General features: G+C 61.1%; 54 protein-coding genes and 1 tRNA gene (1 of these 55 running past the window's edge). 23 read left to right on the top strand and 32 right to left on the bottom strand.

Annotation, left to right across the window (positions count from 1 at the left end; translation table 11 throughout):
* The first annotated feature begins 271 nt into the window (after positions 1–271).
* The 3 genes from QQF73_RS12580 to QQF73_RS12570 are packed head-to-tail and all read left to right on the top strand — an operon-like array spanning position 272 to position 2461.
* Entirely contained in the window at positions 272–1024 is a 753-nt protein-coding gene (locus QQF73_RS12580; RefSeq protein ID WP_219867595.1) for an amino acid ABC transporter substrate-binding protein, read from the top strand.
* A 19-nt stretch (positions 1025–1043) separates the two neighbouring features.
* A complete protein-coding gene (locus tag QQF73_RS12575; protein ID WP_285368434.1) occupies positions 1044–1718 on the top strand; it encodes an amino acid ABC transporter permease in 675 nt (224 codons plus the stop codon).
* Positions 1715–2461: an amino acid ABC transporter ATP-binding protein gene (locus QQF73_RS12570; protein WP_285368433.1), complete on the top strand. Its 747-nt coding sequence runs from the start codon at positions 1715–1717 to the stop codon at positions 2459–2461. The genes QQF73_RS12575 and QQF73_RS12570 overlap by 4 nt, the downstream gene beginning before the upstream one ends.
* A 10-nt stretch (positions 2462–2471) precedes the next feature.
* Here QQF73_RS12570 and QQF73_RS12565 read toward each other — a convergent pair whose 3' ends face one another.
* From QQF73_RS12565 to QQF73_RS12535, 7 genes are all read right to left on the bottom strand, one after another.
* Positions 2472–3170, bottom strand: a complete 699-nt coding sequence (locus QQF73_RS12565) for an SDR family NAD(P)-dependent oxidoreductase (RefSeq protein ID WP_219867592.1) — start codon at positions 3168–3170, stop codon at positions 2472–2474.
* 122 nt (positions 3171–3292) lie between these two features.
* On the bottom strand, positions 3293–3979 hold the full coding sequence (locus tag QQF73_RS12560; protein ID WP_219867591.1) for a TVP38/TMEM64 family protein: 687 nt from the start codon (positions 3977–3979) through the stop codon (positions 3293–3295).
* A gap of 431 nt (positions 3980–4410) precedes the next feature.
* Positions 4411–4644, bottom strand: coding sequence for a formate dehydrogenase subunit delta (locus tag QQF73_RS12555; RefSeq protein ID WP_219867590.1), 234 nt, complete (start codon positions 4642–4644; stop codon positions 4411–4413).
* Positions 4641–5519 carry a formate dehydrogenase accessory sulfurtransferase FdhD gene (fdhD, locus tag QQF73_RS12550; RefSeq protein WP_219867589.1) on the bottom strand — a complete coding sequence of 293 codons (879 nt, stop codon included), beginning with the start codon at positions 5517–5519 and terminating at the stop codon, positions 4641–4643. The genes QQF73_RS12555 and fdhD overlap by 4 nt, the downstream gene beginning before the upstream one ends.
* Positions 5500–8415: a formate dehydrogenase subunit alpha gene (gene fdhF, locus QQF73_RS12545; protein ID WP_285368432.1), complete on the bottom strand. Its 2916-nt coding sequence runs from the start codon at positions 8413–8415 to the stop codon at positions 5500–5502. The genes fdhD and fdhF overlap by 20 nt, the downstream gene beginning before the upstream one ends.
* A gap of 2 nt (positions 8416–8417) precedes the next feature.
* Positions 8418–9977, bottom strand: coding sequence for a formate dehydrogenase beta subunit (locus QQF73_RS12540; RefSeq protein WP_219867587.1), 1560 nt, complete (start codon positions 9975–9977; stop codon positions 8418–8420).
* A gap of 17 nt (positions 9978–9994) precedes the next feature.
* The gene (locus QQF73_RS12535) at positions 9995–10486 is read right to left on the bottom strand and encodes a formate dehydrogenase subunit gamma (protein WP_425607961.1); all 492 of its coding nucleotides are present in this window, start codon (positions 10484–10486) and stop codon (positions 9995–9997) included.
* 127 nt (positions 10487–10613) lie between these two features.
* Here QQF73_RS12535 and QQF73_RS12530 point away from each other — a divergent pair, with 127 nt between their 5' ends.
* Positions 10614–11690, top strand: coding sequence for a substrate-binding domain-containing protein (locus QQF73_RS12530; protein WP_285368430.1), 1077 nt, complete (start codon positions 10614–10616; stop codon positions 11688–11690).
* A gap of 121 nt (positions 11691–11811) precedes the next feature.
* On the opposite strand, the gene QQF73_RS12525 is transcribed toward QQF73_RS12530, so the two are convergent.
* A complete protein-coding gene (locus QQF73_RS12525; RefSeq protein WP_219867584.1) occupies positions 11812–12435 on the bottom strand; it encodes a YbhB/YbcL family Raf kinase inhibitor-like protein in 624 nt (207 codons plus the stop codon).
* Positions 12436–12609: 174 nt separating this feature from the next.
* Between QQF73_RS12525 and QQF73_RS12520 the strand changes: the two genes are divergently transcribed.
* The 3 genes from QQF73_RS12520 to QQF73_RS12510 all read left to right on the top strand — a co-directional run bounded on the left by QQF73_RS12520 (position 12610) and on the right by QQF73_RS12510 (position 13942).
* Positions 12610–12942, top strand: coding sequence for an ankyrin repeat domain-containing protein (locus QQF73_RS12520; protein ID WP_219867583.1), 333 nt, complete (start codon positions 12610–12612; stop codon positions 12940–12942).
* Between the two features lie 7 nt (positions 12943–12949).
* On the top strand, positions 12950–13690 hold the full coding sequence (locus QQF73_RS12515; RefSeq protein WP_285368429.1) for a spermidine synthase: 741 nt from the start codon (positions 12950–12952) through the stop codon (positions 13688–13690).
* 75 nt (positions 13691–13765) lie between these two features.
* Positions 13766–13942, top strand: a complete 177-nt coding sequence (locus tag QQF73_RS12510; RefSeq protein ID WP_219867581.1) for a hypothetical protein — start codon at positions 13766–13768, stop codon at positions 13940–13942.
* A gap of 40 nt (positions 13943–13982) precedes the next feature.
* Here the strand turns inward: QQF73_RS12510 and QQF73_RS12505 are convergent, their stop codons facing one another.
* Together QQF73_RS12505 and QQF73_RS12500 are read right to left on the bottom strand one after the other, a co-directional pair.
* The gene (locus QQF73_RS12505; protein ID WP_285368427.1) at positions 13983–15371 is read right to left on the bottom strand and encodes an alanine/glycine:cation symporter family protein; all 1389 of its coding nucleotides are present in this window, start codon (positions 15369–15371) and stop codon (positions 13983–13985) included.
* Positions 15372–15408: 37 nt separating this feature from the next.
* A complete protein-coding gene (locus QQF73_RS12500; RefSeq protein ID WP_219867579.1) occupies positions 15409–15969 on the bottom strand; it encodes an LOG family protein in 561 nt (186 codons plus the stop codon).
* A gap of 144 nt (positions 15970–16113) precedes the next feature.
* On the opposite strand from QQF73_RS12500, the gene QQF73_RS12495 reads away from it, so the two are divergent.
* The gene (locus QQF73_RS12495) at positions 16114–18222 is read left to right on the top strand and encodes a NosR/NirI family protein (RefSeq protein ID WP_285368426.1); all 2109 of its coding nucleotides are present in this window, start codon (positions 16114–16116) and stop codon (positions 18220–18222) included.
* Between the two features lie 30 nt (positions 18223–18252).
* Here the strand turns inward: QQF73_RS12495 and QQF73_RS12490 are convergent, their stop codons facing one another.
* Positions 18253–18807 carry a carboxymuconolactone decarboxylase family protein gene (locus QQF73_RS12490; protein ID WP_219867577.1) on the bottom strand — a complete coding sequence of 185 codons (555 nt, stop codon included), beginning with the start codon at positions 18805–18807 and terminating at the stop codon, positions 18253–18255.
* Positions 18808–18926: 119 nt separating this feature from the next.
* Between QQF73_RS12490 and QQF73_RS12485 the strand changes: the two genes are divergently transcribed.
* Both QQF73_RS12485 and QQF73_RS12480 read left to right on the top strand, forming a co-directional pair.
* A complete protein-coding gene (locus QQF73_RS12485) occupies positions 18927–19532 on the top strand; it encodes a TetR/AcrR family transcriptional regulator (protein ID WP_219867576.1) in 606 nt (201 codons plus the stop codon).
* A 170-nt stretch (positions 19533–19702) separates the two neighbouring features.
* Positions 19703–21010, top strand: a complete 1308-nt coding sequence (locus QQF73_RS12480) for an NAD(P)/FAD-dependent oxidoreductase (RefSeq protein ID WP_219867575.1) — start codon at positions 19703–19705, stop codon at positions 21008–21010.
* Between the two features lie 30 nt (positions 21011–21040).
* Here QQF73_RS12480 and QQF73_RS12475 read toward each other — a convergent pair.
* Positions 21041–21114, bottom strand: a tRNA-Gly gene (locus tag QQF73_RS12475).
* 72 nt (positions 21115–21186) lie between these two features.
* On the opposite strand from QQF73_RS12475, the gene QQF73_RS12470 reads away from it, so the two are divergent.
* The 3 genes from QQF73_RS12470 (at position 21187) to QQF73_RS12460 (ending at position 24063) form a co-directional block, all read left to right on the top strand.
* Positions 21187–22911 (top strand): potassium/proton antiporter, encoded by a 1725-nt coding sequence (locus tag QQF73_RS12470; RefSeq protein WP_219867574.1) that lies wholly within the window; start codon positions 21187–21189, stop codon positions 22909–22911.
* A gap of 108 nt (positions 22912–23019) precedes the next feature.
* On the top strand, positions 23020–23580 hold the full coding sequence (locus QQF73_RS12465; RefSeq protein WP_425607958.1) for a L,D-transpeptidase family protein: 561 nt from the start codon (positions 23020–23022) through the stop codon (positions 23578–23580).
* A gap of 204 nt (positions 23581–23784) precedes the next feature.
* Positions 23785–24063 (top strand): Lpp/OprI family alanine-zipper lipoprotein, encoded by a 279-nt coding sequence (locus tag QQF73_RS12460; protein ID WP_218636227.1) that lies wholly within the window; start codon positions 23785–23787, stop codon positions 24061–24063.
* Positions 24064–24123: 60 nt separating this feature from the next.
* On the opposite strand, the gene QQF73_RS12455 is transcribed toward QQF73_RS12460, so the two are convergent.
* The 8 genes from QQF73_RS12455 to QQF73_RS12420 form a co-directional block, all read right to left on the bottom strand.
* A complete protein-coding gene (locus tag QQF73_RS12455) occupies positions 24124–24915 on the bottom strand; it encodes a slipin family protein (protein ID WP_219867572.1) in 792 nt (263 codons plus the stop codon).
* A gap of 41 nt (positions 24916–24956) precedes the next feature.
* Positions 24957–26408: an NfeD family protein gene (locus tag QQF73_RS12450; RefSeq protein ID WP_219867571.1), complete on the bottom strand. Its 1452-nt coding sequence runs from the start codon at positions 26406–26408 to the stop codon at positions 24957–24959.
* Between the two features lie 26 nt (positions 26409–26434).
* Entirely contained in the window at positions 26435–27187 is a 753-nt protein-coding gene (locus QQF73_RS12445; protein ID WP_219867570.1) for an SDR family oxidoreductase, read from the bottom strand.
* 50 nt (positions 27188–27237) lie between these two features.
* Entirely contained in the window at positions 27238–28311 is a 1074-nt protein-coding gene (locus QQF73_RS12440; RefSeq protein WP_416383211.1) for a L,D-transpeptidase family protein, read from the bottom strand.
* A gap of 48 nt (positions 28312–28359) precedes the next feature.
* Positions 28360–28929: a TMEM165/GDT1 family protein gene (locus tag QQF73_RS12435; RefSeq protein WP_219867569.1), complete on the bottom strand. Its 570-nt coding sequence runs from the start codon at positions 28927–28929 to the stop codon at positions 28360–28362.
* A gap of 231 nt (positions 28930–29160) precedes the next feature.
* Positions 29161–30552, bottom strand: coding sequence for a DHA2 family efflux MFS transporter permease subunit (locus QQF73_RS12430; RefSeq protein ID WP_219867568.1), 1392 nt, complete (start codon positions 30550–30552; stop codon positions 29161–29163).
* 3 nt (positions 30553–30555) lie between these two features.
* The gene (locus tag QQF73_RS12425; RefSeq protein ID WP_219867567.1) at positions 30556–30981 is read right to left on the bottom strand and encodes a MarR family transcriptional regulator; all 426 of its coding nucleotides are present in this window, start codon (positions 30979–30981) and stop codon (positions 30556–30558) included.
* A 164-nt stretch (positions 30982–31145) separates the two neighbouring features.
* Positions 31146–32432 carry an MFS transporter gene (locus QQF73_RS12420; protein WP_219867566.1) on the bottom strand — a complete coding sequence of 429 codons (1287 nt, stop codon included), beginning with the start codon at positions 32430–32432 and terminating at the stop codon, positions 31146–31148.
* A gap of 270 nt (positions 32433–32702) precedes the next feature.
* Between QQF73_RS12420 and QQF73_RS12415 the strand changes: the two genes are divergently transcribed.
* The 4 genes from QQF73_RS12415 to QQF73_RS12400 all read left to right on the top strand — a co-directional run bounded on the left by QQF73_RS12415 (position 32703) and on the right by QQF73_RS12400 (position 37650).
* Positions 32703–33605, top strand: coding sequence for a helix-turn-helix transcriptional regulator (locus QQF73_RS12415; RefSeq protein ID WP_219867565.1), 903 nt, complete (start codon positions 32703–32705; stop codon positions 33603–33605).
* A 9-nt stretch (positions 33606–33614) separates the two neighbouring features.
* A complete protein-coding gene (locus QQF73_RS12410) occupies positions 33615–35378 on the top strand; it encodes an ExeM/NucH family extracellular endonuclease (protein ID WP_285368421.1) in 1764 nt (587 codons plus the stop codon).
* Between the two features lie 134 nt (positions 35379–35512).
* Positions 35513–36400 (top strand): alpha/beta fold hydrolase, encoded by an 888-nt coding sequence (locus QQF73_RS12405; RefSeq protein ID WP_285368419.1) that lies wholly within the window; start codon positions 35513–35515, stop codon positions 36398–36400.
* Between the two features lie 179 nt (positions 36401–36579).
* On the top strand, positions 36580–37650 hold the full coding sequence (locus QQF73_RS12400) for an AraC family transcriptional regulator (protein ID WP_219867563.1): 1071 nt from the start codon (positions 36580–36582) through the stop codon (positions 37648–37650).
* Here QQF73_RS12400 and queE read toward each other — a convergent pair whose 3' ends face one another.
* The gene (gene queE, locus QQF73_RS12395) at positions 37651–38307 is read right to left on the bottom strand and encodes a 7-carboxy-7-deazaguanine synthase (protein ID WP_285368418.1); all 657 of its coding nucleotides are present in this window, start codon (positions 38305–38307) and stop codon (positions 37651–37653) included.
* The gene (gene queC, locus QQF73_RS12390; protein WP_219867561.1) at positions 38307–38972 is read right to left on the bottom strand and encodes a 7-cyano-7-deazaguanine synthase QueC; all 666 of its coding nucleotides are present in this window, start codon (positions 38970–38972) and stop codon (positions 38307–38309) included. The genes queE and queC overlap by 1 nt, the downstream gene beginning before the upstream one ends.
* Positions 38973–39158: 186 nt before the next feature.
* Between queC and QQF73_RS12385 the strand changes: the two genes are divergently transcribed.
* Complete coding sequence (locus QQF73_RS12385) at positions 39159–39668, top strand: 3'-5' exonuclease (protein WP_219867560.1); 510 nt, start codon at positions 39159–39161, stop codon at positions 39666–39668.
* On the opposite strand, the gene QQF73_RS12380 is transcribed toward QQF73_RS12385, so the two are convergent.
* Positions 39640–39879 carry a hypothetical protein gene (locus QQF73_RS12380; protein ID WP_219867559.1) on the bottom strand — a complete coding sequence of 80 codons (240 nt, stop codon included), beginning with the start codon at positions 39877–39879 and terminating at the stop codon, positions 39640–39642. The two genes, QQF73_RS12385 and QQF73_RS12380, sit on opposite strands and share 29 nt — an antisense overlap.
* A 545-nt stretch (positions 39880–40424) precedes the next feature.
* Between QQF73_RS12380 and QQF73_RS12375 the strand changes: the two genes are divergently transcribed.
* Positions 40425–40697, top strand: coding sequence for a hypothetical protein (locus QQF73_RS12375; RefSeq protein ID WP_219867558.1), 273 nt, complete (start codon positions 40425–40427; stop codon positions 40695–40697).
* A gap of 43 nt (positions 40698–40740) precedes the next feature.
* Here the strand turns inward: QQF73_RS12375 and QQF73_RS12370 are convergent, their stop codons facing one another.
* From QQF73_RS12370 to QQF73_RS12360, 3 genes are read right to left on the bottom strand one after another with little or no spacing between them, the layout of a single operon-like run.
* Positions 40741–41154: a response regulator gene (locus tag QQF73_RS12370; RefSeq protein ID WP_219867557.1), complete on the bottom strand. Its 414-nt coding sequence runs from the start codon at positions 41152–41154 to the stop codon at positions 40741–40743.
* Between the two features lie 48 nt (positions 41155–41202).
* Positions 41203–41757, bottom strand: a complete 555-nt coding sequence (locus QQF73_RS12365) for a hypothetical protein (RefSeq protein WP_219867556.1) — start codon at positions 41755–41757, stop codon at positions 41203–41205.
* Between the two features lie 34 nt (positions 41758–41791).
* Positions 41792–45322 (bottom strand): response regulator, encoded by a 3531-nt coding sequence (locus tag QQF73_RS12360; RefSeq protein ID WP_416383202.1) that lies wholly within the window; start codon positions 45320–45322, stop codon positions 41792–41794.
* A gap of 128 nt (positions 45323–45450) precedes the next feature.
* Here QQF73_RS12360 and QQF73_RS12355 point away from each other — a divergent pair, with 128 nt between their 5' ends.
* Positions 45451–46479, top strand: a complete 1029-nt coding sequence (locus QQF73_RS12355) for a hypothetical protein (protein ID WP_285368416.1) — start codon at positions 45451–45453, stop codon at positions 46477–46479.
* A 22-nt stretch (positions 46480–46501) separates the two neighbouring features.
* Here QQF73_RS12355 and QQF73_RS12350 read toward each other — a convergent pair whose 3' ends face one another.
* Entirely contained in the window at positions 46502–46753 is a 252-nt protein-coding gene (locus QQF73_RS12350) for a hypothetical protein (RefSeq protein ID WP_219867553.1), read from the bottom strand.
* Positions 46754–46966: 213 nt separating this feature from the next.
* Here QQF73_RS12350 and QQF73_RS12345 point away from each other — a divergent pair, with 213 nt between their 5' ends.
* The gene (locus tag QQF73_RS12345) at positions 46967–47311 is read left to right on the top strand and encodes a hypothetical protein (RefSeq protein ID WP_219867552.1); all 345 of its coding nucleotides are present in this window, start codon (positions 46967–46969) and stop codon (positions 47309–47311) included.
* Positions 47312–47313: 2 nt separating this feature from the next.
* Here QQF73_RS12345 and QQF73_RS12340 read toward each other — a convergent pair whose 3' ends face one another.
* Positions 47314–48600, bottom strand: a complete 1287-nt coding sequence (locus QQF73_RS12340; RefSeq protein WP_219867551.1) for a serine hydrolase domain-containing protein — start codon at positions 48598–48600, stop codon at positions 47314–47316.
* Between the two features lie 41 nt (positions 48601–48641).
* The gene (locus QQF73_RS12335) at positions 48642–49847 is read right to left on the bottom strand and encodes a GGDEF domain-containing protein (protein ID WP_285368415.1); all 1206 of its coding nucleotides are present in this window, start codon (positions 49845–49847) and stop codon (positions 48642–48644) included.
* A 176-nt stretch (positions 49848–50023) separates the two neighbouring features.
* Between QQF73_RS12335 and ybaK the strand changes: the two genes are divergently transcribed.
* Complete coding sequence (gene ybaK / locus QQF73_RS12330) at positions 50024–50494, top strand: Cys-tRNA(Pro) deacylase (protein ID WP_285368414.1); 471 nt, start codon at positions 50024–50026, stop codon at positions 50492–50494.
* Positions 50495–50497: 3 nt separating this feature from the next.
* Positions 50498–51673 carry a cation:proton antiporter gene (locus QQF73_RS12325; protein ID WP_219867548.1) on the top strand — a complete coding sequence of 392 codons (1176 nt, stop codon included), beginning with the start codon at positions 50498–50500 and terminating at the stop codon, positions 51671–51673.
* A 102-nt stretch (positions 51674–51775) separates the two neighbouring features.
* Here the strand turns inward: QQF73_RS12325 and QQF73_RS12320 are convergent, their stop codons facing one another.
* The 3 genes from QQF73_RS12320 to QQF73_RS12310 form a co-directional block, all read right to left on the bottom strand.
* Positions 51776–54019 carry an NADP-dependent isocitrate dehydrogenase gene (locus QQF73_RS12320; RefSeq protein ID WP_285368412.1) on the bottom strand — a complete coding sequence of 748 codons (2244 nt, stop codon included), beginning with the start codon at positions 54017–54019 and terminating at the stop codon, positions 51776–51778.
* Positions 54020–54346: 327 nt separating this feature from the next.
* Entirely contained in the window at positions 54347–56338 is a 1992-nt protein-coding gene (locus QQF73_RS12315; protein WP_219867546.1) for an acetoacetate--CoA ligase, read from the bottom strand.
* A gap of 16 nt (positions 56339–56354) precedes the next feature.
* Positions 56355–56818, bottom strand: the 3' portion of a protein-coding gene (locus QQF73_RS12310; protein WP_219867545.1) for a 3-hydroxybutyrate dehydrogenase. It continues 316 nt past the right edge of the window; the window shows 464 of its 780 coding nt (coding positions 317–780); the start codon falls outside the window, past its right edge; the stop codon is at positions 56355–56357.

Raw genomic sequence — 56818 nt, 5'->3', positions numbered from 1 at the left:
AGACACTGCGGGTACTCGCTTGTTACATCCGGCACAGATCTGGTGACTCTGAGGACAGGTCCGCTAAAGTATAGGGAGTTGTCATTTAAGACGCGCCCGAGTAATACCCGGCTTAACCCGAGGGCGGCCGACGTCTTAAGGTAAGCCCGTATCGGATGAGCCGGCGAAGGTTGTTAGAATCGGCGCAGTTTTTTGATCCCGGCTCTCCAAGTCATCAGTCCGTGCCACCGTCGCTGACGAAAGCACGGCAACAACCCGGAAGGACCTGACCATGAAAACCCTGTTAGCAACCACACTGTTAGTACTGTCTTTGGTCGCGACCCCGCTCCTGGCCCAGGACGACACAATCCGGGTCGGCATGTCCGGCCAGTATTTCCCGTTCACCTTCGTTGAGCAGGACACTTTGAAGGGATTCGAAGTCGACGTTATGAATGCTGTGGCCAAAGAGATGGGTCGCGAGGTGGAGTACAAGACCGCGGCCTTCTCGGGCCTGTTCGGCATGCTCGGCGCGGGGCGGATTGATACCGTGGCCAACCAGATCACCATCACCGAGGAGCGCCAGAAGGCGTACATCTTCAGTGAGCCGTACGTCTACGACGGCGCACAGGTGGTCACCAAGGCCGGCAATACCGAGATCGAAGGAGTCGAGGACCTGAAGGGCAAGACCGTGGCGGTGAACCTCGGCTCCAATTTCGAGGCCCTGTTGCGCGATTTACCCTATGCCGACGAGATCGATATCAAGACCTACGACAGCAATATCGAGCGGGATACCGCGCTGGGCCGCGTCGACGCCTTTGTGATGGACCGGGTCAGCGCCAGCCAGATCATCAAGGAAAAACCCCTGCCGCTGGAATTGGCCGGCCCCACCTTCTCCCAGATCACCAACGCCTACCCGTTCAAGGACACCGAGGAAGGCCGGGCCCTGCGGGACGAAGTAAATGCAGCCCTGAGCGCGCTTCGAGAAAAAGGCACGTTGCGTGAAATTTCCGAGGAATGGTTCGGCACCGACATCACGTCCCCCTAACGGCACAGGACTCTGAACTATGGGCGCGCTCGACGTCGATTACATGCTGGGGCTGGTCCCCGTCCTACTCGGGTACCTGCCGCTGACCCTGCAATTGGCGTCCGTGGGCATGGTGCTGGCGCTGATTCTGGCGTGCCTGTTTGCGGTCATCCGGGTGCTGCGGATTCCGGTGCTGAACCAGTTCACCATCATCTTTATTTCGTTTTTCCGCGGCACGCCGCTGCTGGTCCAGCTGTTCCTGTTCTACTACGGGCTGCCCCAGCTGTTCAGTGCCCTGACCGTGATCGACGGCATCACCGCCACCATCATGGGCCTGACCATGCACTTCTCGGCGTACATGGCCGAATCCATCCGGGCCGCCATCGTCGGCGTCGATCGCAGTCAGACCGAGGCCGCGCTGTCCATCGGCATGACCAACAGTCAGCTGATGCGCCGGATCGTCCTGCCCCAGGCCACCCGGGTGGCCCTGCCCACCCTGATGAACTACTTCATCGACATGATCAAGGCGACCTCGCTGGCCTTCACGCTGGGTGTCACCGAACTGATGGGGGCCACCCAGAAGGAGGCCTCCGGCAGTTTCCTGTACTTTGAGGCGTTCATTGTCGCGGCAGTGATGTACTGGATCGTGGTCGAGATGCTGTCCTGGCTGCAGGGCAATCTGGAAACCCGCCTGAACAAGGCCTACAGCCGATGATTGAACTCAAGGGACTACGCAAGCAGTTTGGCGAGGCCGTGGTGCTCGACGGTATCGACCTGACCATCGAGAAGGGCGAAATCGTGGTGATTATCGGCCCCTCCGGTACCGGCAAATCCACCTTGCTACGCTGTGTGAATTTTCTCGAACAGCCGACCGGCGGGGAGATCACCGTTGGCGACCTGACCGTGGATGTGAACCGGGCCCGTAAAGCCGACATTCTGGAATTGCGCCGGCAGACCGCCTTTGTCTTCCAGAACTACGCCCTGTTTGCCAACAAGACGGCGCTGGAAAACATTGCCGAACGGTTGCTGGTGGTGGATCGCTGGCCCAAGGCCAAGGCCCATGAGCGGGCCCGGGAAATTCTCCGGCGCATTGGCCTGGAAGACAAGGCCGACGCCTACCCGGCCTCCATGTCCGGCGGCCAGCAGCAGCGTGTCGGCATTGGCCGGGCCATGGCTGCCGGTGCCGAGGTCATCCTGTTTGACGAACCCACCTCCTCCCTTGACCCGGAATGGGTGGACGAAGTGCTGTCGCTGATGAAGCAGCTGGCCAGGGAGCGCCAGACCATGTTGCTGGTGACCCACGAAATGTCGTTCGCCCGGGACGTCGCGGACCGCGTCATCTTTATAGATGGCGGCCGGATCGTGGAACAAGGGCCGCCGAGTGAGATTTTCTACCATCCCAGGGACCCCCGAACCCGGGATTTCCTGCAGAAAATCCTGGCCACCCATCAGGCCTGAACGCTGCCCCTTACCAGGACTCGCCGAAGGGCCGGACATCCAGTTCGAAAGTCCAGGCTGACGGATCCTGCTGGGTGAGCATCCAGACCGCATCGGCCACCGCCGAAGGCTGCACGAAGAAGTCGTCCGGTTTGTCGCTCATCGCCTTACGGGTGCGCGGCAGATCCACGACCCCGTCGATGACGACTATCCCCACATGGATCTTTTCTGGCCCCAGCTGCCGCGCCAGGGACTGCGCGAGGCTGCGCTGAGCCGCCTTGGCGGAGGCGAAGGGTGCGGTGTTAGCCCGGCCCCGCAGGGCGGCCGAAGCACTGGTGACGACAATGCTCGCGCGGTCGTGCTGCCGCAACTGGGGCAAGGCGGCCTGGGTGGCGGCCACCAGGCCTTTGACGTTCAGCCGCCAGTTGGCCTCGAAATCCTCCAGGCTGGCGTCCACGGCGCTCTTGAACACGCCGCCACCGGCGTTATAGAGCAGCACCGAGACCGGGCCGAGTTGCTTTTCGATCGCCTTGAACGTCTCACCCACCTTGTCGGTGTCGGTGGCGTCATAGGAGAAGGCGTGACTATTGGCGACGCTCTGTGCCAGGGATTCCAGATACTCCCTGCTTCGCGCCAGCATCGCCACCCGATAGCCCTCTTCGCTGAAACGCCGCACGAGGGCCTCACCATTGCCCTCGCCCACACCTATCACTACACACACTTTGTCCACGACCCTTTCCCCCCTGATTATTGGCCGGCAATGCCTTCTGACAAGCGTAGACCAGCGGGGGCCATGAGGGGTCGTAAATCGAGATTCGGTGAAGCGGTTTAACGGATCGAGAAACGCCAGGATCAGGAGCTAAGGTGAAGCCAGCGCGAAAGACGGGACTGCGGCCTGCGGCTCAGATACCAGGGCAGGGTGCTCATGATCACCAGAATCAGGGCGGCGGCGGCAACGGTCAGTAACGGATTGAACTCAAAACTGTGGCCGAGCCCGGCAAAGACAAAGGTCATCGGTAACATGCCGATGGCCGAGGCCAGGGCGAAACGCCAGGCCCGAATCGCCGTGACGCCCGCCGCATAGCTGATCAGGGCGAACGAGAACAGGGGGATCAACCGGGTAATCAGGACCGCAACAAACAGGAACCGCTGCGAGCCGTTCACAGAAAACACCGGATTGTTTTCAAGCTTGCGCTGGACCACTTCTCGGCCCAGTACCCGGGCCAGGTAAAACGCGATCATAGCGCCGATCATAGCGCCTGCCACAGCAATCGCCGTGCCCTTGACCATGCCGAAGGCAAGACCCGAGGCCGCGCTGATCGGCAAGGTTGGAATCGGCCCGACAACCACCCCGAGGATCATCATCAGCATCAGCAACAGCGGCCCGAACATGCCTTGCTGGTTGAGCCAGTCGGAGATGGCTGCGGGCGACAGACTGGCCGGCATCCCCAGTTGGCGAAGTACCAGCCAGGTGGCCGCCATCACCAGCGCGACAATGGCCAGAAAGGAGAGACGAAATACCCAGTGTGAACGGTTCATTCGGGCATTCTACCCGTCAGGCGAGTCCGGGGAAGAAAGAATTAATGAATGAATGCGCAACCCTTCGCCTGTTTAGGTGTCCAAACGTTGTAAGGCATCTACCTCCGTTGGCCTGTCGGAGGCGGATGGCAGCAACAGACATGGAGGACATAGCGATGAAAACCCTAACACTGGCCGGACTCTTGCTCGCTTTCGCCATGAGCGGCTCAGTTCTAGCCGAAGGCGTAAGCAGTGAGGACCTCAAATGTGAAAACAACCCAGCTTGCCTTCAACAACCAGCGGGAGAAGACAGGCGTTAACGGGTCAGGCTATTGACCTGCCCAAAGAAACCGGCCGGCACTGGAATCAGGTGTCGGCCGAGTGATAAAACCGTCGTAGTAAACCTTTCCGCGACCGTGAGCGAGGTCGAAAACAAAACGCCCGGTGAATCCTCACGCTTCCTGGGGCTCTGACAGTCGTTTCACGGCGAGCCGGGAGACCGTGGAAAGTTCCAGGCCATCAGACTCGGCATAATCAATGATCTTCTGCTTCATGCTGCGAGCCCAGAACTTCCGAAGGTGGGTCGCGATCACCTCGGCAGACTGCTCCGCATCGCCATGGTGGAGATTGTTGGCACTGATCTGGTTGACCATCTTGATCAGATGCTGGAGCTGCTGATCACTCATTCCGACGTCTCCTCGCAGGCTGGGGCGTCCCCCCGGTTATAGATCACGTGTCGGCCGGGTCGGGCGAAGCCGATCAGGGTCATGTTGGCTGTGCGGGCTTCCCGAATGGCCAACGCGGTAGCGGCCGACACCGCCACCAGACAGGAGATACCGACACAGGCGCTCTTCTGCACCATCTCGAAACTGGCCCGGCTGGAGATCAGGACGAAGCCGTCGTCAAAGGCATCGGCGCCGTACCTCCGCATGCGGGCGCCGATCAGCTTGTCCAGGGCGTTGTGGCGACCGACGTCTTCCCGGGCCTGCAGGATCCGGCCGGTAGCGTCGCACCAGGCCGCACCGTGGGTGGCCCCGGTCTGGGCCTGCAGGGCCTGATGCTCCTTCAGCTGCGCCAGGGCCGCCTGCACGACGGCGTCCACGGGCACCGGCCAGGGCGGGACCGACGGAATCGGCCGTACCGCATGGGCCAGGGATTCGGTGCCACAGAGACCGCACCCGGTCCGACCGGTCAGGTTCCGGCGCTGTTCCCGCAACCGGGTGAACCGGTCGCCGGCGATGCGCATCTCCACCGACACGCCATCGCCGGTAACCTGGATGTCCAGATCAAACAGTTGCTCGGCGCGATCCAGGATCCCTTCACTCAGGCTGAAGCCCAGGGCGAAATCTTCCAGATCAGACGGCGACGCCATCATCACGGCATGGGAGACGCCGTTGTAGACCATCGCCACCGGCACTTCTTCGGCCACAGCGTCCTGCCCGGTCGCAGCACCCTTGATGCCGCCGCGCCCCTCCACCGGGGCGGAACTGACCGCCGCCGGCAGAGCCTGGTGACTATCGAGCGGATGAACAATCACCGGACTACTTGAGTGCCGTGGCATCGGAGGCCTCCGCGTGGATGGCGGCCGGGGTCAGCAACTGGTGCTGGCGCTGGTCGAACTGTTCGAAGTGGCGCTGCCAGGCCGAGGGCTGGGTGACCTTCTCCACCTGCACCGCCGTGACCTTGTATTCCGGGCAGTTAGTGGCCCAGTCCGAGCTGTCCGTGGTGATCACGTTGGCGCCACTGCCCGGATGGTGGAAGGTGGTGTACACCACCCCCGGCAACATGCGTTCGCTGATCCTGGCCCGCAGCACGGTCTGGCCGACCCGGCTGCTGACACCCAGCCAGTCGCCCTCGTGGACCCCCCGGAGCTCGGCGTCGCTGGGATGAATCTCCAGCACGTCCTCGTGGTGCCACTGGCTGTTCTCCGTACGCCGGGTCTGGGCGCCGACGTTGTACTGGGAGAGGATCCGGCCGGTGGTCAACAACAGCGGGAACTTGCGGTTGGTTTTCTCCTCGCTGGCAACATACTCGGTGACCGCAAACCTGCCCTTGCCGATGGGGAAATCGAGGGTGTGCATGGTCGGGGTTCCGTCCGGGTGCGCCTCGTTGCAGGGCCACTGGATACTGCCGAGCCGGTCCAGCTTTTCGTAGCTGACACCGGTGAAGGTCGGGGTCAGCCGGGCGATCTCGTCCATGATCTCGGACGGGTGACGGTAATCCATGGGATAGCCCAGGGCATTGGACAACGCCATGGTCACCTCCCAGTCTTCCAGCCCGGCCACCGGCGCCATCACCTTGCGCACCCGGTTGATGCGGCGCTCGGCGTTGGTGAAGGTGCCGTTTTTCTCCAGGAAGGTGGCGCCGGGCAGTAACACATGAGCAAACTTTGCGGTCTCGTTCAGGAAGATATCCTGCACGATCAGGCAATCAAGGGCCGACAGGGCGGCCTCCACATGCTGGGTATTGGGGTCGGACTGGGCGATGTCCTCGCCCTGCACGTACATGGCCTTGAAGCTGCCGGCGATAGCGGCGTCAAACATGTTGGGAATCCGAAGCCCGGGCTCGTCGTCAATGGTCACGCCCCAGACGTCCTCGAACCGGGCCCGCACCGCCGGATCACCGACATGCTGGTAGCCCGGGAGTTCGTGGGGGAAGGATCCCATGTCGCAGGAGCCCTGGACGTTGTTCTGGCCACGCAACGGGTTCACGCCCACGCCTTCCCGGCCGATATTGCCGGTGGCCATGGCCAGGTTAGCGATGCCCATCACCATGGTCGAGCCCTGGCTGTGCTCGGTGACCCCCAGGCCATAGTAAATGGCGCCATTGCCGGCTTCGGCGTAGGCCCGGGCGGCCTCCCGCACCAGCTGTGCCGACACCCCGGTGACCGCTTCCATGGCCTCGGGCGAGTTCCGCTCCCCGGCGATAAACTCCCGCCACTCATTGTACTGCCGGGGCTCACAGCGGCTCTCGATAAACGCCGTGTCCTCCAGACCCTCGGTCACCACCACGTGGGCGAGGGCATTGACCATGGCCACGTTGGTGCCCGGGCGCAGCGGCAGGTGGAGGCCCTTGCCGCCGTGGGGCGTGCTCAGCAGATCGATCCGGCGCGGGTCGATGACGATCAGTGTCGCGCCCTCGCGCAAGCGACGGCGCATCTGGGAGGCGAACACCGGGTGAGCATCCGTGGGGTTGGCCCCAATGACCACTATGGTGTCGGCTTTTATCACCGAGTCGAAGGTCTGGGTACCGGCGGATTCTCCGATGGTGGTTTTCAGACCGTAACCGGTCGGGGAGTGGCAGACCCGGGCACAGGTGTCGGTGTTGTTGTTACCGAACGCGGCCCGGATCAGTTTCTGCACCAGGTAGGTTTCCTCGTTGGTGCAGCGCGAGGAGGTGATGCCACCGATGCTTTCCCGGCCGTATTTGGCCTGGGTGTCCTTGAGCTTGTTCGCCGCAAACGCGATGGCCTCGTCCCAGGACACCACTTCCCACGGCGCGTTGGTGGCCTCCCGGATCATCGGCTCCTTGATCCGGTCCTTGTGGGTGGCATAACCAAAGGCGAAGCGGCCTTTCACACAGGAATGCCCGTGGTTGGCGTCGCCGCCCTTGTAAGGCACCATCCGCACCAGCTGATCGCCTTTCATTTCCGCCTTGAACGAGCAGCCCACCCCGCAGTAGGCGCAGGTGGTGACCACGCTGTGCTCAGGCTGACCAGCGTCGATCACACTCTTTTCCATCAGGGTTGAGGTGGGGCAGGCCTGGACACAGGCACCGCAGGACACACATTCGGAATCCATGAACGGCTCACTCTGGCCCGCGGCCACCTTGGACTCGAAGCCCCGGCCCTCGATGGTCAGGGCAAAGGTGCCCTGCACTTCCTCACAGGCACGCACACAGCGCGAGCAGACAATGCACTTGCTGGGATCAAAACTGAAGTAGGGGTTGGAGTCGTCCGTCTCTGCGTCCAGATGGTTCTCGCCCTGGAAGCCGTAACGTACCTTCCGCAGGCCCACGGTGCCGGCCACGTCCTGCAGTTCGCAGTTACCGTTGGCCGGGCAGGTCAGGCAGTCGAGCGGGTGGTCGGAGATATACAGCTCCATGATGTTGCGACGTAGTCTGGCGAGCTTGGCATTCTGGGTGGTGACCGCCATGCCCTCGGCCACCGGCGTGGTGCAGGAGGCCGGGTAGCCCCTCTGGCCCTCGATCTCGACCGCACACAGCCGACAGGAGCCGAAGGCCTCCAGGTTGTCCGAGGCACACAGTTTGGGAATGTTAATACCCGCCAGTGCCGCAGCCCGCAGCACTGAGGTGCCCTCGGGCACACGGATGGTGGTGCCGTCGATCGACACTGACACCTGGGCATCCGAGGGACTCGGCGGCGTCCCGTAGTCCAGGTCGGGGTTCAGGCCACCGGTGCCGGGATCGGTCTTGCTCGGGTCGTAGTAGTCCAGCATGGTCATGCCTCCACGCGCGTCGGTCGGACCGTCAGGTCGTCCGGAAAATGTCTGATCACGCTCTGCACCGGAAACGGGGTCATGCCCCCCATGGCGCACAGCGACCCATCCACCATGGTCTCGCACAGCTCTTCCAGCAGTACCAGGTTGGCATCCGGGTGGTCGCCGGCACGTATGCGGTCGATCACCTCCACCCCGCGCACCGAGCCGATGCGGCAGGGTGTGCACTTGCCGCAGGACTCGACGGTGCAGAATTCCATGGCGAAGCGGGCCTGCTCGCCCATGTCCACGGTGTCGTCAAACACCACCACGCCGCCGTGCCCAATGCCCGCGCCCAGTTCGGCGAAGGCTTCATAATCCAGTGGCGTATCCCACTGACTTTCGGGCAGGTAGGCCATCAGTGGTCCACCCACCTGGACGGCTTTCATCGACCGCCCGGTGACGGTGCCAGCGCCGAAATCCTCCAGTATGGCCCTGAGCGTGGTGCCGAAGGCCAGCTCGATCAGGCCGCCCTGCCGGATATTGCCCGCCAGCTGGATGGGCAGGGTACCGCGGGATCTGCCCATGCCGTAATCAGCATAGGCCTGGCCGCCGTGGGCCAGGATGAACGGCACCGCCGCCAGGGATAGGACGTTGTTGACCACGGTCGGCTGACCAAACAATCCCTTGATGGCCGGAAGCGGCGGTTTGGCCCGCACCATCCCACGCTTGCCTTCCAGGCTCTCCAGCAACGACGTTTCCTCGCCACAGATGTAGGCCCCCGCCCCCAGCCGGACTTCCAGGTGGAAGGCCCGGCCGCTGCCCCGGACATCATGGCCCAGATAGCCCGCGGCCCCGGCCCGCTCGATGGCCTCGTTGAGAATGCGATGGGCCAGCGGGTACTCCGAGCGCAGATAGATATAGCCCTGGGTGGCACCAACGCCCAGTCCGGCGATGATCATGCCCTCGATCAGCATGAACGGGTCGCACTCCATGACCAGCCGATCGGCGAAGGTGCCGGAGTCGCCCTCATCGGCGTTGCAGACAATGTATTTCTGTTGTTGCCAGGCTTCGTCGTGCACCGTCTGCCACTTGATCCCGGTGGGAAACGCCGCGCCGCCGCGGCCGCGCAGGCCGGAGGTTTTGACTTCGTCCACAATCGCTTGTGGGGCCAGGGTCACCGCCTTGTCCAGTCCCGCAAAACCGCCGTGGGCCCGATAGTCGGCAATCGACAGCGGGTCGATGATGCCGATGCGGGCAAAGGTCAGGCGCTGCTGTCGCCGGAGATAGGGCAATGTCTCGATGTCCCCGTGGCACAGTGCATGATCGGTGCTTGCCTCGAACAGGCCTGCCGCCACCAGGGCCGGAACGTCGTCCGGCTCCACCGGCCCATAGGCGACGCGGCCGTTGGGCGTCTCGACTTCCACCAGTGGTTCCAGCCAGAACAGGCCACGGGAGCCGTTACGCACCAGCTCGATGGGGTGTCCACGCCGGTCTGCCTGGACCTGAATCTGGCGCGCTACCTCATCGGCACCAAGCGACAGCGCAGTGGTATCACAGGGCACGTACACTCTCGTCACCATGATGGTTGCTCCTGTGGTTATTCCAGTTCCAGGGTGGCGGTGATCAGCCTGTCCGTCAGCCGGTCGAACTTCTGCGGGGTCATGCGGCCGTGTATGTCGTCATTGACCCGGATATTGGGTGCGCAGGCGCAGTTGCCCAGGCAATACACCGGCTCCAGGGTAAATTCGTTATCCGCCGTGGTGCCGTGATAGTCCACCCCGAGCCGCTGCCGAACGTGCGCCTCCAGAGTCCGGCCACCCATGGCCTGGCAGGCTTCGGCCCGGCATACCTGCACCGCATGGCTGCCGGCGGGCTGCGTGCGGAAATGGTGGTAAAAACTGATCACCCCGTGCACTTCGGCCCGGGTCTGCTGGAGGGATTCGGCGATGATGGCAACCGAACCCTCGGGGATGTAGCCAATCCGGTTCTGGACCGCATGGAGGATTGGGAGCAGGGCGCCGGGCTTGTGCTTCAGGGCGTCCACTTCCTCCCGAATCATGTCAGGCGTCCAGTCCCCTGCGCCGGCCATCATGACACCATCCACTGGTTGCTTGGCCCGCTCCGAGATATGCATAACTATTCCTACCTGCTTTTGTTCTGATAGAGTAATAGGCCTACGCTAGCACCCTGCCTTCGGCCACGGAATATGAAACTCTATGCATAGTAAGAAGCTGAACATCACACCCGCCTGGGTCTTTCGCACCGACGACGGCGAACTGTTCGAGCCGATCCTGTTCCGTCTTCTCGAGAGCATCCGCGACACCGGCAAACTGACCGCCGCAGCGCAAGGGGCCGGTATCTCCTACCGGCACGCCTGGAACCTCCTTCATCGTGGTACCGATTTCTTTGGCATGCCACTGGTTGTGATGCAGAAGGGCCAGGGCACCCGACTCTCGGAACTCGGCGACAAGTTGCTGTGGGCCGACCAGCGGGTGAAGGCACGGCTCGGCCCCCAGATCGACAGCATGGCCTCGGAACTCAACGACCAGATCCAGCAACTGCTGGCCGGCAGCCATCCCGTCCTGCAGCTTTACGCCAGCCACGGATACGCGGTGGCCCTGTTGCCGGAATTCTCGGACCAGGTCGAGACCAACCTCCAGTATCGCAATCCCGAAGAAGCCCTGTCGGCACTCGCCAACGGCGAATGTGATCTGGCCAGCTTCCACTTCCCCACGTGCCCGGAGCGGGCCCGGGACATCCTTGCCCACTACCGGCAGCATCTGTCCAACGACAACCTGAGGCTGATCCGCTTCGTCACCCGTCGCGAGGGCCTGATGATGCGCAAGGCCGACCAGGACCGGATCCGGAGCCTGCAGGATCTGGCCGCCTCCCAGCTGCGTTTCATCGGCCGGGACCGGCATTCAGGCAGCCGCGTTCTGTTTAACCTCCTGCTTCAGCAACAGGGCCTGGGGGAGGACAGCATCAACCGATCGCCTCAGCACGAATTCACCCACACCGCCGTGGCCGCCTTTGTCGCCGCCGGCATGGCGGACGTCGGATTCGGCGTGGAAGCCGCTGCCCAACAGTTTGACCTGGGATTCCTCGAGCTGGCCCGTGAGCACTATCTGCTGCTCTACCGCGAAGACCGGGTAAACCGGACCAGCCTCAGTCATCTTATTGACCTGATGCGTTCTGAACCCTTCATTGCCCGCCTGCAGGAGCTGCCCGGTTACGATCCGGACAAGCCCGGAGACGTCACCAGCTTTGAGGCGCTGATTGCCGAGGATGCCTGAACCAACCCGGCGGACGGCAGAAGAATGAATCAGGGCACAGGGGGCTTTGGAGGGAAAGCCGGAACCGGACAGTGCCGGTTCCATGGATACCAGATAATGGGTACTTAAGGCGGGATTGAGCTCAACGGAGCTCAGGGTTCAGGGTATAGGTCCCTGTCACCCGGGCACTGGCCAGAACGTGACCGGCCATGGCTTCGCGCACATCATTGCCATCAAATTCGCCACTCAGGCCCAGACTTTCCACGTCCAGGGCATGAACCTCGAAATGGTAGTGGTGGATGATTTCATCATTCCAGGGCGGGCAGGGGCCGTCATAACCGGCGTAGGTACCGGCCATATCCGGGTTGCCGGCCAGGAACTGGGTGTAGTTGTTTACCCCGCGGATGCCGATGGGGCCCGGACCAGGCTCCTTGCCCTTGGGAATGACGCCATCGCTGTCCTCACCCTCGGGAATGCGGCTGATGGTGGCGGGGACATCCACCAGCAGCCAGTGGAAGAAATCCACCCGGGGCAGGTCTTTTGCCACGGTCTTGCCTTCCTGGTTCACATCGTCCGCGACACTTGGTACATCCGGATCGAACATCATGACCACGAAGCTCCTGGTACCTTCCGGTGCGTCCTCCCAAACGGTCTCCGGGTTGCGATTGGGCCCGAAATTCATATGATCTTCTTCGCTGTAAACGCCAAACGCGAACTTTTCCGGTACCGGCTGACCTTCTTCGATGCCTTGAACCTTTAGTTTCACGGCGTTGCCTCCTGTTGATCGTTGGCTTATATCTCAGTCATGGTGTCTGGAACAGACCCGATCTGTGATAAAAGGGTTTTAGCAAGGGTATTGCCGGTCTGTCCAGATTAGCAGACGGCGAAGTTTCTACGCCCGGCGACTAGTACAGGCTCACTCACCACCACGGGAACCACCATGAGCGACCAAAATTCCGGCCAACCACAGCCACCAGAAAACCAGATGGATGAAGACGCCATTGCCTTTGCCCAGGGCCTTTTCGAACTGGCCCGCAAAGGCGCCGCAGGCCTGCTTGTGCCCCTGCTGGACGCCGGCGTGCCGGTGGATATCCGCACCAGCAACGGGGAAACCCTGTTGATGCTCGCCGCCGCCGGCAATCACGCTGACACCGTGCAACTGCTGCTGGAAAAAGGCGCTAACCCCGAGGCAACCGATGTCGACGGCACCACCGCGCTCGGCCACGCCCGCGCGGCCGGAGCCCAGGACACGATCGCCAAACTGAGTCAGTGACCGACCGATGCTCAACAAGGGGGAAATCATTCACCATGTTCGGGATACCCTCGGCAGCATCCTGGTGATCGACTACCGCAAGCATCGGGTCCTGACCTTCAACTCCGTTTTTGAGCAGAGCAAGATCGACCGCCGTCGGCCCTACCTGCCGGTCCACGAATACAACCGCGCGATGATGCTGCCAGCGGCCTTCGCCTCACCCGGGCACGTCACCATTCTGGGCCTTGGCGGCGGGGTCATGGCCAGCGCCTTCCACCACCTTTACCCGGAATGCCACATCCATGCCGTGGAACTGCGACAGGCCGTGCTGGATGTGTCCCGGGCCTTCTTCAGCCTGCCCCAGAGCAACCGGCTGACCGTCTCTGTCGGCGATGCCCGCAATGCCCTGGAGCTGCTCCCGGATGCCAGTACCGATATGATCCTCGCCGATCTCTACAATGCCGACCGCATGAGCCCGGCCCAGGCCCAGCGGATGTTCATCAATCACTGCAGCCGCGCGCTCAGTCCGTCGGGCTGGCTGGCCCTGAACTACCATCGGACCCCGGACCCCGAGGGTCCGTATTTTCGGCAGCTGCGCAAACAGTTTCCGGTGCTTCTGATGTTCCGCAGCAAAACCAACAACACGGTTATCTACGCCAGCAAGAAACCCTTCGAAGCCCTGCATGAACGGGACCCGGCCCTGTTGGCGCTGGAAAAGCGGCTGCCCATCGGCTGGCGCAAATTAATGACCAGGGTGAGCCGGCTTTGAACTCGCACCCTTGATCAATGGTCAGGATGATCCATAGTAATAACTAGGGATGTTTGCCACTTGAGGGGACAGGTCATGAGCGATGAAGACTACAAGAAACTCCACCCGATACTGAACGAGGTCACCCAGACCTACGTGAGCCTGTATACCAACAGACCCAATGAGAAGAATCGGGAACAGCTGATCAAACTCGAAGCCCTGTTGCACGAAAAACTGGAGCAGCTGAAGAAAGCGCGGGACGAAAACGAATAACCCAACCGCCAATCCGAGCCGTGCCCGCAGAACGGAAACATCACACCACCGCTTCCGTGGCCTTGCGCTCAAAGTAATCCCGGGTCATCCGGACCACCAGGGGGGAAAGCAGCAGCAGCGCGATCAGGTTGGGCACGGCCATCAAGCCGTTGGCGATGTCGCACAGCCCCCAGATCAACTCCAGATCCATCACTGCACCCAGCGGCAGTAGCAAGCAGAAGAGTTTCCGGTAGACCCGAATCCGCCGGTTGCCGAACAGGTAACCGGTGCCACGATCGCCATAGTAGCTCCACCCAACCACGCTTGAAAACGAGAAGAACAACAACGAGAGGGTGACCGCCAGCTTGCCCAGATCGGGTACGGCGGAATTGAATGCCATGGTGGTCAGTTCCGAGCCGCTGACCCCGGTGGTCCAGACCCCGGTGGTGATGATGACCAGGGCGGTGATGGTGCACACCACCAGGGTATCGAACAGTGGTCCGTTCATTGCCACCAACCCGGCCCGCACCGGCTCATCTGACCGGACTGCCGCCATCGCAATGGGCGTTGTTCCCAAGCCTGCCTCATTGCTGAACACACCCCGGGCCACGCCAAACTGAATGGTGGTCATGACCGCCGCACCGGCAAAACCACCGGTGGCGGCGGTACCGGTAAAGGCATCGGAAATAATGCTGACGAAGGCTGCCGGAACCGCGTCCGCATTCAGCCCGAGCACCACCAGCGCACTGCCGACATAAACAACAAACATCAGCGGCACCAGCCGCGAGACCACCCGGCCAATGCGGCGGATCCCGCCCACGATCACCAACCAGATCAGCGCGCCATAGAGGATGCCGATGGCCAGCTTGACCCCGAAAACCGTCCCCACCCGGGGCTCGTAGCCGACGATGTCACGCAAGGAGAACTCCAGGGTATCGGCCACAGAATTGGCTTCCACCATGTTGCCCGTGCCATAGGCGGCGATGATTGCGCAGAGGGCAAAAAACTGGGCCAGGGGTTTCCATTTTGGCCCGAGCCCGCGCTCAATGTAGTACATGGGTCCACCGGCATAGCCGGTTTCCGGGTCGTAAACGCGGAACCTCAGGGCCAGCGTGGTACTGGCAAAAACCGTCGCCATGCCGACAAGGGCGGTAACCCACATCCAGAAAATGGCACCCGGGCCACCCAGGGCGATGGCGGTCGCCACACCGGCAATATTGCCGTTGCCAATGGCCGCGGACAGGGCCACGGTGAGTGCGCTGAAATGACTGAGCTCGCCGGTCAGGGAATCTTCCACATCCCGGCCGCTCGCAATCCGAAGGGACAGGCCGAGACGGAACAGCTGGATAAAACGCAGGCGCACGCTCAGAAAAAGTCCGGTTCCGACCAACAACGCGATGGTCAGCGGCCCCCAGACAATTTCTCCGACGCCCTCCACCAGTTCCTGCATGCCAGCATGTCCCTTTTGGCCGGGCCCGTAACTCTGATCAGGTCCATTTTTCGTGCGGCGGCCGGTACTGACGGAACCCTTCCAGAAGCTGCCCGGGAGTATCCGCCACCACCAGCATGTCGATGTATTCCTGTTTCAGGAAACCCGCCGCCTTCATGGTCCGGACCATTTCCAGCAGCGGATCGTAGAAGCCACCAACGTTGTAAAGTCCGCAAGGCTTTCGATGGAATCCAAGCTGGCCCCAGGTCCAGGCCTCGAAGATTTCCTCGAGCGTCCCGATGCCTCCGGGCAGGGCAATAAAGCCGTCGGCCAGCTCGGCCATCTTCGCCTTGCGCTCGTGCATGTCCCGGACCACAAACAGCTCGGTTAGGCCCGAATGAGCCAGCTCCCGATCCCGCAGGTGCTCCGGAATCACGCCATAGACCTGGCCGCCACTCTCCAGCACCGAGTCGGCAACGACCCCCATCAACCCGACGTGACCGCCACCGAACACCAGATCCACGCCATTGGCACCAAGGAATTCCCCCAGCTCCCTGGCCTTGCGGGCATACTGCGGGTCAGTTCCCGATCGGGAACCGCAATACACGGCAACTTTCATCCAATCCTCACTCGTTCGTCTGGCGCCGGAAAATCGATGATCTCCTCACAAAGTAGCAGAGAGCTGGCTCCGAGGTCGCATTGAGCCATCGCCCAGAAGCTCTAGCATGAAGTGTCAAACAACAAGAAATCCCAGGAGTTTCCCATGGCAGGGCGCATCGTGCTCTTACTGGCGTGCCTGTTCTTGCTGTCCAGCGCCCGTGCGGAGCTGTCGGAAAGTAAGCGGGCGATGATCCAGGAGCTGTTCCCGAAAGCGACAGTGATCGACGACAAACTGTCGGATTTCCCCGTGTACCCGGTGTATCAGCTCCAGGAACTGCTGGGCTATGCCTACGAATCGGCGGATCTGAGCCGGCTACAGGGGTTTGCCGGCAAACCGATCCAGCTGCTGGTCGGGTTGGATGCCCGTGGCCGTTTTACCGGGGTCCGGGTGCTGGATCACCACGAACCGGTATTCCTGCATGGCCTCGGCGAGCAGCCTCTGTTCGACTTCGTCGACCAGTATACCGGGCGCTCCCTGCGCGAACAGATCCTCGTCGACACTTCAAACTCCAGCCGCAGCAGCAAGGACCCGGACGGTAATGTGGTCCATTTTGACGGAGTCAGCAGGGCCACGGTGTCGGTGTTGATCGTCAATGATACCGTGCTGTCGTCGGCCCTGAAGGTTGCCCGCGCTAAACTCGAGGGCTTCAGCCAGGCCACTCCCACCCGCGCCCGACCGGATTTCTTCGAGCCGTTGTCCTGGCAGGAGCTGATCGATCGCGGTTACCTCAGTCATTGGCAGGTGGCCAAGGATACGGTGGAACAGGCCCTGGGCCGGCCTCTGTCAGATTACCCGGGCACCCCGGAACCCCGGCCCGGCGAGCCGTTTACCGAGCTGTTCTACGGCTACGTGAATTCGCCCATGGTGGGGCGCAACCTGCTGGGACAGGAGGGCTATGCCCAACTGCGGGAGAAGGCCGGGGACGACGCCAAGATTCTGGTGGTGATGTCCCGCGGGCGGTTTACCCATCTGTCCGAGGACTTTGTCCCCGCCAGCGCCCCGGACCGGCTGGGCATGGTCCAGAACAACCTGTCACTGGAGCTTCGGGACCTGAACATGTTCGGTGGCAGTATCCAACTGCAGGCCGATTCGATGCCGGAATTTGCCCAACAGACCCTGTTCCGGGTCGGAGGCAACGCCGGCTTCAATCCCGGCGCCGCGGCGACGCTCCGCCTGAACGTGGAGCTTGCGCGCAATCACCTGATGGTCGACCGGACCACGCTGGACGTACCGGTCGCCTTCCCCGAAAAACTGTTCGAGACCGTCGAGGTGGCGCCGTTGCCGGAGCAGACGCGGGCGCCGGTCTGGGTGGGCCTGTGGAAGGAACGCTGGTGGCAAATCTCGTTGCTGGTTAGCGGGCTGGCCGTACTGACGGTGTTCTTCGCGAAACAGCGAACCCTGAGCCGGTATCCGGCCCTGGTGCACCGGTTCCGTTGGGGCTTCCTGTTCTTCACGCTGTTCTTTATCGGTTTCTATGCCCAGGGTCAGCTCTCGGTGGTCAACATCTACACTCTGTTCCTGGCGATCTGGGATGGCTTTTCGCTGGATGTGTTCCTGCTTGATCCCATTCTGTTCATTCTCTGGACCTACACCTTCATTACGCTGTTCATCTGGGGACGTGGGCTGTTTTGTGGCTGGCTGTGCCCGTTCGGGGCTCTGCAGGAGATGGCCGCCTGGCTCGGCGAGAAACTGCGGTTCCCCCAGGCCAAGGTGCCGGAACGGTGGCACCGCAGGTTGATCCTGCTCAAATACCCGATCCTGCTCGGGCTGGTTGGCACGGCCTTCTACTCGCTGACGCTGGCTGAACAGCTGGCCGAGGTGGAACCCTTCAAAACCGGTATTACCCTGTTTTTCGTCCGGTACTGGCCGTTTGTGGCCTATGCCGTAGGCCTCCTGCTGGTGGGCATGTTTATCCACAAGTTCTATTGTCGCTATCTGTGCCCACTGGGCGCCGGGCTCGCCGTTCTCGGCCGGCTGCGCCTGTTCAGCTGGCTGGATCGCGTGGAACTGTGCGGCAGCCCCTGTCAGCACTGCAAAAACGAGTGCGGTATCAATGCCATCCGCAAGGACGGGCGAATCGATTACGACGAATGCATCCAGTGCCTGGAGTGCGTGGTCATCCTGAACGCGGAGGACGAGTGTGTCGACAAACGCCTCCAGAACCGGAAGCGGGAAAGGCAGGCCAGCATTCTGGCGACGGACGCGGGCTGAGCTCGCGTCCGCAACGCGCGTTCGCCTTGCTTATTTGGCTTTTTGCCAGGCGAACTTCTGGAACGCCTCGTCGACCGGCGTCTCGGCAATGTGGTTTATGTAATTGCTCATCACCTTTTGCGAAAGCACCAGAATCACCTCAAGAACGTGGCGGTGCTCGTATCCGGCTTGATAGAAGGCATCGAGATCCTCCCGATTAACCTCGCCGCGCTTGCGCGTCACTGCCAGGGTGAAAGTCCTCAGTGCTTCCAGCTTCTCGCTGGGTAGCGGCGTCTCGTCGCGCAGCGCGTTAATAATGTCGTCGGATACTTTCATGCTCTTGGCAATACCAGTGTGCGCGGGCACACAGTAGTGACAAGCATGCTCGACGTTGATGGTTTGCCAGACCACCGTGGTTTCGTCGTTGTCGAAACTGCTGTCGAGGACCAGTTGATGCAGTTTCTGGTAGCCCTCCAGCACCGTGGGTGCCTCTGCCATTACTGCGTGCAATCCCGGTATCATGCCGAACCCCTTCAGCGAGTTTTCCAACAGAGGCTTGGCCCTTTCCGGGGCAGTAGTTTCATCGTGCAATGTGAAATCGGTCATAACAGACTCCTTTTTTGAGTGATCGTTCAATAATGACTTCAGGCTACCTGTTCTTGAGCAGTCATTCAAGTTATAATTGAGCGGTCACTCAAAATATCTTTTCACGACACACTGACACTATGGCCAGAAACGCCCGATACGACCGAACAACGGCTTTGCAGAAAGCGGTCACCCTGTTCTGGGAGCGGGGTTATCACGGCAGCTCCATGAAACAGATCGAACAAGCACTGGACATGCGACCGGGCAGCATCTATGCCTCGTTTGGCAACAAGGACAATCTGTTCTCCGAAGCACTGGCCATGTACGCCGACCAGGGTGCGCAGGAGCTGTCGGGCTACCTGCAAGAGGCCCCGTCCATCGTGGATGGTCTGCAGGCCTATCTGCGGGGGATTGCCAATGGCGGCAGGAAAGCCGTAGCCCAGCCCTCACGCGCGTGCATGATCGTCAAAACCCTGCTGGAATCCAGCAACACGCACCCTGCGCTGGCCCGGCAGGCCCAGCGCATCCTGGCGTCCATTCAGGATGTGATTCATGATGCGCTTGAACAGGCCAAGGCGCAGGGCGAGCTGATCGAAACCACCGATTGCCAGCGACTGGCGCGTCTGCTGCAGGCCCAGATCGTTGCCCTCCGCTCCATGGCCGAACGCAAGCTGGCGCCCGAGGAGCTCTCCGAACTCGGTGATGACGTCGCCTCGATACTCGACAGCTACCGCACCCAACACTGAGGTCCGGGGGTGCCCATTGCACTTCCGTAGAATTGTGCCTGCGCCATTGCTCGCGTTACTATTATTCGGGTCAGTGTTAGCACCCTACCTTTTCACCAGGCCCAGTGACGACAGCCAAGCGCTTTGCCCCGAAGAGTGCTTGGCTCTCTTCACTTAAAGGGCTGATTGTTATGGATAACCTTCATCATATAGTGGTGGTTGGCGGTGGTGCCGGCGGACTTGAGCTGGTGACCAGTCTGGGCGACAAGCTTGGCAGGAAGGGCAAGGCCCGGATCACGCTTCTGGATGCCGGCCTGACCCATGTCTGGAAACCGCTTCTGCACGAGGTCGCGTCCGGCTCGCTTGACGCCAATGCCAACGAAATCAACTATCGCGCCCACGCCCGCAAACACCATTATGAGTTCCAGCTGGGCCGGATGAGTGGCCTGGATCGCTCGTCAAAGCAGCTTGTGGTGGCGCCTTTCCACGATGAGGACGGCGAGGAAGTGGTGCCCGAGCGCCGAATCAGTTATGACACCCTGGTGATTGCCGTCGGCAGCACAGCAAATGACTTCGGTACGCCCGGCGCCCAGGAGCACTGCCTGTTCCTGGACAGCCTGAAACAGGCCCGCCGGTTCCATAACCTGATGCTCAATGCGTTTTTGCGGAAGAACCACGAGGCGCTTGAGGGTGAGGACCATACCCTGAACCTCACTATTATCGGGGCCGGCGCCACCGGCGTGGAACTGGCGGCGGAGTTGCGCCTGGCGTCAAGGGAACTGCCGGTTTACGGTATGAATCACCTGAAATCCTCGGATGTTTCAATCACGGTCATTGAAGCTGCCGACCGCATTCTGCCGGCATTGCCTGCGCGACTGTCAGCTGCCGCCAACCGGGAGCTGGAACGCCAGCACATTCAGGTACTCACCGGCCAACCGGTCAGTGAAGTCCGGGCAAGCAGCATTGTCATGAAAGACGGCAGCGAATTGCCCTCGGAAATGACCATCTGGGCCGCAGGCATCAAGGCACCGGCGTTCCTGGCCGAGCTCGGACTGGAAGCCAACAAGGGCAACCAGCTGGTCGTCAAGCAGACGCTTCAGACCACCAGGGACGAGGACATCTATGCCTTCGGTGACTGCGCCGCTTGCCCCCAGCCGGATTCAGACCGGTCGGTACCCCCTCGGGCCCAGGCCGCTCATCAACAGGCAGACGCTCTGTTCAAAACTCTGTGCAACCGCATCAAGGGTGGCGAGGCCGTCCCCTTCGTCTACAACGACCATGGCTCACTGATCAATTTCAGTCGCTACACCACCGTCGGCAACCTGATGGGCAACCTGTCCGGTCGGAGCATGTATATCGAAGGCAAGGTGGCGAGGTTGTTCTACGTGTCCCTGTACCGCATGCACCAGGTGGCGCTGCACGGATTTGTGCGAACCGGCATTATCTGGTTGATGGATAAAATCAGCCGTGCGATGCACCCACGTCTCAAACTACACTAGAAAGGAACCGGGCACTGTCCCCGGAAGCAATGGAGCGGGTGAAGGGAATCGAACCCTCGTATGCAGCTTGGGAAGCTGCCGTTCTACCATTGAACTACACCCGCATTAGTTGATGGCCGCGAGAGCAATATAAGCGGTCATGGCGCCTATGGGCAAGCCTTCTGTCTGGAGCAATAATGGATCCAACCCTCACCCTGCTTGGCGCTCTGATGCTGGTGATCAGTATCCTGCTCAGCCCGTTGTCCAGCCGGGTCGGCATGCCGGTGCTGCTGATTTTTCTGGTGGTTGGCATGATGATGGGGGAAGACGGCCCGGGCGGTATCCAGTTCGACAATTTCGAACTGGCGTTTCTGATCGCCAATCTGGCACTGGGCGTCATCCTGCTCGACGGCGGCATGCGCACCCGGGCCGAAACCTTCCGGGTCGGCCTGCGCCCGGCTCTGGTACTGGCCACCCTGGGGGTGTTCATGACCGCCGCAGGGGCCGCCGTGGTCGCCCGCTGGGTGTTCGATCTTGAGTGGCTCACCGCACTGCTGGTGGGGGCCATCATCTCCTCGACCGATGCCGCTGCCGTGTTTTCGCTGCTGCAGGGCCGGGGCCTGCACTTGAACGAGCGGGTCAGCGCCACGCTGGAGATCGAATCCGGCAGCAACGACCCCATGGCGATTTTCCTTACCCTGGTGCTGGTAACCCTGATCGGCAACACCGGCGAGGGCGCAACCTGGTCGGTCCTGATCATGTTGGTCAAGCAATTCGGGATTGGGGGTCTTGCCGGAGTCCTTGGCGGTTTTGCGGTGGTGGAGTTGGCTAATCGTGTCCGGCTGACACCGTCACTCTACCCCCTGCTGGTCGCTGCTGCCGGAATTTCCGTGTTTTCGGCCACCAACGCGCTCGGTGGCAGCGGGTTTCTTGCGATCTACCTGACCGGGGTGGTCATTGGTAACCGCCACGTCCGGATGATGCCAATGATCCTCCAGGTACACGACGGCCTGGCCTGGCTGGCGCAACTGTGCCTGTTCCTGATGCTGGGTCTTCTGGTGACCCCCACGGACCTCCTGCCCCTGCTGGGTAGCGGTCTGGTATTGGCACTGGCATTGATCTTCATTATCCGGCCGCTGACCGTGGTACTCACGCTCTGGCCTTTTGGCTTCAACCGACGGGAACTCGGATTCATCAGCTGGGTAGGCTTGCGCGGAGCCGTGCCGATCGTGCTTGCGCTGTTCCCGATCATGGCCAACCTGCCGCAAGCCCAACTGGTCTTTCACGCGGCTTTCTTTATTGTGCTCGTGTCGTTGCTGGTGCAGGGCACCACCATGGCGCCCCTGGCCCGAAAACTCCGGCTGGAAGTACCGGCCGGCGAGGATCCCTATCGTCGGCTGCCCCTGGACACTCCCGGCGCCGGTGACCATGAACTGATGCTGTTCCCATTGCGAGGAGAAATCTGGGAAACTCCGCGCCGGCTGAGCCAGCTGCGGTTTCCGGAAAACACTGCGGTCGCCGGCGTGTTTCGCAACCGGGTGTGCCTGCAACCGAAAGGTGATCTGGAAGTGGCCAGTGGCGATACGGTCGCCATGTTCGCAACGCCCAACGTACTGCCGGAGCTGGGCAAGGCACTGAGTGGTCGTCATGCGCCCAAGTACCTTGCAGAACGGGCCTTTTTCGGCGACTTTGTACTTAATGGCGATGCCCTGCTGGGCGACGTCGAACAGGTCTACGGGATCGAATTTGATGATCTGCCGCCGGAGCTGTCACTGGCCGAGTGCTTTGCCAGGCGCACCAAAGGCCATCCGGTCGTTGGCGACACGGTGACGCTCGGCCCGGTCACCCTGGTCGCCCGGGCGACCAACTCCGATCAGGTCACCAAGGTCGGTCTGAAGATGGATAGTTCACAAAATGTCTGATCCGGAAATGAGATAACCAAAAAAGTTAACAAAAGCTCTCAACAACATACTGATAGCCTGTGCTATAAACGTGCATGAAAGAAGATTAACCATTGGTAAGCTAAGATCATGTTCACGCGCTATTTCATTGCCATTTGCCTGCTGACAGGTTTTGCTCTGTCTCCGGTTTCCGGAGCCGCCAGTGAGATGCTGGCCAAAGCCGACACGCGCATGCCGGAGGCAGCTCCGTTCCAGACCGACGCCCTCAGTATTGATAAGGTTCTGGTGCGCAAGAGTGAACGCCGTCTCTACCTGATGGACGATGGCGAGGTGGTGAAAAGCTACCGGATTTCCCTTGGCGACAACCCCACAGGGCACAAGCTGTACGAAGGTGACGAACGCACGCCCGAAGGGGATTACACGCTGGACTGGCGCAACGCCGGCAGCGACTTCTACAAGTCCATTCACATATCCTACCCGAGCGAACGGGATCGTGAACTGGCCCATGCCTGGGGGCTCAACCCCGGCGGCAGTATCATGATCCACGGACTGCCCAACGAGGCCGCCGATATGGCCTTTGCCTACCGGGGGCTGGACTGGACCGACGGATGCATTGCCGTGACCAACGAGGAAATGGACGAGATCTGGCAACTGGTCGCCAACGGCACCCCGATTCGAATCGTTCCCTGAACATCTCCTGACAGCAGCATTAAGTTGTTGTCATAAGCCGATTAAATATACGTATCCGTAGTTAACATTTTGTCTCAGAGTGTTTTACACTGTTTGACGACTCCGGTAGTCAACGCCTATCCGGCCGGTTTGACAGGAAGTCGTCCATGTACTGAACTGACTTCCGGATCACAGGAAAAAACTCGACCAATAAGGGGATTTACAATGCGTAAACTGACGATCGCTGGGTTTGCACTTGCTACTGCTCTGACCGCAGGCTGTGCCTCTAACCAGGCTGCCGTAGACGAGGCGAATGCAACTGCCAACTCTGCAGAGCAGACTGCTGAAAATGCACTGAACACCGCTAACAGCGCTGCAAGCTCTGCCCGCACTGCCCAGCAGACCGCCGAGGAAGCTCTGGCCGCTGCCAAGGCTGCTCAGCAATCAGCTGACGAAGCCAACGAGCGTGCCAAGCGTATGCTTGAGCGTTCAAGCATGAAATAAGGCTCGGCTTACGCTGACGCTTAAAAGGCCGGGAATCCCGGCCTTTTTTGTGCCCGCCCCCTATTCGGGGGAATCGTTGGATCCGCCCTGCGTGTTGCGGAACGACTTTTCCATGAAAGGCCGCACCAGGTCCATGGGCATCGGGAACACGATAGTCGAAGAATTCGAGCCACTCATATCTGCCATCGTTTGCAGGTAACGCAACTGCATGGCCCCGGATTCGGCGGACATCACCCGGGCCGCTTCTACCAGTTTCTTCGACGCCTGCAATTCGCCCTCGGCGTGGATCACCTTGGCCCGCCGCTCGCGCTCTGCCTCCGCTTGACGGGCAATGGCCCGGATCATGGATTCGTTCAGATCCACGTGCTTGATCTCGACATTGGCCACCTTGATCCCCCACTCCTCGGTCTGAGCATCAATGATCTCCTGAATGTCCGAGTTCAGTTTGTCCCGCTCTGACAACATCTCGTCCAGATCGTGTTTGCCGAGCACGGACCGCAACGTGGTCTGTGCCAACTGACTGGTGGCCGAGTTGAAATCCTCGACCCGGATGATCGCCCGCTCTGGGTCCACCACCCGGAAATACAGCACCGCATTGACCCGCACGGTGACATTGTCCTTGGAAATCACGTCCTGGCTGGGGACGTCCAGAACAACGACCCGGAGGTCCACCCGGACGATCTGCTGGATACCGGGAATCACAATGATCAGGCCGGGGCCTTTCACACCCTGGAACCGGCCCAGGAAAAATACCACGCCGCGCTGGTACTCCGGCAGGATCTTGATCGCCGAGCCGAGAATCAGCAGCAACACCACCATTGGTGCTAGATAGGGAATCAGTTCGCCAATCATACGGCCTCCTTGGTTTGCCGTTGCCTTGTGTCTGCGCCGGGTCAACGGTTCTCGTCAATGACCTCAACGGTTACCGTTAACCCTTCCATCGCCTTGACCCGCACCCGATCGCCTTCACTGACGGGTTGCGGGCAGACGGCTTTCCAGCGTTCGCCATTGAGGCGCACGTGGCCCCGGTAATGGTCACGCTCCTCGATAAAATCATCCAGGGCAGGCCCTTCTTCGTGGGCCATCTGTTCGCTACCGCTAACCGGGCCCTTCCGGCGCAATCCGATGAACCGGGTGACGGTCCAGAGAATGAACCCTGCAGCAACCACGGCGGTTCCGCCGACGGTGGGTAGGGAGATATCGCGATGACTGCCGTCCATCAGAATCACCGAGCCGGTCACAAACGCCACAATCCCGCCCACACCGAGGATGCCGAAACTGGGCACGAACGCCTCCCCGACAATAAACGCCAGCCCGAGCAGGATGAGTGCCAAGCCCGCGTAATTAACGGACAGTACCTGGAAGGCGAAGAGGGCAAGGATCAGACTGATTGCGCCAATCACCCCGGGAACCACCGCACCGGGGTTGGCGAGCTCGAAGATGATGCCGTAGAACCCGATGATCATCAGGAAATAGGCCACGTTGGGGTCGGTAATTACGGAGAGCAGCCGCGTGCGCCAGTCTGGCCGGGAACGGACCAGCTCCAATGACGCCGTTTTCAGGGTTCGATCCGTTGACGCCATGCGCACGGTTCGACCGTCAATCTGACGGAGCAGGTCGCCAAGGCTGGACGCCACCACATCGATCACATTTTTCTCAAGGGCGTCATTGGCACCGAGGTTGACCGCTTCGCGCACCGCTTCTTCGGCCCAGTCGGCGTTGCGGCCGTGGCGTTCCGCCAGGCCCCGGATGTAGCTGACCGCGTCCTCGAGGACTTTCCGCTCCATGGCGGTATTGCCGCGACGCTTACCGTCGCCCTCCGGGTCTCCGATCCCGGGCGCATCGCTCGATCCGTCACCGTCCGGGGGTGCCTGTTCGGGTTCGGAGCCCGGCAGTCCCCCCATCTGGACCGGTGTTGCCGAACCGAGATTCGTGGCCGGCGCCATGGCGGCGATGTGGCTGGCGTAGAGGATGTAGGTGCCGGCACTTGCAGCCCGGGCGCCCTGGGGGGACACATAGGTGGCGACGGGAACATCGGAGGCGAGGATCACCTTGATGATGTCGCGCATGGAGTCCATCAGCCCCCCCGGCGTATCCATCTCCAGCACCACCAGGCCGGCGCCCTCCGACTCCGCCCGCCGGATCCCCCGGGTTACGTAATCCATGGTGGCGGGGCCTATAGCGCCCTCGATGGTCAGCACGAGCGCGGTATCCGCCGCTTCTTGCTGGGCAAATACTTTATGAGCCAGGGAGCCGAGGGCCAGCAGGCCCCCAACCAGAAACACCGTGCTCCAGACCCTGATGCGCGTTGCGCGGGCGGGGTTCGCGGGTTGGTCTGCCGGCATAATGCCTCCCCGGATTTAGTGAAGGATCAGAACATTTTGGCCAGTACCGGCACCGGTAGGCGCCTCAGCAGGAATCCTATCGGAGTCCACGGCCAGCGCGGCACAAAGCACTCGTTTTTTCCGGACTCAATGGCTTTTACCATCGCCTTGCAGCCGGTCTCTGCATCCACACGGAACGGTGCGTTTTTAACGCTCTCGTTGATGGCCGTTCGGATGTACCCTGGATACAGTGTAGTCACGCGAATCGGAGATTTCGCCTTTGCCAGTTCGACACGAAGGCCCTCCGAAAGTGCCGCGAGGCCGACTTTGGTCGCCGCGTAGGTGGTAATACTGGATGGCATGCCCCGTACCGCGGACACCGAGGATACGGTTACGAGGTGCCCGTGGTTCTGCTTTCGAAAGATTTCCATGGCCGCTTCCATCTGGGCCAGGGCGGAAACAAAGTTGGTTTCAGCGGTCTGACGGTTGGCATCGAAGTTGCCGGTACCCAGTGCCTGGCCCTTGCCGATTCCGGCGTTGACGATGATCCGTTCCAGTGTCCCGAATTCTTCCTGGAACGCCCGGAACACTTCGAAGACCTGGTCGTGGTTGTCGACATCGAGTGCCCGGATGCTGATTCGGGCGGCGGGGTATTTTTGCTGGAGCTCATCCCGCAGGGTTTCCAGACGATCGGTGCGGCGCGCGCACAGCGCGAGCTGGTCGCCCCGGGCGGCAAACTCACGGGCCATGCCTTCGCCCAGGCCGGAGCTGGCACCGGTAATCAGAATGGTGCGACTCATGGACTCTCCTTGGTTGTGGTTATTATCAGGTGAGCCGGGCGCTGAACGGATCAGAAGTAGAGTGTCTGCTCCGGTTCACCGGCCGATTCCGGTGTTTTATCTTCGACGGTCTCATCTGCCGCCATCCGGGCGACCCGTTCGCCGATCATGATCGGGATGCCATCGGCCTGGTCCACCGCGATTTCGATGGCCCGACGTTGCATTTCGACACCGGGATGCTGTTTCTCGAAGGCCTCGACTTCCGTGAACACCTGCCGCCAGAGCTTGTCCCGGTCTTCCTGAGGGTATTCCTCGTTCGGTCGGTGCACCTCGAGCCACACTTCTCCTCCCGACATGCCGATCTTCACCGGATCCCGGACTACCTGAACCGAAGTGCCTTTCTCGACCTGGTAGATAAAGCGGGAGATATCCTCGTTGTACATGCGGAAACAGCCGTGACTGACGGCCATGCCGACTCCGAATTTCTTGTTCGTGCCGTGGATCAGGTAACCCTTTTCACTCAACATCAGGGCGTGGCTACCCAAAGGATTGGAGGGGCCGGGCGGAATCATCCGTGGCAGGAACTCACCGCTTCGCTCGTACTCGGCGCGAATGCTCGCCGGCGGGTACCAGGCCGGTGACTCCAGCGGCATGGTGACCTTGGCATCGGTCAGGGGCGACGGATTTTCCTCCGACCCCACTCCAACGGGGTACACCTGCACGCCGTTGTCGGTGAAGTAGTAGAGACGGTACTCGGCCAGATTGATCACAATACCTTCGCGGCGGGCATCCGGCATCACGTACTGGCGGGGCAGGGTAATTGTGGTGCCTTCACCGGGCAACCAGGGATCGACGCCGGGGTTGGCCTTGACCAGCTCCAGGTAGCCCATGGCAATGCGGTTGCCAATGGCGGCAAAGGTGTCCTCGTAGCGGGTGGTAAAGACGTCCAGCTCGCCGGCCAGGTCCCCTTTCAATGGGAACGTGGGCACCCGAGGCGTGCGGTCCGGAGTTCCCTCAACTTCCTCACCACCGGCCTGGACCTTGGCGTCCTGGTCGGGCTTGGCGTCCTCCGCAGCCTGCAGAGGTGCCGTGACCATCGCAGCGGCCAATAGAATAAAATATATAAGTCTCAATGACATAGAGATTCTTTCCAAAAAGTCTTTTCCATTCGCGTACAGTGACAGCCACCGGCGTCAGGAGTTCATAAAAGTGGCCGTCACAGTCACAATGGCCAGCACCAGAAACAGGATGCTCGCGCTGATTCTTGCCGTGGCAAGGGGCAGCCTCTCCATCAGCCAGCGCCCTGCCATGATAACCGGTATGTTGGCAATCAACATCCCCACCGTGGTACCCAGGATTACCCAGAGGGTTTCGGTAAAACGAGCCGCGAGCACCACGGTAGCAATCTGGGTCTTGTCCCCGATCTCCGCCAGGAAAAACATGATGGTGGTCGCCAGGAAAGCCCCCATGCCCAGATATCGCGAGTCCTCACTGTCGTCCTTGTCAGGTATCAGTAGCCAGGCGGCAATGGCGACAAAGCTTGCAGCCAGAATCCAGGGCAGCCAGGCCTCCGGAATGAACCTCGCGATCCAGGCACCAAGCCAGGCCGAGAGAGCATGATTGAGGACCGTCGCAACAAATATGCCCAGGATGATCGGCAGGCGCTTACTGTAGCGGACAACGAGGAACAGGGACAGTAACTGGGTTTTGTCACCGATTTCAGCGATGGCGACAGCCGCAGTCGAGGCGAGGAACGCTTCCATATAATACAACTCCAGGGCGGATTGTCAGACATGAGACAGGCCATCTTCCGCCCTACGGAGATGGTCTGCCTCAGGTCTTGCCAATTCCACCAATACTCTGGTGAAACACGGTAGCCATGGAGATTGAGCTCCAAGTATGTTGACTACCGTCCGAGCGGCATCGTGTGCCGGGCCCGGAGGCTACTCCCCTGAAGGGATCCGTATCTTAGTCAATCATCGCCGTGCTGGCAACTAGGCCCGCATCTTCCACACCGGAATGGCTGCGACCGCAACGAAAACGGCCACCAACCACCAGGCCGAGTGAAAGGCCGTAATGGTCGGCATACCACCACTGTGCTCACCGAATTCAATGGTCAGGGCGACCATGTTGACGCCAAAAGCACCACCAAGCTGGCGAGTAAAATTGATGGTGCTGGATCCCGCTCCGAGCTCTTCCGGCGCAAGAGGGTTCAGGGCTCCGGTCGACAGCGCCGGCAGCATGAACCCGATACCGATGCGACCGACTATCGTCCACAGCGCCAGCCAGCCAAACGCCAGCGACAGGTCCGAGAGGGCGAACAGCGCGGCGGAACAGGCAAACAGGGTGATACCAAAGATCACAAGCTTGCGGGCACTCTGTTTGTCCGCCAGCCGCCCGGCCAGTGGGAAAGTGAGTCCGAGGACAACGCCAGCCGGCAACATCAGCAGGCCCGCTTCGGTGGCGGTAAATCCAAGAGCGGTCTGGACGAACAGGGGGATCAGGTAGGTCGAACCGAACAACGCCAGACCAAGCGCCATGGCGCCGAGGTTGGCATACAGGAACACCGGCTTGCGCAGCAACGCGACGTTCACCAGCGGGTGCGGGGTGCGGCGCTCGCGCAGCACAAACAGACCCAAGGCCAGCAACGCCAACAGTCCACCGATGACCACCCGGGATTCCTGACCCGACAGCTCCTGCAGCCGGTTCAGCGTGTCCAGCGACAGCGCCAGGGTTGCACCCAGCAACACCAGGCCAGGCAGATCGAAACGGTAGGGTGCGGGCCGGGATGGCGGCAGGGGCAGAAAACGCCAGGCCATGAAGACGCCAATCAGGGTGACCGGTGCCGGCGCGAACATGACATAGCGCCAGCTCAGCTGATCGACGAGAAAACCGCCCAGCACCGGCCCCAAGGCCGGGGCGAGAATGACCCCCATGCCATAGATACCCATGGCCTGACCGCGTTTCTCACGGGGAAAGATCCGGAACACCAAATACATTCCCATCGGCTGCATCAGGCCCGCCATGGCACCCTGGGCGACCCGTGCGGCAATGAGCTGATCGGGGGAAACTGCGAAGCCACCGGCGACGGAAATCACGGTGAACATGAACATGGCACCGGCCAGGGTCTTGCGCACCCCGAAGTGATCCAGCAACCAGGACGACGCCAGCATGGTGGTGGTCATGGCGGCGATAAAACCCGTTGCCAGCCAGTGCACCTGACCCTGCCGGATACCGAATTCCAGCATGATGTCGTGCAGGGCGACGTTCACCACCGTGGCACTGAGCACCGTGGCCATGGTGCCCAGCATCACCGTTGCCACCGCCAGCCAGCGCCAGCGTTCCCCGTAGCGGGCCCTCAGGCCCTCGACAGTATTGTCGCTCAAGGCTTACTTCTGCTTTTCGGCGTTTTCCAGGATCTTGTGGAATACCCGGACGGTGCATTCGATGTCCTCATCGCTGATTCCCTCCAGCATCTGTTCCCTCAGTTTCTCGGCCCGTTCCGACAAATCGTCCATAAACGCCCGGCCAGCACTGGTCAGATGCAGTCGGCGGGCACGGCGATCGTTGGGACAGGGCCGACGTTCAATCAGCCCCTGTTGCTCCAGACTGTCCAGAAGCCGCACCAGCGTCGGATTCTCAATCGCCATCAGGCTGGCCAGCTCCCGCTGGGTCAACCCTTCGCCTCCCTTGTCCAGATACACCATGGTGCTCCACCGGGCCTGGGTAACGCCCAGGTCCTTCAGACGCTCGTCGAGCATTTTTCTCCAGCGCCGGGTAACCCGGGCCACTGCAAAGGGGAACTGGTCTCTCATACCTCAAACTCCGTTCAAAAAGGCCGGTTGGCGCTGCACCCGATGCAGGAACTGGCCGGCCAACCTTATGCTTACATATCGAATAGGTAACAATAGTATGCTAACCATTACAATAAATACAGATATGAGAGTGAAAACACCCTTGGGGAAAACCGAGAGCAGCGTCAGCCAGCCTGACGCTGCTCCTCGAGAACCATCTCCTCGACCGCCGGGGACTCGTGGAACTCGACGTTGCGAGGATCCAGCTCAGCCATGACCGGCGAGGTTTCGGGCATGGCAGGGACATAGTGCTCCTGCTCCTGGACTGGAACATCGGCAGTATGACTGATGCGATAACTGGTGATTACGGCAAGGACCAGCAAGAAGCCGGCGTTGCCAAAAAACAGCCCGGACGGGCCAAGCAGATTGATCAGCTCGGCCATGGCAATCGGGCCGACCACGCTGCCAACCCCATAGCTGAGCAGAAGGGTGGCGCTGGCCGCAACAATCCGACTGCCTTCCATGCGGTCATTGGTGATTGCCACTGCCACCGGATACAGGGTCGCAGACAGACCCGTAAACAGCCCCACAAACAGGGTCAGCAGCCAGAGATTCTCGGCCCCGAGCACCGCCACCGCGCCGGCCGAGCTCGCGGCCATCACCGCAATCCAGAACATCACCCGGCGCCGGTCGAAGTGATCACACAGGCGACCAAGCGGCCACGCCATAATCATCGCGGCGACGATGGCACTGGCCATGAAGGTCGAGGTCCTGGCCACATCCAGCCCCACCAGAGTGGCGTAAACCGGCCCCAGGGCGTAGAAACCGCCAATCATCACGCCACAAATCAGGGCACCGGCGACGCCGGTGAAGGATTCCCGGCCCAGGGTGAAAATCGAGATTCGCTGTACCTGTTCTATGACCGGCGCTTCCATCCGGGTCAGCGCGAGGGGCACGAGCGCCAGGGTCAGCAGAATAGCGGCCAGAGAGAACGGCATGAAGTTGGCGGGGTCGCCGACATTGACGATCAGCTGGCCGCCCGCAGCGGACAGGTAAAACACTATCTGATAGACCGCAAACAGCGCGCCGCGATTGGCGTTGGTGGCCCGGCTGGAGAACCAGCTTTCGATCACGACCAGGACACCCGCGATGCTGAAACCCGACAGCACCCGGAGCACGGCCCAGAACAGTTCTGAAACGGCCATGGGGTACAGCAGCGCCGCCACGGCGGACACGGCGGCAAACACCGCAAAGGCACGAATGTGACCCACCCGGCCAATAACCTTATGGACGTACAGGGTGCCCAGGACAAAACCGATGGAATAGCACACCAGAATCCAGCCGATGATATCCGGTGATATCGCCTCGATACTCAGGCGAATGCCCAGCAACGTCATCAGGAAGGCGTTACCACTGACCAGCAGCACAATGCTCAGGATCAGGGCAGACAGGGAAGCAACCATGCGGGTCATTACAGCGGACTCCGGGGTAACGGGATACATTCGTAACAGAGGGGAAGATAGCATCAAGGTCCGGAATTCGCCGGAGGCGTATTAAAACAGCAGGCAAACCTGGTAGCTACTAAGCACTTCCCGAAACCCGCGTGACCTCCCTGATGACCTCTGTAAGGCCGTCACCGCGCGGTTTGACAGGGTTTTACATTAATGGGTCGTAACAGACCGGGGTTGCCAGAGCAGGTAACATGAGTCGCAGTTATTCATTGGACCCGTGAGCGACTGGTTATGAAAAAAACGGACTGGCCCATCCGCTGGGATCTGCTGCTTCGGTACCGACTGATCGAAACCATTGCGCTGTGGGAAGGTCGACTGACCACCAACCACATCTGTTACAGCTTCGGCATCGGCCGCCAGCAGGCATCCAAGGACATCAACACTTACTTGCGGGAACTGGCCCCGGGCAACCTGGTTTATGACCGGCACCTGAAGGGTTATGTTCCGGCAAAAAGCTTCCGTCCGGTAGTCACCCGTGGGCAGGTCAGCGAATACCTCGATCTGCTGGCGCGTCAGCAGAATCTGAGCAGCACCTTCGAATCGCTCAACATCAACCTGCCCGAGAGCACCGTGGTGCAGGGACCGAACCGGGTTATCTCCCCGGAAACCATGCGCGCAGTGGTTCTGGCCACCCGTCACGGACGTCAGCTTCGAGCCAGTTACGTCTCCCTGAGCCGACCGGAAGCGGTGGAAAGCATTCTTGAGCCCCATACCCTGGTCTGCACTGGCAACAGCTGGCACCTCAGGGCCTGGTGCGAGTCCAACCGGGAGTTCCGGGATTTCGCCCTGAGCCGGTTCCACCGACCACCCGAGGCACTGCGCCAGCGGGCCAAACACGCCCGTCAACAGGACAGCGACTGGAATCGGGAAGTAACCATGGTGTTGACCCCGGATCCGCGCCTCACCGAAGCACAGCAACGGATCATTGCCCAGGATTACGGCATGGAGCATGGCCGCCTCGAGATTGATACCCGGGCGGCACTGGCGCCATACATGCTGTCGCGGCTGGGAATCACCCTGGACAATCAGCACCCGGACCCGCTCGTGCAGCAGCTCGAGCTGGCCAATCCGGACCAACTCGGCTTTGGCAGCAAGCGGGAACGGGCACTGAAAGCTGTTGCCGGACTCTGCTAGACTGCCGGAGTGACAGTCCTCCCCCGACGCCTTTTTCGATATTTGATACTGACCCTGCTGCTCCTGCCGAAGGCCGGAGTGGCGGCTTCCTCCTGTGGCCAGCCCGCCAGCACCATCGCCAGAATACAGGGCACTGGCCCGCAGTCACCGGTGGTCGGAGAGACCGTAACCGTCGAGGGGATCATGACCCGGGACGCCCGCATACCGGGCGGGTTCAAGGGCTTCTACCTGCAGCAGGCAGACCACCAGACCGATAATGACCCGCGGACTTCCGAAGCGCTGTTCGTTAACACCCGTCGGTCCGAGGGCGAGCCTGGTGATCGCCTGCGAATCACCGGCCGGGTGAAGGAATACCACGGGCTGACCCAGCTTGTCGGCATCGGCGCAATGACCGTTTGCGGGCGGGAAGCTCTGCCAGGCCCCACGATCGTACGGCTGCCCTGGTCCGCACCAGCGGAAACCCTGGAAAACATGCGGGTACGCTTCGAGCAGCCCCTGACGGTGATCGACAGTTACAATCTCGGCCGTTATGGCGAATTAACCCTGGCTCCGACCGACCAGGTGGGGGCCACCGAATACTTGCCGCCCGGACCGTCTGCCGTGCGCACTGCGGAGCGAAACCGGGACCAGCGTGTGCTGCTGGACGACGGTCGCCTGCAGACGAATCCCCGCCCCGTTCCCTGGCCGCCCGGTGGCCTTTCGCCAGAACGGACGGTACGTGCCGGGGATCGGGTGACCGGACTCATTGGCATCCTGGATTTTCGCTTCGGCACGTGGCGGCTCCAACCCGAACCTCCCCCGGTGTTTGAGCAGGTCAACCCGAGACAGCCTCCGCCTTCCCGGCCGACCGAACCGCACATCCGCATCATGACCATGAACCTGGCCAATTACTTCAACGGTGATGGCCGGGGCCAGGGGTATCCAACGCCACGCGGGGCAAAAACCCGGACCAACTATCAGGACCAGCACCGGCGTCTGCTGGCTGCCCTGCAGGCTCCGAATCCGGATATCCTGGCCCTGACCGAAATTGAGAATGACGGCTACGGGCCGGACAGTGCCGTGGCCAACCTCGCCCGTGCCCTGGGACCGAACTGGCGCGTTGTCGAGACCCCGGGTGCCGACGGGTCGGATGAGATCCGGACGGTCCTGCTCTACCGCACAGACAGGGTGGACGTCACCGGCACCCCCGCTAGGCTGACAAGCGGCCCTTTCCAGCGTCGTGGGAGACCACCCCTGAGCCAGGCCTTTCAGGCCCGGGAAGGCGGGGACGCCGTGCGAGTTGTGGTCGTTCACCTGAAATCCAAGTCCTGCCGCAACGCCACCGGCGCCGACCGCGACCAGAACAATGGCGAAGGTTGCTACGCCAGCCGTCGGACCGGCTCGGCCAGGGCCATTCTTGACTGGCTGGCCTCGCTGCCCGCGCCGCCGGATCTGGCGGGCACCCTGATTACCGGCGACCTTAATGCCTATGCCCGGGAAACACCCCTGGACGCGTTCCGTGCGGGCGGATTCACAAGCATGGTGCATGACCACCACCCCTGCACGCCCGAGGCCTGCCCCAACTACACATACCGCTACAAGGGGGAGAAAGGCTCGCTCGACTATGCCCTGGCATCCAGCTCACTCCGACCCCACATCCTGACGGCTGCCACCTGGCTGCTCAATGCCGACGAGCCCCGGGCATTGGGATACCAGGGCCCCTTGGACATCGTGCAGCCTCTGCCCTGGCGCACTTCGGACCATAACCCGGTGGTTACCGACGTCCGCTACTGACCGGACACCCGGCGCCATGGGCCCGTCCTGTTTTTGCCTCGCCGCCGCCAACCTCCGGCTTACTGGCCAACGCGCTCCTGGCCACGGGCGGTAAACTGATCGGACATCTTGTCGCCAGAGTGACGCGTACGCACATGAGAATCCCTGCCCCCAACCTATGGCCCGTGGCCAGGACCGGACAGCGCCTGTTGCTGCAGGCCCGGCGCCGTGAAGCCCGGCTGGACAACCACCGGATGGTGTACCTGGAGCGAGGCAAGCCCGGTCCCGATCGGCCAACTGTGGTGCTGATCCACGGTTTCGCGGCCATGAAGGAGAACTGGGGCTTCTGGCTGCAGCGTCTGCCCCGTCACTGGCACTTGCTGGTTCCAGACCTGCCGGGCCTCGGCGAAAGTGAGTACAAGGCAGACGCCAGTTACAGCTACGAAGCCCAGGCACTTCGGATGCGTGACTGGCTGGCCAGCCTCCCGACCCGCAACATTCACCTGGCCGGCAGCTCCATGGGGGGCGCCATTGCCGCTGTCCTCGCCCACAAACTGGATCCGGCACCCCGCTCTGTGACCCTGCTCAACAGCGCCGGGATCCCGGAGCACCCCGACGCAGATCCGGATGTGCCCTTCGAGTCAGACCGGGACAGCCTGCTGATCCCCCAGGACTGGAAAGGCGTTTATCGCATGTTCAACAGCGTTGGCAGTGGCCGGCCCACCGTATCGGGCATGGCCATGACAGGTCTGCTGGGACCCGACCTGCTGCAACGTACCGACGCCCTGCGGCATATATTCGGTGACATGCTGACCGACGCCCTGGCGCCAGCGCGCTATCTGGGCACCACGACTCCCCCCCTGCAGGTACAGTGGGGCGACCGGGACGTCATTACCCCTACCCGCTGCGTAAACTGGTTTGCAACCGCAACACCGCATGCCGAAGTTCACGTTTTTCGCGGCGTAGGGCATCTTCCCATGCTGGAAAGTCCGGCACGCTCTGCGGCGGTTTTGCAGGACTTCGTCCAGCGTCACAGCCAGTAGTCCCGGGGCTCGCGCCCCCTGTAAGGCTGGTCATCGGATCCTGGCCGGATGGGCCAATTGGCCCATCCGGCCCACTCACCCGTCATTGGAGTCATGGGGGCAGACTCCCCAACAGGTCATAATCGATAGCACTAGAAAATCCCTTACATAACAAGAACAGAAACAAACGAGGAAACCCCATGCGCGCCTCAGCCTCAAATGCACAAGACCTGGGCATGCCGGCCATCTACCTGCACCTCCTGGCCGAACTGCTGCATACCATCGGTGTCGATGAACGGGACCTTCTGCTCCGGGTTGGCCTTGACCCGCTCCGGCTCAATTCCACCGATCTTCGTGTCAGCCAGTCCCAGGCGAGCGAGTTCGTTACCCGGGCCATCATCGAAAGCGGCGAACCGGGCCTCGGCATCATGCTGGCGCGGGAACTGAAAATGCCGCTGCATGGGGCGCTGGGCACCGCAGTCATGAGCAGCCGTACCCTGGAAGAAGCTCTGGAGCTGATGACCCGCTACCTGACCCTGCGGGCACCACACCTCCATGTCACCAAACGCCGGGGTGGCAGCAACGCCTGGTACACCGTCGCCTGCGACATGGACCTGGGTCCGCTTCAGGGCTTCATCATGGATGCCATGCTGTTTGGCTGTATTTTCATGGGGGCGCAACTGACGGGCGCCATTGTGGAGGGATCACGGGTTCTGCGACGGGGGCCCGAACCCGCCTACTTTCACCGGTTCCGACAACTAATGCCGGTACCGGTGGAATACGGCGCGACCGAGGATGCACTGGTGATCCCGGTGTCCCAGCTGGACCTGCCGATCCGCTTCAGCGACGAGCAGCTCGCCGCGACCTCGCGGAGCCAGTGCGAGGAAGCGCTGCGGCAATTAACCGAAGATGCGGGCTTTGCCTGTCGGGTCCGGCGGGTGATCGAAACCAGCCATCCCTTCCCGCCCAAACTGGCGCGCGTAGCAGCCACCCTGTTTGTCTCCGAACGCACACTGAAACGCCGGCTGCAGGAGGAGGAGGCCAGTTTCCAGGCCCTGGTGGACCGGGTTCGCCTGGAGCGGGCAGGCGAGTTGCTCACCAATACCGGCATGAACCTGAGCCAGATTGCCGACGCCCTTGGCTACGCCGATGCAGCGAATTTTACCCGCGCCTTCAAACGCTGGACCGGAACCAGCCCGAGCCAGTATCGAAACCACACGCGGCGGCCACAGGGAATAGCGGCCAAATCCATGCTCACTGCAACGGTCTGATCAGTCGATGCCGATGATCTTGTGCATCTGCAGGGTGAGACGCCACTCGGGGTGGGCCAGACAATAGTCCGTGGCCTTGCGGGTATTGCTCTGCTTGACAGGATCCGGGCCGTCCTCGGGGACCGCCGGTGACGCCATCGGCGAGAGAAAATAATGGCCGGCGCGAATGTGCCGGAAACGCTCCGGCATCGCCAGGGGCTGCGGGTACACCAGTTTGAGTTCGTCGCATGCGTCCACCACAACGGTGGCATCGGCCTTGGGACTGACACACAACCAGTCAATGCCCTTGGGCACCGGCAGAGTGCCGTTGGTTTCCACCCCCACCTCGAAACCCGCCCGGTGCAGGGCATCAATCAGGGGTTCGTCCAGCTGCAGCAGCGGTTCACCGCCGGTGCAGACCACGTAGGGGTTCCCGGGTGCATCCGGCCAAAGACCGCGGAGGTGCGCGGCCAGCGCTTCAGGCGACTCGAACTGACCGCCATTCTGGCCATCGGTACCCACGAAATCGGTGTCACAGAAATTACAGACCGCCGCCGCCCGGTCCTTTTCCCGGCCGGTCCACAGATTGCATTTGCTGAACCGGCAGAACACCGCGGCGCGGCCGGCCTGGGCGCCTTCGCCCTGGAGCGTGTAAAAGGCTTCTTTTACCCGGTACATCAGGCACGCACCTCGTATTCAAGCGGATCCTGAACGCCATTGGCGGCAAAGGCTTCCAGACGCTCAACGCACGACCCGCAGCGACCGCAGGCCCGCTCCCGGCCGTTGTAGCAGGTCCAGGTCTGACCGTAATCTAGCCCCAGCCTGAGGCCCTCGGCCAGAATCCGGCCTTTGTCCATGTTCATGAACGGTGCCTCGATGCCCACCGGTTCGTAATTGGCAACCCGGCAGACCGCGTCCATCTTCTGCACGAATTCCGGTCGGCAATCCGGGTAGATGGCGTGGTCGCCTCCATGCGCGCCATACCAGACGGCCCCGGCGCCAACCGTTACGGCATAGCCGGTGGCCAGGGAGAGCAGGATCATGTTGCGGTTCGGCACCACCGTGGCCTTCATGCTGTCTTCTTCGTAGTGACCCTCGGGCACTTCAATTCCGGAGGTCAGTGCCGAGCCCGACATCACCTCACTCATGGCCCGGATATCAATGATCTTGTGGGGAATACCCAGAGACTGGCAAACGGAGGCGGCACACTCGAGCTCCCGGACGTGGCGCTGGCCATAATTGAAGGACAGCGCATGGACCCGATAGCCGCGGTCGCGTGCCAGGTGCAACAGGGTGTAGGAGTCCATGCCTCCGGAATAGATCACAACCACGGTTTCAGTCATTCGGAATCCCCATATGGTGTCGTGCGGGCCGGACTGGTTTACTTCCGCCCCCCGAGACAGACAGCTGTCATCGGGCTTTTACAATGAATGGACATATTGTAACAGTGCACGCACAGGTTGGGTTCGCGTCTCGGCATCGGGGCGAGTAAACTCAGCGAAAAACAACGTAACGACTACACTGAGCCAATGACCACTGACATCCGCCCGGCGTTCATTGATTTTGAGGCCTCAAGCCTCGACCTGATTGCGAGCTACCCGATCGAGGTGGGCATCTGCATGCCGGATGGTACGCTGCACAGCTGGCTCATTGCACCCCATGTCCTCTGGCAGGATTGGTCAGAGAGCGCCGAACGCATCCACGGGATTTCCCGGGCGACGCTGGAAGCGGAAGGCTCATCCGTGCGGGAAGTGGCGCTCCATCTGAACGAAATACTGCCGGGACAGGTCTTTTGCGACGCCTGGACCTTTGACAGTTTCTGGCTCCACCGCCTGTACCGGGCAGCCCGGGTTCGGCCAAATTTCCAGCTTGAGTCCATTTCCATGCTGCTGGACACACCGCAGGTCCGGGAATGGTCCGGCGTTCGCCAGCAGGTGATCTCGGAACTCGGATTACCGGTGCACCGGGCGGCCAATGACGCCCTGATTCTTCACAAGACCTGGGAAAAAATCAGGCCCTGGAACGGCGAGACCGCATAGCGATCACTTCCAGACCATCCCTCAGCGTGTTCAACGTCCAATAGGTGACCAGCGCCATCAGTCCTGCGCCGGCAACGGTGAAGACAAGATCCTCGCCCACAGCCTGGTGTCGTGCAATCAGCATGTAGAGCGCCAGGGCGACGACCAGAACGGTTTCAATTACAATGTGGGAATGGAATTTCTTGCGGACAGATCCGGCTTTATCGGCCATTTACTTAGGTTTCAACCTCTGTGTCTGGTGACTTCAACGATAAGTTAGTGTGCGAATTATCGCCAAAATGACGCAGAAGATCTGTACGAAGTAGTGGCTACGAGCTTTCCACTACCCAAAAAAAACGCAGCCCAGCGGGCTGCGTAGAAAGGAGAGATCCATTCGACTTCTGGCGCGGCAGAAGTCATGGATTGCACAACGTAAAAACACGTGACAGGGCGAAGTATGCGTGCTCCGGGCAAGGCCGTCTGTACGGGTTTGCCGAAGCCTTCGGACGCTTGCAAACCGCCAGACAACCGATACACTGATCCTGAACCGAACCCTGAAAGAGCCGTTATGACCGGAATAATCTCACAGTCCCGATTCAACACCGTCCCGGATTGCCGTTCCGCGCAATCTGCGCGCGCCATGGTGAAAGATATCTAACGGCTTTCGGTCAGTCCCGGGAGCCATAGCAGCGACCGGGTCAGCTTCTCCGCCAAACCCCGGTTGCCCAGGCTCCGGGGTTTTTGTTTTTGCAGCCGCAAAACGATAAGGAGAACATCATGAAGAGACATCCGACAACACGAGCAGCAAACCAGCCCATCCCCGGTCGCCAGGGCCCGCTCAAGCGTCCCGAAAAGCTGCCGCTGCTGGATGCGATTTGCAGGAAACTGAACCAGCGCGTCAACCTGGATGACGAGCAGCGGGTGCTCGGGCTCTATGAACGGGGCTGGATCTTCAAAGGTGTGCTGGGCAACCTGGATGGCGCGGAGGCCCGATATGTCCGGGCCCTCGCGAACCGTTACAACTCCTGGATCGCGCGTCAGGTTGCCTGACGCCCGTCCATGTTTCCGGCCATGCCGGACAGGCCCGAACCGGTCAGTGGCGCCGGTTCAGGCCCTGCATCATGGCCATATCACCGCCATGGACCATGGCGTAGTTGTTGACCACGTCGTGGATCTTTTCCTGGGAATAGGGTTTGACAACATAGCCGTTGGCGCCGGCACTGATCGCGCGCTGAATGCTGTCGATGGAGTCGTCCGCCGTGACCAGAACAATGTGCTGTTCTGCCCGGATCTTTTTGAATTCCTGCATCAGTTCGTGGCCATCGCCATCCGGCAAGCCCAGGTCCAGCAGAATAATCTGGAACTCCTGGTCGGCAAATGCGGCCCTGGCCGCCGCCGCATCCACACATTCGGACACCTGAGTTGCGCCGGCCCGGTACAGCATCTCGATCAGTCTTTCCCTCATGACCGGCTCGTCTTCCACTACCAGAACCCTGAGGTCACTCATTGATTGTCTCCTGTCTTACTCTTGCATCCGGACATTGTCTCAGTACTCTCACAGGGAATCATTACCCGTTCGCCTCGGCAGATCCAGCGGCGCGGGACGCGGGGCCGACGCTCGCCCGGAGGCCGACGCCGGGTCACTCACGCCAGCTTCGGACACCAGCTCTTCGGCACCGGAGCGGATAAGAATGTTACTGATGCTCACTGCCGTCGAATACAGGGAGATGGCAATGATCAGCAGAATGGGCTGGACGAAGGCGACAAAGCCCGGAACCTCGGCACTGCCAATGATGCTCAGTATGAGGATAATCGACGGCCCCAGCACCAGAAACAGGGTGAGGGCAATGAAGAAGACGATCCGTTCCTTGTAACGACCCAGGTCCCGGTTGGTCACCAGCCCAAGCACGAACTTGCCAATCGCCAGGCCAGCCAGGATGGCCGCGGCAATGCTCAGGTCCGGACGCATCAGGGTTTCGTATAGTCGGCCCTCCCAGAGCCGCTGCATACCGATTACGAGGAACGGGAACAACACGAACAGGATATCGGCGTAGGTCCCGTACATCATGCTGAGGCTGTACTGCTCACTGCGGGGTTGGCTGTCGGTCATTGGCCTGTTCCTGTCGTTACTCTTCTGGTTACGGTCATGTCGGGATCTCCGCAGCGGTGCGCGCGCGGTCTATCATGTCATTGAGCGTGTCGAGCTCGCCGCGAACCCGGTCCCAGTCCGGGCTTTCGGTTTTCAGCAAAGTCTCGACCACGCCGGCCTGCCGGGTCATGGCCGGATACCCCATGGCACCCGCGGTGCCCTTGATCTGATGCGCTTCCGATTTGAGAGGTTCGGTGTCCCGGTCCTGCCACGCCGTCTCCATCCGGACCCGACGGCCCGCCAGTCCGTTCAGGAACTGCGGCACCAGACCCTCGATTTCGTCGTCCTGGCTATCCTCCCGACTGCCGGACGGCCGTTGCAGAAAACGCTCCAGCAACGCCTGCAGGTGCGTCTGGTCGATGGGCTTGTCCAGCACCCCGTCACACCCTGCCTCCAACAAGGCATCGGTCTCTTTCTGGTCGCCGGCGGTGAACGCGATGATGGGCCGCCGAAAACCAGTCTGACGCAGCAACCGGGTCGCGTCGACACCGTCCATGCCGGGCATGTGGCTGTCCATCAGCACCAACTGGATGGATTCTGACAGGGCGCGGCGTACGGCATCCTCGCCGCTGGCAACCGACAGCACCTCCAGCCCATGTCGGCCGAGCATCCGTTCCACCAGACGGCGGTTGTCATCGTTGTCTTCCGCCACCAGAACCCGGCCAATGAACTCCCGGTCCGGCCTGCGGCCCTGGTCCGGATCAACCGTGAGGTAGCGGGCGAGGGTCTCGTAAAACCGCTGCTTGTCGATGGGCTTGGCCAGATGCTCATTGCAGCCCGCCAGCCGGTAGTCGGCAATGTCCTCGGACATGACGTTAGCCGTCAATGCAATCACTGGAATGTTGACGCCAGCCTCCCGAAGCGCTGCGGTTGCGTCCCGGCCGTTCATGACCGGCATCTGAATATCCATCAGGATCAGGTCAAACTCTTCACGCAGGGCCAGGTCCAGGGCTTCGGCCCCATTACCGACATGGACCAGTTCCGCTCCGGTCCGGGATACCAGCAGCGACACCAGTCGCCGGTTGGTCTCGTTGTCTTCCGCGCACAGGATACGTCCGCTCAACCGCGGCGCCACCACCATCGGGATGGCACGCCGCCGCTGGCTCAGCTCGGAGGCGTCCCGCAGGAAATGGACATTCGCCAGCGAGCCGGTGCGGATCGACAGTTCAAATTCGCTGCCCTCGCCGTACGTGCTGTTGACCTGAATGCTGCCCCCCAGCATCTCGGCAAGCCGGCGGGAGATACTCAGCCCCAGGCCGGTGCCCCCGTACTGGCGGGAAATGGCGGCACTGCCCTGGGCAAACGGATCAAACAGCCGACCCAGTTGCTCCGGCTTCATGCCGATGCCGGTATCAACGACCCGGGCAATCAGCTCTTCATGGTCGCGATCGCAACGAACCACCAGGGAAATCGAGCCCTTTTCGGTGAATTTCAGCGCATTGCCACAGAGATTGATGATGATTTGCCGGAACCGGGTCGGGTCCGTGAGTACCTGTTCAGGCAATGGATACTCGCAGATGATGCTGAAATCCAGTCCTTTTTCCCGGGCGCGGGGGGCGAAGAAGGCCCGGATTTCGTCCAGCAGTTCCGGCAGATTGACCGACACCACATCCACGTCGAGCTTGTTGGCGTCGATCTTGGAGTGATCGAGAATGTCGTTGACCAGGTCCAGCAGGTGACGCCCGCTCCGGACCACCGTTTCGGCGCTGCTGTGTTTTTCCTGATCACTCAGATCCGGGTCCAGCAGGGTTTCGCCATAACCGATGATGGCGGCCAGCGGTGTCCGGATTTCGTGGCTCATGTTGGCCAGGAACTGGCTCTTGGCTTCGGCCGAGTTGCGGGCCAGCTCCTTCTCCAGCCGCTCCTGTTCGCGCTCACGCTCGATGCGCTGGCGCTGGTGGCTCTCGGTCGCATCGATGCAGGTGCCTTCCAGATGAGCCGGCTCGCCATCGGCGTCATACACCGTGTGCAGCGAAATGTTGGCCCAGCGTTCCTCGCCGTCCCGGGTCAGGTACCGGGCCTCAATCCCTTTAACCGTGCCGCGGGCCTCCAGTTGTTGGACCACCAGGCGCCGCAGCCGGTCATCGGCAATGCAGGTTTCCAGTACATCGGGGTTACGCTTGAGCAACTCCCGGCTGCTGTTATAGCCCATCAACTCGGCCATGGCCGGATTGGCGGTGATGAAGCGGCGGTCCGGTGACATCTGGAACACCCCCTCAATGGCGTTATCGAACAGCGACTGGTAGCGCTGCAGGTTTGACAGGGCCCGCTGGCTCCAGCTCAGCGCCTCGCCCTGAACCTGCTTGATCCGGTCCGCCAGTGCGAACGAGAACAGGATGATTTGGGCAGTGAGGCCGATCTGTGGCGAATAATTGGTCAGCGTGTTCAGCGGAAGAATGCCCATGACCGTCAGGGCGTATACCAGGAACCCGATCAGCGCCAGGGTCCACGCAAAGAAGTACGCTCGGGCTGCCGGGTTGTAATAGCGCCAGGAGAGGTAACTGACCACGATCAGGACCAGACTGAGAACCACCGACCCGAGCACGATCCACTCCATGGCCACGTGATAGGGCAGGAACAGGGACAACACGAAGGTCGTCGCCACCGAGTACAGGCAGAGCCGGAGCACCTGGTCGAGATCGGCGGAACGCTCCCGGGTCTCAAGCAGGTGACGGGCCATCAGCAGGCCCCAGAACCAGGTCATGATGATCTGGAAATGCAGGTACTCCTTGTTGAACAGCGCCGGCCGGCTGTCCAGCAACTGGATGCCATGCACCTGTTCGGTGACGATGAAGATGGCGGCGGACACCAGGTACAGAACGTAGTAAATGTTGCTGCGCTCACGAACCGATACGGCAACGAACAGGTTGTAGGCCAATATCGCCAAAACCGCGCCGAGCAGAAGACCGCGAACGACTTCGTCAACCGATACTTTTTCAATGTAACTGTCCGGGTGCCACAGACTGATCGGCAGGCGGAAGGTGTTGGTGTTGGTGATTCGCAGGTACACCGTGTTCACGGCATCCGGTGCCAGCGACAGACGGAAGGTCGGATTGGGGACGGCCAGGTCGCGCTGGGTCCAGTTGTCGAGGTAACCGGCGCGACTCTGCTGGACCAGCTTACCCCCGCGAACCAGATACAGCCGCACCTCATCGACCAGCGGCAACGCCAGCTCCAGGATCCATTCGGTATCGCTTGCGGTTCCGCGGGTGCGGATATCAAACCGGGTCCAGTAGGCCGACTCGGTATAGCCAAAATTGAGGACACCGCCCTCGTGGCGGGTGAAAGCATTGAGCCCCCGATCCTTGACCTCATTGAACGTCAGCTGCTGATCCGGATCTTCGAGGTACCAGATGCAGTTGCCCAGGTCCCTGACACTTGCGGTACCACTTCTCAGGACCAGATCACCCTCTCGACAGGCTTCCTGGGCTCCGGCAACCGCCGGCACCAAGGCCGTCAGAACAAGCAGCAGGGCCAGCAGGGAGCGAGCCACTGCGGTGAATGCCGGATGATTCCGTTGCCGCAAAATGTGATCTCCGCGAGGGTAGATGCCTATATTATCGTTTATTGTCAGCATTCGAGGCGGGGCTAACAGCCCTGCGGGTAATCACTTTAGCCGTTTACCAACTGCCGCGCACCCCAGAGCCGTTCTAAATGAGACATTTCTGCAAGTTCAGTGCAATTGCCTTCGCCACGCTGTTACTGGCTGGCTGCGGTCCTGAGGATTCCGGACCCACCGCCTTCAATCCCGCCACCAACGTGGATCTCACCTTCTCGACGTTCACCCTGACCGAACAGACCGAAAATAGCCTGTTCGGTGACCTGGTAACGGCCGTGGAGCCGGCCGATGCCAATAACAGTGAGGCCCAAGCCATTGCCGACGGCATTCGCACCCAGCTGGCGCTGTTTCTCGGACTGACCTATGCGCAGGATGAGGGGCCGTCAATCGAATCGGTACGCAACCCGATGGACCTGATGCGCAGGGTCATTGGTGAAAACGAGGTCGCCAATTTCATTGATGCCCGCCAGTACATCAGCTCACGCATTGATGCTGGCCAGGCAGGGGAATACAGCAACACCACCAACGACGTCTCCATCCGCTTCACGGACCAGAAAGCGTTCACCGAAGGGCTGCCCGTAACCGAATACAACTGGCGTTACCCGATTGCAAAGTGGGTATACACACCGGATACCTCCGGCCTGGTGACGCGGGTAATCAGCTGGGTGGCGTCGGGCGACTTCCCGGCTGACTCCACGCGCCCCAGCGCCACCCTGGGCACCGAGTTCCGAGCCCGCGATTTCCAGACCTCCGGCTACAATGACGGCGCACGCCTGCACGCCGAGGGCAGCCTGGTCATCAAGGGGGAAAGGGAGTTGGCTTTTATCCGGGAATATCAGGATCTGAACACCGATACCGTGTTAATCGATGGCACTGCGGTTGGAACCAGTGAGGGCACACAGGGTGGTCCGGAATTCGAATTCGCCGGGGACACGGTCGATTGCCTGAAGATCGAGATGGACTATGCCGGCCCGTCGGTGGAGGTTTTCACGTCGCTGGATCAGCCTCCCCAGATGGAGGATCCGGACAATCCGGGCCAGACCATGGCCAATCCGGATTATTGCCTCAATCAGGATACCGCAACGGCGGGCTATCCAACCCGGCAAACCGGCTTGCGGATGTGAACGGTCACGGGAGCTCGACCGGCTAGCAGGTGCCCCTGCCAGTCAGCTTCCAGTTCTGGAGAAAACCTTTCTTGCGATCAATCATTCGCTCGTAGGTGGAGATCATGATCGCAGCGTGGGGCGCTTTAGTCAGTCGCAGGGTCTCGATGCGCCGTTCAAGGCGCTCGACTTCCGAGCTGACCTGCTGGTGAACATGGTCACGAACGCTGTCATGGTGATCAAGCTTGACCGTTCGTTCGGATCGGTCGGCGAAGGTCTGAGGGGGCTTATCCATTCGTCTTCTCGTCCAGTGAGTCGTGATAGATCCTGTTCCCATTTCGGAAGTCTGCCCATCTGTCCGGCAAAGTGCAATAAAAATGAATTTAGTTTCATTTTTATTGCCGGACCCGATTCGAGGACCTGCTCTTCACACGCAAAAAGCCCTGCTATAGTTCCCTGTAACATGCAGATTTTTCAGTATGATTCTGACCAACGCCCGGGAACTGCCATGACCCAGACCTCCGTCGCCGATACCCTCCGTGAATACCTGTCCCTGCTCGAGCTGCTGGACGATGCCTACTGGGAAGCCAGCAGCATTCATCACAAGGATATGCTGTACGACATCATCAGCATTTTCAGCCAGGAAGTGTCCGAGATAAACAAACTCAGCATCCAGGACCACCACTACCCCTATGAAGTGATCACCGAGGGCATTCGCAGGGTCGTACCGAAACTCGAGCGGCTGGATGAAAACCGGGAGGAGGTGATTCAGCGCACCCAGACACTGACAGATTTCCGGGACATCCTGTCGTCAGTGCTGGGCATTCTTGAGGAACAGTTGCGGACCCTGTGAATTCAGGCCGCAACCAGTGGCCGCTGGCTCTCGGGAATCAGGGGAAAGCGATTGCAGACGGTGTAGACGAATTTCGCCAGCGCCGGCAGGTGATGCCCAACAATGGGAATGCCGGTATTGAGCAGGCTGACTGAAATATCCCGCGCCGGATCCGCCCAGCACAGTTTGTTAATCAGGCCAATGTGACCGAAGGCGTAACGGCTCTGCGGTCCCCACAAGCCCACCGGGTTTCCACCGAGCATCATGCCGGCGCTGAAGCGCATGGGAATCATCATCGTCCGGTCAATCTGCAGCGAACCGAACTGCTGTATGGCCCGCCGAACCGTCATTTCACTGCAGATGCGCTTGCCGTTCCAGACCCCGCCATTGAGCATCATCTGGAAGAAGCGGCCCATTTCCTCGGCGGTACCACACAGATTACCGGCGGGAATGACCGCTTCCTGGAACCGGGGATCGTTGGAGACCTGCTCCACGGTCCGGATATCACTGCCCAGAGCGCGGCTGACAATCCACGAGACCGGAAACCGGGGGGTCGGACCAGTGGCGTAGTTGGTCGCCAGCTCGTGCAGGTGCTCCGGGGCAATCCCGTAAGTGAACCACTTCATACCCATGGGCTGGCGCAAGTGCGTGTCCAGGTAGTGCTCAATACTGTTGCCGGTGACCTTTTCCAGTACCCGCTGCAGCACGAATCCACCGGTCACGGCGTGGTAGGCCACTTTAGCGCCATCCACCTCCACTGGCTTGGCCTGACACAGCAGACGCCAGATTTCATCCTTGTCCCACAATACGTCGATAGGCGTTTCCCGCGGGATCGCCGGAATCCCGCCACGGTGGGAGAGCACCTGGTGCAGGGTGATCGTTCGCTTGCCGCCCCGGGAGAACTCCGGGCAATAATAGGCCACCGGGTCGGTCAGGCTCACCAGCCCATGCTCTGCAAGCATGTGGATCAGCAACGCCGTGACCGCTTTGGAGGCGGAGAAGTAACAGACGGGGGTTTCGGTCGTCATCGGTGTCTTCAGGACACTGGCGTTGTCCCGGGGACCATTGCCCGTGGCGTGCCCGATGGCCCGATGCAACACCTGTTCACCACGATGGCGCACCGACAGCTGCAACCCGGGATGAACGCCAGTCCGATACAACGCCTCGACACTGCTCCAGATGGCGTCAATCGCCTCCGAACTGACACCGGCCGCGTCAGGGTGCTCACCGGCGGCATCACGGTAGGTGACGGCAGACAGGTCTTTGGGAACATCACAGGTGTGCAGGGCACGGCGGGCGATTCGATTCATTCGGGTACAACCTTATTCAATGTTCTTTTGTTATCGGCGATTCAGGCACCATTATGAACATGCTCGGAGAGCTCTGCCATCGAAACGCAGTTGCGGCCCTGTTCCTTGGCACGGTACATGGCCTTGTCGGCGGCCGCACACAGGTCCGCAGCGGTCAGGCCATGACTGGGATAGACCGCCACTCCGATACTGATGGTCAGTGGCACGGTGTTACCGTCCCCCAGAGGGTGCGGCATGGAAGCGACCTGACGCCGCAGCCGCTCCGCGGTTTCCCGGGCCTCGACCACTTCCATCTCCGGCAACACGATCACAAATTCCTCGCCGCCAAACCGACCCACCGAATCGACCGTGCGCACGCTGTCCAGCAACAGCGCGCTGACCGCCTTCAGGACCGAATCACCGGCGGCATGGCCGCAGGTGTCGTTCACCTCCTTGAAATGGTCGAAGTCGATCCAGAGTAAGGCCATCGTGCGGTGATAACGCCTGGCACGCTCCAGTTCTTCCTCCAGGAGCCTCGACACCTCCCGCCGGTTGAGCAGACCCGTCAGCGAATCGCGGGTCGCCAGTTCCGCCAGTTCGTTCTCCAGCGCCTTGCGGTCAGAGATATCCAGAACAATGCCCTCCAGCACCGTTTCACCATCATCGTCAACGACGCCACGGCCCCGCTCCCACACCCAGATCTCGTCGCCGCCTTTGCGGATCAGCGAGTACTCCACCGAAAACGGCTCACCCCGGTCCAGCGCCGCCTTCACCTCCCGCTGCAACCGTTCGTTGGCGGCATGGTCCATCAGGTCGGCAAAACTGAGCTGGCGGTTGTTGACCAGGGCCGCCGGCTCGTAACCGGTGAGATCAATACAGCCATCGGAAACAAACAGCATGGTCCACTGGCTGTCGTAGCGACAGCGATACGCCATGCCGGGAAGGTTATCCATGAGTACGGTCAGCTGGCGCTCCCGCGCGCGGAGCGCCTGGCGCTGAGCGAACTGGAGCCTGAGCAGGGCGCGGTCCCGGTAGAGCTGGCGCAGGATCACGACGAACAGAACGAGTCCGGTGACCAGAATGAAGAAGGCCCCCTTCCAGGTCTGCAATCGGGCCAGGGTTTCCGGGTCCTGAAACCAGGACTCAAACAGACTGTCGGAAAACCCGATCCAGGCAAACCCGACCAGCAGATAGGTCAGCGCCACCCAGAGAGCCCGGCGGACCGGAAGCAACTGATCGGGGAGCTTGCGCTCGTTGGACTGTTTCATTCCAGTACCGCGTGTTTGCGTGGCGGCCTTGGCGATGAGCAGCCTGTTTTGGATAGTGTCATGCCGAGAAAATAGTCATTCTTCTGACATAAGTCGAGTCATGCCGGGAATGGGGGCGCTATTCTCCACCCTGACTGTGTTACCTTTTCAGAACGGACAATCAGGCAGGAGACGCCATGACCCCGGGGATCAACGCCACCAGGAAAGCCAGGATCAACCACACCATCCACGAGTACGATCACGACCCCGCCAGCGAGAGTTACGGCTCCGAAGCGGCCGACAAGATGGGGACCGACCCCCGTCGGGTATTCAAGACCCTGGTGGTTGCCATTGACGGCAAGGAACTGGCCGTTGGCGTGATTCCGGTCAGTGCCATGTTGAGCATGAAGCGGATGGCCCGGGCAGCCAATGGCAAGAAAGCAGCCATGGCCGATCCCCAGGAGGTCATGCGCAGCACCGGTTACGTCCTCGGCGGGGTCAGTCCACTGGGCCAGAAACGACGGCTGAAGACCTTCATCGACGCCTCGGCCCGGGAATTTAAGACCATCTTTGTCAGTGCCGGCCGACGGGGGCTGGAAATTGAATTGGCCCCCGACGACCTCGCCACACTGGTGAACGGTCGCTTTTTGCCAATTCAACAGGAGTGAAGGGTGTCCCACGCACTGGATCTGCTGTTGATCGGAGGCATCATGCTGGTGGCCCTCGCGGCCCACTCCCTCGGCCAGAGGGTCCACGTTCCCCGGGTGACGCTGCTGTTGCTGGTGGGCGCCCTGGCCGGACCGGAAATGCTGGACCTGATACCCCTATCAGTGAGTCACAATTTCTCCCTGGTCACCGAACTGACGCTTGCCATGGTGGGCTTTCTGCTCGGGGAACGGATGTCCTTCCGCGATCTCCGACAGGGCCGCGAAGCCATTGTCATCAGCCTCGCGGTGACGCTCATCACCGCGCTGCTGATTTTTGTGGGCATCTGGCTGGTCACTCAAAACCTGGTCGCCGCGCTCCTGCTGGCCGCAATTGCCACCGCTACCGACCCGGCTGCCACTCTGGATGTGATCCGGGAAGCCGGCGCCCGGGGGCCACTGACTCGCCTGGTGACGCAGGTGGTGGCCATCGACGACGCCTGGGGTGCGATACTGTTCAGTGTCCTGCTGGTGTTTGCTGAACTGGTGTCCGGCAACGGCGCCGAGCTTATAGAAACCATTGGCCATGGATTCTACGAGGTAGTCGGGGCCATCGCCCTGGGAGCCCTGCTCGGGCTACCCATGGCCTGGCTCACCGGGCGCCTCAAGCCCGGTGAGCCAATGCTGCTGGAATCAGCTGGCTTCGTTTTTCTGGCGGCGGGAATTGCCGGAGCCATCGACGTTTCGTATCTGCTGACCTGCATGGCGCTGGGTGTGACCGTCGCCAACAGGGCGCATCACCACATCCGTCCGTTTCGTTCGATCGAAGGCATCGTCGAGCCTTTCCTGGCGATGTTCTTCTTTTTGGCCGGTTTCAGCCTGGACTGGGAAGTGCTGCCAACTCTCGGGTTAATCGGTGCGGTCTACATCCTCGTTCGGATGATAGGCAGGGTCGCCGGGGGGTATGTTGGCGGGGTGCTGGCCGGCTCCGGGCACAAGATCCGTGTGCACACCGGCGCCTGCCTGCTTCCCCAGGCTGGTGTGGCGATGGGGCTGGCGCTGGTCGCAACCGACCGGATGCCGGAAATGATCTTTATCCTGCCACTGGTGATCGGCTCAACCGTTCTGTTTGAACTGCTCGGGCCGCCGATTACCATGAAGCAATTGCGCCAGGCGGGGGAAACCCGCAAGGACCCTCGCTAAAGACCAGACGACGATCACCAAGACACAAAAAACCCGGAGAACCTGGGTAGGTTGTCCGGGTTTTTCGGGAGGGACCGGCCCTTCAGGCCCGCCCCCTCAGCCTTACTTAACCGAGGCACGAGCCTCCTCGAGGATCCTGTTCAAGGTCGCACTTGGCTGCATGATCTCGCAGACCTTCTCCATCGGCGGGTGATAATAGCCGCCGATATCGGCCGGTTGGCCCTGAACCACGGTCATTTCCTCCAGGATCTTGTCCTTGTGCTCCTCCAGCTGCTTGGACAGCTTGGCGAAGAATTCCTTCAGCTCCTTGTCGCTGTCCTGCTTGGCCAGTTCCTCGGCCCAGTAGCGGGCGAGGTGGAAATGGGAGCCACGGTTATCGAGTTCACCGGTGACCCGGGACGGCGACTGGTTGTTCTCCAGCAGGCGCTCCGTGGCCTTGTCCAGGGTCTGACCCAGCAGGCGAGCACGCTCGTTGCGCTGCTTTTCACCGAGCTCATCCAGGGACACTGCCGTGGCCAGGAATTCACCGAGTGAATCCCAGCGCAGATGGTTCTCCTGGATCAGCTGCTGCACGTGCTTCGGCGCGGAACCGCCGGCACCGGTTTCATACAGGCCACCGCCGTTCAGCAGCGGCACGATGGACAGCATCTTGGCACTGGTGCCCAGCTCCAGGATCGGGAACAGGTCCGTCAGGTAGTCGCGCAGGACGTTGCCGGTGACGGAGATGGTGTCCAGGCCGCGAATCAGGCGCTCCATGGTCCAGCGGATGGCACGGACCGGCGACATGATGCGGATATCCAGACCCTCGGTATCGTGATCCTTCAGGTAAGTCTCGACCTTCTTGATCAGCTGGGCATCGTGGGCACGCTCATCGTCGAGCCAGAACACCGCCGGCATACCGGTGGCGCGGGCACGGCTGACCGCCAGCTTGACCCAGTCGCGGATCGGCAGGTCCTTGGTCTGGCACGCGCGCCAGATATCGCCTTTCTCGACGTTGTGCTCGGTCAGCACGGTACCGTCCTCGGCAATGACCCGGACCACACCGTCTTCCTTGATCTCAAAAGTCTTGTCGTGGGAGCCATACTCCTCGGCCTTCTGCGCCATCAGGCCCACGTTCGGCACCGTACCCATGGTGGTCGGATCGAAGGCGCCGTGGGTCTTGCAGAAGTTGATGACTTCCTGGTAGATGGTGGCGTAGGTGGACTCCGGCATGACCGCCTTGGTGTCCTTGAGCTTGTTGTCACGGGCCCACATCTTGCCGGAGTTGCGGATCATCGCCGGCATGGAGGCGTCAACAATCACGTCGCTCGGTACGTGCAGGTTGGTGATGCCCTTGACGGAATCGACCATCGCGATTTCCGGACGGTGCTCGTAACAGGCGTGCAGGTCTTCCTGAATCTGCTCCTGCTTGGACTCCGGCAACTGCTTGATTTTCTCGACCACACTGGACAGGCCGTTGTTCGGGTTAACCCCGATTTCATCAAACAGATCACCGTACTTGTCGAACAGGTCCCGATAGAAAACCTTCACCGCGTGACCGAACACGATCGGGTGGGAGATCTTCATCATGGTCGCTTTCACGTGCAGGGAGAACATCACACCGGTTTTCTCACAGTCTTCGATGGCGTCCTCGAAGAACTTGACCAGCGCTTTCTTGCTCATGTACATGCCGTCGAGCACTTCACCTTCCTGCAGTGGAAGCTCGGATTTCAGAACGGTCTGCTTGCCCTGCTTGTTCTCGAACACGATACGGGCGGTGGTGGCCTTGTCGAGGGTGACCGACTGCTCGCTGGAGTAGAAGTCACCGCCGCGCATGTGGGCAACGTGGGTCCGGGACGCCGGGCTCCATTCGCCCATGGTGTGGGGGTATTTGCGGGCAAAGGCTTTGACCGCTGCCGGGGCGCGACGATCGCTGTTGCCCTCGCGCAGAACCGGGTTAACGGCGCTGCCCAGTACCTTGGCGTAGCGGGACTGGATTTCCTTCTCTTCGTCGGTCTCCGGATCTTCCTTGTATTCGGGAACCTTGTAGCCCTGCTCGTTCAGCTCTTTGATGGCTGCGCGCAGCTGGGGGATGGAAGCAGAGATGTTCGGCAGCTTGATGATGTTGGCATCCGGGTCCTTGGTGTACTCGCCCAGCTCAGCCAACGCATCCGGAACCCGCTGGTCTTCTTCAAGGTAGTCCGGGAAGTTCGCCAGAATACGCGCCGCGAGAGAAATGTCGCTGGTTTCGAATTCAATGCCAGCCGGCTTGGCGTAGGTTTCCAGGATGGGAAGAAGCGACCGTGTCGCGAGGGCAGGTGCCTCGTCGGTCAGGGTATAGACAATCTTTGCTTTGGATGATGTCATTTTCGTCCTCAGGCTAATGGGTGGGTTCAGGACGGTCACGGCGGGGTCAGGCGTCTTGTGGACGTCCGACCCGAGCGATGACTGATTAGGAACTTTTGATAGACCTACTAAGATACCATTTTTTCATGAATTCTGGTTACGATCTTAGTATAAGAACGGACGAAAAGTTCGCTAATTCCCGTTACAGGACGATGAAAAACCTCGAATTTACGAAACTTTAGTACATTCCGGGGTTTCAAGCCGGCAGGCCGCGAGGGTTACCGCCCGCCAAAACCTGCGCACAGTTTTGGCGATCAGTAACCCCTCGCTGGTCAGGCCCTGTCGGTTTTACCCGTTCGGCAGCAGGCTGGCATCGGCCAGCTGGTTCCGGATGTGATCCAGCGCTTCCGGGTTCGACAGGGCATCCCGGTTGTCCGCCTTGGACGAGCCATTGATCAGGCGGGCCACCGCCAGTTCGACTTTTTTGCCACTGCGGGTGTACGGGATGTCAGCCACTTCGACAATGTGCTTGGGCACATGCCGGGGGCTGGCACCTTGGCGGATGCGGGTTCTGAGCTGCTTCAGCAGATCGTCGGTGATGGTCTGGCCGTCGGCCGGCACCACCAGCAGCACCACTTCAACATCGCCGTCGATCTGGCGGCCGACCACCAGACTGTCCTTCACCTCGGCCACGGTTTCCACCTGGCGGTAGATTTCCGCGGTGCCGATGCGCACACCCCCCGGGTTCAGGGTAGCGTCGGAACGGCCATAGATAATGGCGCCGCCGTGCTCGGTGAATTCGATGAAGTCACCGTGCGCCCAGACCCCGGGGAAAGTATCGAAGTATGCCGCGTGGTAGCGGGCACCGTCAGGATCGTCCCAGAAACTGACGGGCATGGAGGGTAGTGGCTGGCGACAGACCAGCTCGCCCCGGCCGCCACTTACCGGCCTGGCGTCCTCGTCGTAGGCCACGGCGTCGACGCCCAGGAACCGGCACTGGATTTCACCGCGACGGACGGGCAGCAAGGGGGTGGAACCCACAAAGCAGCCGCAGATATCGGTGCCCCCGGCAATGGAACCCAGCAGCACACCGGGCGCGCCATCGCTGTAGACCCAATCGTAATCCTCCGGCAACAGCGGCGAGCCGGTGGAGAACAGCACCCGCAGGGCGCTCAGATCCAGCTCCCGCGCCGGCTTCAGCTCGGCCTTGCGGCAGCCGGCCAGGAACCGGGCACTGGTTCCGAAATGGGTGACTTTCTCACCTGCAACGGTGTCCCAGAGGAAACTCAGACTCGGGTACCCCGGCGAGCCGTCGACGGTGATCACCGCAGCCCCGGTCATCAGCGCAGAGGCCTGCCAGTTCCACATCATCCAGCCGCAGGTGGTGAAATACAGGAACCGGTCTTCCGGGCCGACGTCACCGTGCAGCATCAGTTCCTTGGCATGGTTCACCAGCAAACCGGCGTTGCCGTGCACGATGCACTTGGGTTTGCCGGTGGTGCCCGACGAATACAGGATGTAAACCGGGTGGTCCGGATCCAGGGGCGTAAAGGAGGGCGCCTGGCCGGTACCCGAAGCGATGGCGTCCTCCCAGGGTGTTATCAGGTCGCCCGGAATCGGCGCCTGATCTGGCAGCTGCTGGACGCTCACCACGCATTTCAGGGTCGGCAATCCTGCAACGAGTTCGGCAAAGTCATCCTGGCGGGCGAAGACCTTGCCGCCGTAGCCGTAGCCATTGACCGCAATAAGCGCGGACGGCTCGATCTGACCGAACCGGTCCAGGATGGCACCCACGCCGAAATCGGGCGATGCGGAGCTCCAGATCGCCCCGAGGCTGGTGGCGGCAAGCATGCCAACCATGGCTTCGTAGCCGTTGGTGACCACGCCGGCAACCCGGTCACCACTCTTGATGCCCTGACCACGCAGGAAGGCCTCCAGGGCTCCCACATCGGCTTTCAGTTCGGCGTAGGTACGGCGCAGGACCGGCCGGGTCTCACAGTAGGCCACGACCGCCTCGTGATTGGCATGGTCGCCGTCGGCCAGGCGCAACAGGTTGGCCGCAAAATTCAGTTTCATGCCCGGGAACCACTCCGCCCCCGGCATGTCACGCTTGCCCAGCACCTTGTCGGCGGGGGTGTCGCAGACCAGCCCGCAGTAGTCCCACACTTTGTCCCAGAAGGTTTCCAGCTCGTCGATGGACCATTGGTGCAGTGCGTGGTAGTCGGAAAACGGGCCGTAGCCCTGCTCTTCCAGCCAGGCCTTGAAACGGCCCATGCGGGAGTTCTTGAGCGTGTCTTCCGAGGGAGACCAGACTACCGGCGATTGTTCTGTCTTACTCATCCGTCTCTCCTGTGTCTTACTGCATGTGCCAGCCGTGACTGACCACAATCGATTGGCCGGTCAGTGCTGCCGAGGGGAAAGCCGCCAGGTGGACCGCCAGTTCGGCAACATCCTCCAGGGTGGTGAATTCTCCGTCCACGGTGTTTTTCAACATGACCTTGCTGATCACCTCGTCCTCGGAGATTCCCAGCTCCTTGGCCTGCTCGGGTATCTGTTTGTCCACCAGCGGCGTCCGGACGAAGCCCGGGCAGATGATGTTGCTGCGCACGCCGTACTCGGCGCCCTCTTTCGCTACTGCCCGGCACAGGCCCAGCATGCCGTGCTTGGCCGCCACGTAAGGCGCCTTCAGCGGCGAGGCTTCGAGCGAGTGTACCGACCCCATGTACAGCATGGTGCCTCCGCCGCTGGCGTACATCTGGTTCAACGCCGCCCGGGTCACCAGGAAAGCGCCGTCCAGGTGCACACTCATCACCTTGCTCC

Origin of the sequence: Marinobacter albus (assembly GCF_030238305.1) — a bacterium.
Lineage (GTDB): Bacteria > Pseudomonadota > Gammaproteobacteria > Pseudomonadales > Oleiphilaceae > Marinobacter > Marinobacter albus.
This window is presented reverse-complemented; position numbering and strand designations above follow the sequence as displayed.

Bases quoted from the DNA above. Each gene is read 5' to 3' on its own strand.
- QQF73_RS12580 (WP_219867595.1), top strand. From the start codon at position 272: ATGAAAACCCTGTTAGCAACCACACTGTTAGTACTGTCTTTGGTCGCG.
- QQF73_RS12575 (WP_285368434.1), top strand. From the start codon at position 1,044: ATGGGCGCGCTCGACGTCGATTACATGCTGGGGCTGGTCCCCGTCCTA.
- QQF73_RS12570 (WP_285368433.1), top strand. From the start codon at position 1,715: ATGATTGAACTCAAGGGACTACGCAAGCAGTTTGGCGAGGCCGTGGTG.
- QQF73_RS12560 (WP_219867591.1), bottom strand. From the start codon at position 3,979: ATGAACCGTTCACACTGGGTATTTCGTCTCTCCTTTCTGGCCATTGTC.
- QQF73_RS12555 (WP_219867590.1), bottom strand. From the start codon at position 4,644: ATGAGTGATCAGCAGCTCCAGCATCTGATCAAGATGGTCAACCAGATC.
- fdhD (WP_219867589.1), bottom strand. From the start codon at position 5,519: ATGCCACGGCACTCAAGTAGTCCGGTGATTGTTCATCCGCTCGATAGT.
- fdhF (WP_285368432.1), bottom strand. From the start codon at position 8,415: ATGCTGGACTACTACGACCCGAGCAAGACCGATCCCGGCACCGGTGGC.
- QQF73_RS12540 (WP_219867587.1), bottom strand. From the start codon at position 9,977: ATGGTGACGAGAGTGTACGTGCCCTGTGATACCACTGCGCTGTCGCTT.
- QQF73_RS12535 (WP_425607961.1), bottom strand. From the start codon at position 10,486: ATGGCCGGCGCAGGGGACTGGACGCCTGACATGATTCGGGAGGAAGTG.
- QQF73_RS12530 (WP_285368430.1), top strand. From the start codon at position 10,614: ATGCATAGTAAGAAGCTGAACATCACACCCGCCTGGGTCTTTCGCACC.
- QQF73_RS12520 (WP_219867583.1), top strand. From the start codon at position 12,610: ATGAGCGACCAAAATTCCGGCCAACCACAGCCACCAGAAAACCAGATG.
- QQF73_RS12515 (WP_285368429.1), top strand. From the start codon at position 12,950: ATGCTCAACAAGGGGGAAATCATTCACCATGTTCGGGATACCCTCGGC.
- QQF73_RS12510 (WP_219867581.1), top strand. From the start codon at position 13,766: ATGAGCGATGAAGACTACAAGAAACTCCACCCGATACTGAACGAGGTC.
- QQF73_RS12505 (WP_285368427.1), bottom strand. From the start codon at position 15,371: ATGCAGGAACTGGTGGAGGGCGTCGGAGAAATTGTCTGGGGGCCGCTG.
- QQF73_RS12500 (WP_219867579.1), bottom strand. From the start codon at position 15,969: ATGAAAGTTGCCGTGTATTGCGGTTCCCGATCGGGAACTGACCCGCAG.
- QQF73_RS12495 (WP_285368426.1), top strand. From the start codon at position 16,114: ATGGCAGGGCGCATCGTGCTCTTACTGGCGTGCCTGTTCTTGCTGTCC.
- QQF73_RS12490 (WP_219867577.1), bottom strand. From the start codon at position 18,807: ATGACCGATTTCACATTGCACGATGAAACTACTGCCCCGGAAAGGGCC.
- QQF73_RS12485 (WP_219867576.1), top strand. From the start codon at position 18,927: ATGGCCAGAAACGCCCGATACGACCGAACAACGGCTTTGCAGAAAGCG.
- QQF73_RS12480 (WP_219867575.1), top strand. From the start codon at position 19,703: ATGGATAACCTTCATCATATAGTGGTGGTTGGCGGTGGTGCCGGCGGA.
- QQF73_RS12470 (WP_219867574.1), top strand. From the start codon at position 21,187: ATGGATCCAACCCTCACCCTGCTTGGCGCTCTGATGCTGGTGATCAGT.
- QQF73_RS12465 (WP_425607958.1), top strand. From the start codon at position 23,020: ATGTTCACGCGCTATTTCATTGCCATTTGCCTGCTGACAGGTTTTGCT.
- QQF73_RS12460 (WP_218636227.1), top strand. From the start codon at position 23,785: ATGCGTAAACTGACGATCGCTGGGTTTGCACTTGCTACTGCTCTGACC.
- QQF73_RS12455 (WP_219867572.1), bottom strand. From the start codon at position 24,915: ATGATTGGCGAACTGATTCCCTATCTAGCACCAATGGTGGTGTTGCTG.
- QQF73_RS12450 (WP_219867571.1), bottom strand. From the start codon at position 26,408: ATGCCGGCAGACCAACCCGCGAACCCCGCCCGCGCAACGCGCATCAGG.
- QQF73_RS12445 (WP_219867570.1), bottom strand. From the start codon at position 27,187: ATGAGTCGCACCATTCTGATTACCGGTGCCAGCTCCGGCCTGGGCGAA.
- QQF73_RS12435 (WP_219867569.1), bottom strand. From the start codon at position 28,929: ATGGAAGCGTTCCTCGCCTCGACTGCGGCTGTCGCCATCGCTGAAATC.
- QQF73_RS12425 (WP_219867567.1), bottom strand. From the start codon at position 30,981: ATGAGAGACCAGTTCCCCTTTGCAGTGGCCCGGGTTACCCGGCGCTGG.
- QQF73_RS12420 (WP_219867566.1), bottom strand. From the start codon at position 32,432: ATGACCCGCATGGTTGCTTCCCTGTCTGCCCTGATCCTGAGCATTGTG.
- QQF73_RS12415 (WP_219867565.1), top strand. From the start codon at position 32,703: ATGAAAAAAACGGACTGGCCCATCCGCTGGGATCTGCTGCTTCGGTAC.
- QQF73_RS12405 (WP_285368419.1), top strand. From the start codon at position 35,513: ATGAGAATCCCTGCCCCCAACCTATGGCCCGTGGCCAGGACCGGACAG.
- QQF73_RS12400 (WP_219867563.1), top strand. From the start codon at position 36,580: ATGCGCGCCTCAGCCTCAAATGCACAAGACCTGGGCATGCCGGCCATC.
- queE (WP_285368418.1), bottom strand. From the start codon at position 38,307: ATGTACCGGGTAAAAGAAGCCTTTTACACGCTCCAGGGCGAAGGCGCC.
- queC (WP_219867561.1), bottom strand. From the start codon at position 38,972: ATGACTGAAACCGTGGTTGTGATCTATTCCGGAGGCATGGACTCCTAC.
- QQF73_RS12385 (WP_219867560.1), top strand. From the start codon at position 39,159: ATGACCACTGACATCCGCCCGGCGTTCATTGATTTTGAGGCCTCAAGC.
- QQF73_RS12380 (WP_219867559.1), bottom strand. From the start codon at position 39,879: ATGGCCGATAAAGCCGGATCTGTCCGCAAGAAATTCCATTCCCACATT.
- QQF73_RS12375 (WP_219867558.1), top strand. From the start codon at position 40,425: ATGAAGAGACATCCGACAACACGAGCAGCAAACCAGCCCATCCCCGGT.
- QQF73_RS12370 (WP_219867557.1), bottom strand. From the start codon at position 41,154: ATGAGTGACCTCAGGGTTCTGGTAGTGGAAGACGAGCCGGTCATGAGG.
- QQF73_RS12365 (WP_219867556.1), bottom strand. From the start codon at position 41,757: ATGACCGACAGCCAACCCCGCAGTGAGCAGTACAGCCTCAGCATGATG.
- QQF73_RS12355 (WP_285368416.1), top strand. From the start codon at position 45,451: ATGAGACATTTCTGCAAGTTCAGTGCAATTGCCTTCGCCACGCTGTTA.
- QQF73_RS12350 (WP_219867553.1), bottom strand. From the start codon at position 46,753: ATGGATAAGCCCCCTCAGACCTTCGCCGACCGATCCGAACGAACGGTC.
- QQF73_RS12345 (WP_219867552.1), top strand. From the start codon at position 46,967: ATGACCCAGACCTCCGTCGCCGATACCCTCCGTGAATACCTGTCCCTG.
- QQF73_RS12340 (WP_219867551.1), bottom strand. From the start codon at position 48,600: ATGAATCGAATCGCCCGCCGTGCCCTGCACACCTGTGATGTTCCCAAA.
- QQF73_RS12335 (WP_285368415.1), bottom strand. From the start codon at position 49,847: ATGAAACAGTCCAACGAGCGCAAGCTCCCCGATCAGTTGCTTCCGGTC.
- ybaK (WP_285368414.1), top strand. From the start codon at position 50,024: ATGACCCCGGGGATCAACGCCACCAGGAAAGCCAGGATCAACCACACC.
- QQF73_RS12320 (WP_285368412.1), bottom strand. From the start codon at position 54,019: ATGACATCATCCAAAGCAAAGATTGTCTATACCCTGACCGACGAGGCA.
- QQF73_RS12315 (WP_219867546.1), bottom strand. From the start codon at position 56,338: ATGAGTAAGACAGAACAATCGCCGGTAGTCTGGTCTCCCTCGGAAGAC.